Genomic DNA, 56,489 nt, shown 5'->3' with positions numbered 1-56,489 from the left:
GGACGAAACCGGTGTGGCTGCGCGGACGGGCGAGCGTCCCCGCGCGGACCTCGGCGGCGACCTCGGCGTCCACCGTCGCCGCCTGCAGGGTGTCCTCGACCTCCCGCAGCGCCTGGTCGCGCAGCGGATGCCCGGCCCCCGCCGCCAGCGACTCCGCCTCCCGGAGCAGCCCGTCGATCGACCGGGCCCGGCGGCCTTCGAGCTCGCCGAGCCCGCCGCCGCCCGCGCCCCACGCCGCGCGCAGCTCGTCCCCGACGTCCAGCAGGCGCCCGAGGTCGCCGGACGCCGACCGGGCCAGCAGGTTGACGGCCCACGCGCTCACGGTGGGACGCCGCAGGCCGCCGATCCTCCGGGCGAGCGCCGCGTCCCCCGCCTCCTTCGCCTCCCGGACGAGCCGCGTCCGCGTCGCCACGAACTCGCCGGGCTCGACCCCGTACAGCTCCCGGGCCGCGTTCGAGAAGTCCACGCCCGGTTCCTACCCCCGGATCCCTAACGTGTGTCGAGGAAGCGGTCCAGGACGCGGGTGCCGAACGCGAGGCCGTCCAGCGGGACGCGCTCGTCCACGCCGTGGAACATGCCGAGGTAGTCGAGGTCCGGGCCGAGGCGCAGGGGCGCGAAGCCGTAGCCGGTGATGCCGATGCGGTGGAACGCCTTGGCGTCCGTGCCGCCCGCCATCACGTAGGGGACCGGACGGGCCCCGGGGTCCTCGGCGCGCAGCGCCCCGGCCAGCGCGGCGAACGTCGGGCCCGCCGGGTCCGCGGCCGGGGCCTCCTCGAAGTTGACGAACTCGCGGGTCACCCGCGGGCCCAGCAGCCGGTCGATCGTGGCGAGGAACTCGTCCCCGGTGCCCGGCAGGTAGCGGCCGTCCACGTGCGCGGTCGCCGTGCCGGGCACCACGTTGACCTTGTAGCCGGCGTCGAGGCGGGTCGGGTTCGCCGAGTTGCGGATGGTCCCGGCGAACAGCCGCCCGACGTCGCCGAGGCGCGCGGCCTCCGCGTCGAGCCGGTCGTGGTCGATCGTCGTGCCGAGCGCGTCCGCGAGGCCGTCCAGCAGCGCCCGCACGCCCGGGGTGAGGCGGACCGGCCAGGGGTGCGCGGCGATCCGGGACACCGCGTGCGCGATCTCGGCGACCGCGTTGCCGGGCGCGGGCTTGGAGCCGTGCCCGGCCGTCCCGCGCGCGGTGAGCCGCATCCAGGCCGTGCCGCGCTCGCCTGTCGCGATCGGGTACACGCGGGCGCCGCCCGCCTCGACGCTGAACCCGCCGGACTCGCTGATCGCCTCCGTGCAGCCGGTGAAGAACTCGCGGTGCTCCCGGGCCACGAACCGGGAGCCGTACTCGCCGGTGCACTCCTCGTCGGCCAGGAACGCCAGGACGAGATCGCCGCGGGTGCGGCGCCCCTCCCGGAGCCGGTGCGCGACGACCGCGAGCGTCATCGCCAGGGTGCCCTTCATGTCGACGGCGCCGCGCCCCCACACGCACCCGTCGCGGACCTCGCCGGCGAACGGCGGGACCGTCCACTCGGCGGCGTCGGCGGGGACGACGTCCAGGTGCCCGTGGATCAGGAACGGCGGGGCGGACGGGTCGGTGCCGGGGATGCGGGCGAGGACGCTCGCGCGGCCGGGCGCCGACTCGACGACCACGGGGTCGGCGCCCGCGGCGTCCAGCAGCCCGGCGACGTGCTCGGCGGCGGGCCGCTCGGGACGGGCGTCGCCCTCGCCCCGGTTCGTCGTGTCGATGCGGAGCAGGTCGGCGCAGATCCGCGCGGCCGCGTCGCCCGCGTCGTCCCCCGTCACACCGCCACCTCATTCCGTAACAAACCTTTATTTTCTTCTCCCGCTGACCTGTGTCAACGGCCGGCCCGAACGTCTCGATCCGGTTTCGACTCCGTGAGCACCGTAGGCACACCGTTACCCAGGGTGGACTCTGCGAGCAATCTGCGAGTGCGGTGCGACGCCGCGACGGCGCGGGGCGAGGAGGGACATGATCGGCCAGAGGGGTGTGAACGGACGGGCGGGCGCGGGGCTCGCCGCGGTACTGCTGGCGGCCTCGCTGGGCCTGGCGGCCTGCGGCGGCGCGGAGGCGTCGGGCGACGGCGCGTTCGTCGTCGGCCATTCGGAGCCGGACCATTTGGTACCGGCGAACACGACCAGCAGCTACTCCTTCGACGTGCTGAGCGAGCTGTTCGACAACCTGATGACGCTGACCCCGGACGGCAAGCCGGTGCCGCTCGCCGCCGAGTCGGTCGAGTCGGAGGACCAGCGGACCTGGACGATCAAGGTGCGCTCCGGGCTCACGTTCCACAACGGCGAGCCGGTCACCGCGAAGAGCTTCGCCGACGCCTGGAACAACGGTGCGTACGGGCCGAACGCGTACGGCGCGAACAGCTACTTCTCCTACATCGAGGGCTACGACGAGCTGAACCCCGAGGACGAGAAGGAGACGCCGAAGGCGAAGACGCTGTCCGGCCTGGAGGTCGTGGACGAGACCACGCTCGAGGTGACGCTGAACGAGCCCTTCCGCCAGTTCCCGCATCTGCTGACCTACCCGGCGTACGCGCCGATGCCCGCGGCGGGGCTGGCCGACCTGAAGGCGTTCGAGGAGCACCCGATCGGCAACGGCCCGTACATGATGAAAGGGAACTGGGAGCGCAACCGGCAGATCGCGCTCGTGCCGTTCCCCGACTACGCCGGGCCGCGCAAGCCGAAGAACAAGGGCGTGACCTGGAAGAGCTACTCCAGCGCCGACACCGCTTACACCGACCTGAGGGCCGGGGCGATCGACATCCTGCAGACGATTCCGGCGGCGAAGGTGCCGGAGGCGAAGCGGGTGCTGGGCGACCGGTTCCTGCCGCGCGAGATGGGCACGATCGACTACCTCGGCTTCCCGCTGTTCGACGACCGGTTCGCCGACCCGAAGCTGCGGCAGGCGTTCTCGATGGTCATCGACCGCGAGGGGATCAACAAGGCCGTTTACAACGGAGAGTACACGCCTGCCGACTCGCTGCTTCCGCCGATCATCCCCGGCTACCGCAAGGGCGCGTGCGGCGAGCTGTGCACTTACGACCCGGCCAAGGCGAAGAAGCTGTTCGACGAGGCGGGCGGGTTCACCGGAACGCTCGAACTGTACTTCTCGAACGCGCAGCCCACCTACGAGCAGTGGATGCGGATCGTCGCCAATTCCATTCGCGACAATCTCGGCATTCAGGACATCCAGTTCCGGGAAGTGCCCGCATCCGAGTACTTCTCCCTGCTGAACGCGCGCGAGGAGAAGGGCCCCTACCGGCAGAACTGGGAGGCCGACTACCCCGACCCGCAGAACTACCTCGAGAACATGTGGGGCTCGGCGGGCAACAAGATGGGCTGGAAGAACGAGGAGTTCGACGAGCTGATCACGAAGGGCAACCGCGCCGCCGACGAGCAGGAGGCCCTGCGCCACTACCACGCCGCCGAGGAGATCGCGATCCGCGAGATGCCGATGATCCCGCTGTGGACCTGGACGGGCCAGGGCGGCCGTTCCGAGCGCGTCGGGAACGTCACCGTCACCGCCTACTCCACCGGCCTGCTCGCCGACCAGGTGACGGTCGAGTAAACGGATGTGGCGGTACACGCTCCGGCGGATCCTGCAGGCCGTCCCGGTCTTCTTCGGCACGACGCTGCTCATCTACGCGATGGTGTTCGCGCTGCCCGGCGACCCGATCCAGGCCCTCGCGGGCGACAAGCCCGTCCCCGACAACGTCCTGCACACCCTGCGCGAGCGCTACAACCTCAACGACCCGCTGCTCGTCCAGTACGGCAAGTACATGTGGGGGCTCCTGCAGGGAGACCTCGGCGAGAACTACACCGGGCAGAGCGTGTCGGAGATGCTCGCCGGGCGCTGGCCGGTGACCGCGCGGCTCGCCGTCACCGCGTGGATCTTCGAGCTGATCCTCGGGATCGCGCTGGGCGTGTGGGCGGGACTGCGCCGCGGCCGCCTCGCCGACACGCTCGTCCTCGGCGGGACGACGCTGGTCATCGCCGTCCCGGTGTTCGTGCTCGGCTACACCGCGCAGATCGTGTTCGGGCTGCACTGGCAAATCTTCCCGACGGCCGGGATCGACGAGGGCTGGCCGGTGAGCTACCTGCTGCCCGGCATCATCCTCGGCTCGTTCGGCCTGTCGTACGTCGCGCGGCTGACCCGGACGAGCCTCGCCGAGAACCTGCGCGCCGACTACGTCCGGACGGCGAGCGCCAAGGGGCTCACGCGGGCGCGGGTGATCGGCCGGCACACGCTGCGCAACTCGCTGATCCCCGTGGTGACCTACCTCGGCGTCGACTTCGGGGCGCTGATGGGCGGCGCGATCGTCACCGAGGGGATCTTCAACCTGCCCGGCATCGGCCAGCAGGTGTTCCAGTCGATCCAGCTCAAGGAGGGACCGGTGGTGGTCGGCGCCGTCACCGTCCTGGTGCTGATCTTCCTGCTGGTCAACCTGCTCGTGGACCTGCTCTACGGGCTGCTCGACCCGCGGATCCGGTACGAGTGAGCGCGCGAGAGGAGGGGCCGTGACGACCGGCGAACGGGACGTCGGCGCGAAGCGGGCCGGCGCGAAGCAGGCCGGCACGAAGCAGGCCGGTGCGAAGGCGGTCGGCGCGAAGCAGGTCGGCGCGACGGGGACCGCGGCGGCCGTCACCGCCGAGGCGGGCGGCGGCCCGCCGGGCGGCGACGCCGGCCGGGCCTCGCTGTGGGACGACGCGTGGCGGGACCTGCGGCGCCGCTGGGTGTTCTGGGGTTCGGCGGCGATCCTCGCCGTCGTCGCGGTGATGGCCGCGTTCCCGGGGCTGCTCACCGAGCACGAGGCGAACCGGGGCTGCGACCCGAACGCCGCCCGGCTCGGCCCGTCCGCGGAGCACTGGTTCGGCACCGACGGCGCGGGCTGCGACTACTTCGCGCACGTCGTGCACGGCGCCCGCCCGACCCTGCTGATCGGCGTCGCGGTCACGCTGTTCGCGTTCGTCATCGCGCTGGTGTTCGGGATGGCCGCCGGCTACTACGGCGGCCTGCTGGACGCCGTCATCGCCCGGATCACCGACGTGTTCTTCGGGCTGCCGTTCGTGCTCGGCGCCACCGTGATCCTGGTGGCGTTCCCCGGGCACGGCGTCGGCGCGATGACGCTCGTGCTCGTGCTGCTCGGCTGGACGACGATGATCCGCATCATGCGGGCGCAGGTCATCGCCGTCCGGGACGCCGACTACGTGCAGGCGGCGCGGCTGCTCGGCGCGTCCGACGTCCGGATCATGGCGCGGCACGTGCTGCCGAACGCGATCGCGCCCGTGATCGTCGTCGCCACCCTCAACGTCGGCAACGTGATCGCGGGGGAGGCGACGCTGGACTTCCTCGGTGTCGGCCTGCAGTACCCGGAGGTGTCGTGGGGGCTCCAGCTCAACCAGGCGCAGGACTCCTTCATCGCCCATCCGCACCTGCTGCTCTTCCCCGCCGTGTTCCTGTCGGCCACCGTGCTGGCCTTCCTGATGCTCGGCGACGCCGCGCGCGACGCCCTCGACCCGAAACTGCGGTGAGGCCATGACCGGGGAACGACCATGACCACGGACTTGATCAAGGACCCGGCCGGGGCGCCGGAGCCGGCGCCGCCGCTCCTGGAAGTCGAGGACCTGCACGTGACCTTCCGCGTCCGGGGCCGCGAGGTGCGCGCGGTCAACGGGCTGTCGTACGGGCTCGGCGAGGGGGAGACGGTCGCGATCCTCGGCGAGTCCGGGTCGGGCAAGAGCGTCGCGGCGCAGGCCGTCATGGGCATCCTGGACGGCCCGCACGCCCGCGTCGCCCGCGGCTCGGTCCGGCTGCGCGGTGAGGAGCTGATCGGGATGCCCGAGCGGCGCCGCCGCCGCTACCGGGGCGACCGCATCTCGATGATCTTCCAGGACGCGCTGACCGCGCTGAACCCGGTCTTCACCGTCGGCGACCAGATCGGCGAGATGTACCAGGTGCACCGCGGGATGCGGCGCCGGGAGGCGAGGGCCAAGGCCGTCGAGCTGATGGAGCGGGTGCGGATCCCGTCGGCCGCCGCGCGGCTCGGCGACCATCCGCACCAGTTCTCCGGCGGGATGCGCCAGCGCATCATGATCGCGATGGCGCTGGCGCTCGAACCGGACGTGCTGATCGCCGACGAGCCCACGACCGCGCTCGACGTGACCGTCCAGGCGCAGATCATGCGGCTGCTCGCCGGGCTCCGCGACGAGCTGCGCATGGGCATGGTGCTGATCACGCACGACCTCGGGGTCGTCGCGGGCGTCGCCGACCGGATCGTCGTCATGTACGCGGGGTCGGTCGCCGAGGAGGCGCCCGCCCGGGAGCTGTACGCGCGGCCCGCCCACCCCTACACGCGGGGGCTGCTGGCCTCGGTGCCCCGCCTCGACCGGCGCGGCGGGCCGCTCACCCCGATCGGGGGGGCGCCGCCGAACCCGGCCGCGCTCCCGCCGGGCTGCCCCTTCCATCCCCGCTGCCCGCGCGCCGAGGCGCGCTGCGCCGCGGACCGGCCGCCGCCGGTCACGGTCGCGCCCGGGCACACCGCCGCCTGCCACTTCGCCGAGGAGGTCCACGGTGCCGCACCTGCCGGCCGGCCCCATTGACGATCCGGTCCCCGGACGGGCCCCCGAACCGGCCCGCGAACCGGCCCGCGGCCCGGCCGCGGAGCCGATCCTGCGGGTGGAGGGCCTCGTCAAGCACTACCCGGTGACCCGCGGCGTCCTGTTCAAGCGGACGGTCGGCCGCGTCAAGGCCGTGGACGGCGTCGACCTGGAGCTGCGGCCCGGCGAGACCCTCGGCGTCGTCGGCGAGTCCGGCTGCGGGAAGTCGACCCTCGCGCGGCTGCTGCTGGCCGCCGAGCGCCCCACCGCGGGCACCGTCCGCTTCGCCGGGCGGGACGTCTTCGCGCTGTCCCGCGCGGAACTGCGGGCCCTCCGGCGCCGCATCCAGATGGTGCTCCAGGACCCCTACTCCTCCCTCAACCCGCGCATGACGGTCGGGGACATCGTCGGCGAGCCGTTCGCGATCCACGCCGACGCGGCCCCCAAAGGGGAGCGGCGCGCCCGCGTCGGCGAGCTGCTGGAGCTGGTCGGGCTCGACCCGGACCACGCCGACCGCTACCCGCACCAGTTCTCCGGCGGGCAGCGGCAGCGCGTCGGGATCGCCCGCGCCCTCGCGCTGCGCCCGGACGTCGTCGTCTGCGACGAGCCGGTGTCGGCGCTCGACGTGTCCGTGCAGGCCCAGGTGATGAACTTGCTCGCCGAGCTGCAGCGCGAGCTGGGGCTGGCGTACGTGTTCATCGCGCACGACCTCGCGGCCGTCCGGCACATCTCCGACCGCATCGCCGTGATGTACCTGGGGAAGGTCGTCGAGACGGGCGACGAGGAGCGGATCTACGAGCACGCGACGCACCCCTACACGCAGGCGCTGCTGTCCGCCGTCCCCGTGCCCGACCCCGACGCCCCCGGCTGGACGGACCGGATCGAGCTGGAGGGGGAGCCGCCGTCGCCGCTGGACCCGCCGTCCGGGTGCCGGTTCCGGACGCGCTGCCCGAAGGCGGCGGACGTCTGCGCGGAGCGGGAGCCCGCGCTGGAGCCGCGCGCCGGGTCCGCGCACCCGAGCGCGTGCCACTTCGCCGCCGAGGCGGTCTCCGGAGACGGCCCGCGCACGGACCCGCTCGCGAAGGGGCGCTGAGCCGGACGATCGCGGACGCGGCGCGTCCCCGCGTCCGTAGGGTGGGGGCATGGCGCGCAAGGGCAGGGGTCCACGACCGGAGACCCACACGATCGCCGGCGGCGAGGCGGAGCTGCTGCGGGACGCCGACCGCGACGGCGGCTGGGTGCTGCTCGTGGGCGGCGTCCCGCAGTCCTACGTGGACCTGTCCGACCCCACCTACCTCGACTTCGAATACATGCAGCTCATGGGGGCCGTCGTCGACGCGATCGCGCCGCCCGGGGAACCGCTCGACGCCGTGCACGTCGGCGGCGCCGGCTGCACGCTCCCGCGCTACGTCGCCGCGACCCGTCCCCGCTCGCGGCAGGTCGTGCTGGAACCGGACGGCGAGCTGGTGCGGCTCGTCCGGGAGCGGCTGCCGGTCAAGAACGTCCCCGGGCTGCGGATCCGGATCACCGACGGGCGGTCCGGGATCGCCGCGCTGCCCGACGCCGCGGACGACCTGGTGGTGATGGACGCGTTCGCGGAGGCGTCGATGCCGCCCGACCTCGCCACCCGCGAGTTCGTGCTCGACGCCGCGCGGGTGCTGCGGCCCGGCGGCGTCTACCTCGCCAACGTCGCCGACGGGTTCCGGCTGCCGTTCGCGCGCCGGGCGGCCGCGACGATCGCGTCGGTGTTCGGCCACACGCTGCTGATGGGCGACCCCGGGGTGCTGCGCGGCCGCAGGTTCGGCAACCTCATCGTGGCGGGGTCCCGGAAGCCGCTGCCGGTCGCCGAGCTGACCCGCCGGGCCGCCGGGGGCATCACCCGGGCGCGGCTGCTGGCGGGCGGCGACCTGGCCGCGTTCTGCTCCGGCGCCGCGCCGCTGCGCGACGGGGAGGACGTCGTCGTCCCGGTTCCGCCGCCGCAGGTCTTCGGGAAATCCTGACGGGATTCTCAAGGTGCCGGAAAAGTGACACAACGCGGTTCGGCACGCTGAATTCCCCGCCCCAGGTCAGAACGGTCGCGGCGCCCGGAGGCCGTGCGCCGAGGGGGATTACGGGCCGTCCGGGTCGCGGTATCGGCCGCAACCGGCTGTCCGATGTTCCATAATCGACCGATGGAGTCGTCCACCCGGATTCTGATTCTCGGCCTGGATTGGTCGGGGAGAATACTCCAGTACGACCGGAACGCCGCCGCAGTTCTGTCCGCCGAACCGGACGGCCTGCTCGGCGCCGGGCTGGACGAAGTGATCCCCGGTGCGCGGGAGCCGCTGCTGGAGGCGGCCAGGGCCGGACGCGAGCGCACCGCGATGCTCGCCGTGGAGACGCCCGGCGGCGCCGTGCTCGACGCGGTCGTCACCGTGCATCCGATGAGCGGCGGCGCGCCCGACCTCGCCGCGCTCGCGGTGGTGAAGGTCCCGGTGCCGCTCGCCGACCGGTTCGTCGACCCGGCCGTGATCCGCCGGGCGCTGCTCGACGACGGCCTGCCCCGCGTCGGCTCCACCCTCGACCTCGAACTGCTCGCGCGCGGCCTGATGGACGTGCTCGTCCCGCACTTCTGCAACTCCGGGGCCCTGATGCTGCTCGAGAGCCACCTGGACGAGGAGGAGCCGCCCGCCGGGCCGGGCGGCCCGCCGCTGCGCCGGATGGCGATCGGGTTCGACGACGGCGACCCGTCCTGGGACGCCGCGTTCCCGACCGGCGAGACGATCGCCTACCCGTCCGGCACCCCCTACGCGCAGTGCGTCGAGACGGGGAAGCCCGTCTTCGCGTCCTTCGACGACGAGGCCGCCCACGCCGCCGCCGACTGGCGCCGCGCGCCGGTCGCCGACCTGCTCAAGGACGCGTCCATGCTGCTGCTGCCGATCACCTCCCCGGCCGGGGTGCTCGGCTTCTTCATCTGCACCCGCAACGCCGCGCACCGCCCGTTCGACCCCTACGACGTCGAGATCGGCCACGCGTTCGCCGCCCGCGCGTCCACCTTCGTGGAGAACGCCCGCCGCTACTCGCGGGAGCGCGCGACCGCCCTCACGCTGCAGCGCAGCCTGCTGCCCACCGGCCTGTCGGCGCCGTCCACGGTGGAGGTCCAGCACCGGTACCTGCCCGGCAGCCGGATGATCGAGGTCGGCGGCGACTGGTACGAGTCGATCGCGCTGCCCGGTGCCCGCGTCGCGCTCGTCGTCGGCGACGTCGCCGGGCACGGCGTCAAGGCCGCCGTCACCATGGGGCGGCTGCGCACCGCCATCCACACCCTCGCGGGGCTGGAGCTGCCGCCCGCCGAGGCGCTGGAACGGCTCGACTCGCTGATGAGCACCCTCGGCGAGCGCGAACCCCACTTCGCGACCTGCGCCTACGCCGTCTACGACGCGGTCAGCGGCCGCTGCGAGGTCGCCAGCGCCGGGCACCTGCCGCCGCTGCTCGTCCCGCCCGGCGGCGCCTCGACCTACCTGGACGTCCCGCCCGCCCCGCCGCTCGGCGTCGGCGGCGGGCCGATCGTCAGCCGCGAGTTCACCGTCGAGGACGGCACCCTGCTGTTCCTCTACACCGACGGCCTCGTCGAGAACCGCGCCCGCGACATCGACGACGGGCTCGCCGGGCTGCGCCGCATCCTCGGCCCCGGCGCCGCCGCCCGCCCGCTGGACGAGCTGTGCCAGGACGCGCTCGACGGCGTCTACGACGACCAGCACCGCGACGACATCGCCATCCTCGTCGCGCGGCTGGCGCGCATTCCCGAGGACGACCACGCCTCCTGGGAGCTGCCCGCCGACCCGGCCGCCGTGCGGCGCGCGCGGGGCCTCGTCCGCGACCGGCTCGCCCGCTGGGACCTGGACGAGCTCGCCGACTCGACCGTCCTGATGGCGTCCGAGCTGGTCACCAACGCGATCCGGCACACCTCCGGACGGCTCGTGCTGCGGCTCGTCCGCGAGGGCGGCCTGGTCTGCGAGGTGTTCGACCGGTCCGACGGGCGCCCGCGCGTCCGCCACCACGGCGAGCCCTCGGACGGGTCCGCGTGGGAGGACTCCGGGGACGGCGCGGCGGAGGAGATCGACGGGGAGGCCGACGGGATGGCCGACACCGGCCGCGGCCTGCACGTCGTCGGGCGGCTGGCGAGCCGCTGGGGCGTCCGCCGCACCCCCGGCGGCAAGGCGGTCTGGTGCGAGCAGGAGCTGCCGTAGGCGGGACGCCGGACGGGACGGCCGTCAGCGCAGCACCGAGATGTGCAGGTGGTCGTAGTGGTTCTGGGTGATGCTCCCGCGGTCCTCCATCGGCCGCCATCCCTCCCCGGCGCGGGCGCTGTTCCAGATGCGCTGCCGCCAGATCACGTAGGACACGCCGAGCCGCTCGGCGTTCGCGACCGTGTACGCCGCGACCTGGTCGCCGTGCCGCTGCGCGGACGCGCTCGGCAGCCGGCCGCCGGTGGTCTGCATGAAGTCGCAGGCGCGGCCGTCCGCGTGGTCCTGCGCGTCCGCCCCGAAGCGGAAGCAGCCGATGGTGGGGAACGGGCCGAACACCGAGTTGATCTCCAGCAGCAGCGTCCGCATCGTGGGCGTCATGCGGTTGCCGGTGATCGGCGTGCTGTCGCCGCTCGCGCCGTCGGGACGCCCCGTCACCCGCGGCCGGTCGCGGCCGCCCTCGCCCTCCGGCGCCCGCTCGGCGGCCCGCAGCCGCGCGACCTTCACGCCGTCCGGCAGCACCTTCTTCAGCCGCCCGGCGAGCTTCCCCAGGTCGGCCTTCGGGGCGCTCACCACGAGCCCGTTCCCGCTCGGCAGCCCGAGGGCCCGCGCCTGCTCCCGGGAGACGACGGCGTCGACGTCCTCGATCCCGAGCGACGCGTACGCGCCGACCCGCACCCGGCCGTCCGCCGCGCTCCGGCCCGCCGGGACGACCGTGCCCAGCGGGAACGCGCGGTCGCGGCTCAGCTCGAACGACACCGCCATGCCGCCGGACGCGACCGTCCGCCACAGCTGGTCGGACTCGGCCGTCCGGCGCGGGGTGAACGCCCGGAACGTCGACGGGTCGACGCCGAGCAGCCCGAGCCGCCGCCCGCCGACCTCGGCGTTCGCGGCGTCCACGACGGTGACGCCGGTGACGCCCTTCAGGTCCCGGGTCCGCTCGACGGCGGCGCCGGGCAGGGCCCCCTGCCCGGCGATCAGCAGGTCGGCGGTGCGGCTCTGGGTGAGCGGCGCGACGACCGGCGGCGGGGGCGCCGCGCCCTGCGCGACCGACACGAGGTTCCCGGGCGCGGCCGGCGTCGCGGGCCGCGCCGGCTCCTCCAGATGCCCCGAGAGCAGCAGCGCGACGTCGACCACGAGCGTGGCGCCGACGGCGGCCCCGACGATCACGGGCAACGCCCTGCCCCCACGCCGCATCGAGGCCCCCGTCCCGTCGAGCATTCCGGGCGAATCGTCCGTCCCGCCCGTCCCTCCGCCGCATCGTAGGGGAGCGGGCGCCCGGACGGAACCGCCCTCCGGAACGGTGTTCTACGGCGCTCTAGAGGCCGGCGTCGCGGCCGATGATCTCCTTCATGATCTCGTTGGAGCCCGCCCAGATCCGGGTGACCCGCGCGTCCATCCACGCCCGCGCGACCCGGTACTCGCGCATGTAGCCGTAGCCGCCGAACAGCTGCACGCAGCCGTCGATGATCTGGTTCTGCACGTCCGACGACCAGTACTTGGCCTTGGACGCGTCCACGGCGCTCAGCTCCCCGGCGACGTGCGCCGCCAGGCACTGGTCGACGAACGCCTGCGCGACGTCCAGCTTGGTGATCAGCTCGGCGACCAGGAACTTGTTGTGCTGGAACGCGCCGATCGCCTGCCCGAACGCCTTGCGCTCCTTGACGTACTCGATCGTCTCCTCGAGGACGCCGCGCGCGTGCGCCACGTTCGCGATCGCGCACGACAGGCGCTCCTGCGAGAGGCGTTCCATCATGTGGATGAAGCCGCGGTTCAGCTCGCCGATCACGTGCGAGTCCGGGACGCGGACGTTCTCGAAGAACAGCTCGGAGGTGTCGGCCTCGGGCTGCCCCACCTTGTCGAGCTTGGTGCCGCGGCCGAACCCGGGCGTGCCCGCCTCCACGCCGAACAGCGTGATGCCCTTGGCGCCGCGCTCGGGGTCGGTCTTCGCCGCGACGATCACCAGGTCGGCGTGGCCGCCGTTGGTGATGAACGTCTTCGACCCGTTGATCACCCACGAGTCGCCGTCGCGGACGGCCGTCGTCTTCAGCGCGGCCAGGTCGGACCCGCCGGACGGCTCGGTCATCCCGATCGCGGTGATCGTCTCGCCGCTGCAGAAGCCCGGCAGCCACTTCTTCTTCGCCTCGTCGGTCGCCAGCTCCAGCAGGTACGGGGCGCAGATGTCGATGTGGATGCTGACGATCGAGTTGTAGGCGACCGCGACCCGGGCCAGCTCCTCGCCGATCACCGCGTTGAACCGGAAGTCGCCCGCGTCCTGCCCGCCGTACTCCTCGGGCACCTGCATGCCGAGGAAGCCCTGCCGGCCGGCCTCCAGCCACACCTCGCGCCTGAGCATCCGCTCATTGCGGATGTCCTCGTCGAGAGGGAGGAGCGTCCGCTCGACGAACTCCCTCACGGACTCCCTGAACAGCTCGTGGTCGGTCTCGAAGACGGTACGCCGCATTGCGGATCCTCCTGGAATCGGCCGAGAAGGGCGGAAAGGTGCGGTCAGTCTACTGAGCGGTCGCTTAGGATCGGCGCATGGGCTCCGACATGTGGGACGCGGTCACGCCGGACGCGTCGCGGCGGCTGCTGCGCGCGGCCGTCGACTCCTTCGGCGAGCTCGGGTACCACGGCACGTCCACCCGGCACATCGCCGCCGGGGCGGGCATGAGCGCGGGCGCCCTGTACGTCCACTACCGCACGAAGGCCGACCTGCTGTTCCAGATCGCGCTGACGGTGCACGAGTCCGTCCTGGCGGAGCTGGAGGACGCCGTCGACGGCGTCGAGGAGCCGCCCGCGCGGGTGCGGGCCCTGATGTACGCGTTCGCGTGCTGGCACGCCCGCCACCACCGCGCCGCCCGCGTCATCCAGAACGAGCTGGGCGCCCTCGAGCCGCCGCACGCCGCGCGGATCGCCGCGCTGCGCCGCCGCGTCCGCGCGCTCGTCCGGGACGAGGTGCGGGCCGGCGCGGCGGCGGGGGAGTTCGACGTCGCGGACGTCGAGGGCACCGCCCGCGCCATGTCGTCGCTGGCCATCGACGTGTGCCGGTGGTACCGGCCCGAGGGCGCGCGTACCCCCGACGACGTCGGCGCCCTGACGGCCCACCTGTGCCTGCGGATGCTGGGCGCCCGTCCGTCCTAGCCGTCCGTGCTAGCCGCCCGCCCTGGCCGTGCGTCCTGGCGGGGCGTCAGTCCCACCAGAACGACCACCAGGTCTTGCCGCGGATCTCCTCGGCGTACCCGGCGAGGGTGCCGGGCCCCTGGAACAGGATGTCCGGGCAGAACGCCCAGTGCTCGGCCGCCACGTGCACGGCGTGCCGCGTCGTGACGGGCGGCGCCGCGACGCTCAGCTCGAGCGTGTTGAACCCGAGGCCGATCACGCGGGCGCCGAAGCGCTCCTCCCAGGAGCGCAGGACGGCGGCGAGCGGCGCGGTCCACTCGTTGTGGTTCAGGGCGCCCTGCCAGCCCACGGCGGCGATGGCGTCGGCGCCCCGCTCGACGGCCGCCAGCCCCAGGGACGGCGCGCGCGCGGCGATCGTCCGGGCGTGCCGGTCGGCGACCACGCCGGGGTCGTCCAGCAGGGTGCCGGGCGGGGCGGGCCCGGGGCAGTGCCGGCCGAACGGCGCGAGGTCGTCGTGATCGTCCCCGGGGGCCTGGTCGACGTAGTCGGTCCAGACCTCGTACATGAACGCGTGGGGGACGTAGTTGCCGATCTCCGCGACCGGTTCCGGGGCGATCTGCCCCGCGGCCCACGGCTGGTCGGACTCGTCCAGCAGCAGCGGCCACAGCCCGGACCGCTCGTGCTCGGCCCGCAGCCGGGCCCACAGGACACCGTCGACGGGATCGTCGCTCAGCCAGAACGCGGGCCGCATGAGGTGCTGCCGCTGCGGGTAGCCGGGGTCGGGCCACACGACGTCCCCTTCGGGCAGCGGCACCGACAGTGTCCGCTCGGCCCCGCCGTCCGCCCGGCCGTCGGCCTCGTCGGCGAACAGCTGCGGCAGGTTGCCCGGCAGGTGCCGGACCTCGACATCATCCATTTCACGCCGTTCCGGTACAGAGCATGCCAACGGGATCTTGGCACTCCGTGATGGTAACGGCGTCCGGGGCCGTTCGTGGGGCGAGCCGCCGGGTTCGCCACCCGGCGGCCCGCGGGGAGGCTCTTCGGCGGCCGGCGGCGGGTCAGCGAGCGCGGCGGCCCCGGACCAGGTAGTCGATCACGAGGGCTATCGCCGCGACGCCGGTGAGCACGCCGACGACGATCTCGTACCAGGTGTCCTGCAGGGTGATGCTCGTGCCGACGTTCACGGCGACCAGCAGCGCGACGAGCGTCCAGCGAACGGTGTTTCCCATGGTGGGGGTCCTTTCGGGTGATGGAGGGACGGACGGTCGGAGAAGCGGGGCCCCGCGGGTCAGGGGACCGTGGGGGAGGCGCGGCGGCGCAGCATCGCGCGCGCCGGGAGCATGACGGCGGCGGCGCCGGACCCGGCGACGCCGAGCAGGACGACGGCGACCGCGGGCGGCACGGTGGGCAGCGGCCGGTCGACGACCCCGAGCGCGAACGCGAACAGCGTCACCGCCGCGATCAGCGTCCCGACCAGCACGCCGGTGCCGAGGACGATCAGCGCCTCCAGCCGCAGCGCCCGCAGCACCTGCCGCCGGGTCGCCCCCACCAGGCGCAGCAGGGCGAACTCGCGGCGCCGGGCCGCCGTCGCGAGGGCCAGCGTGGTGACGAGGCCGATGACGACGAACCCGCCGATCGCCGCGACGACGATGAGGCTGACGAAACCCTGCAGGCGCACCTCCTGCGACAGCCGCGCGCCGAACGCGGCGGGGTCGATCGCGCGGACGCCGGTGTGGGCGGCGGTGACGCCCCGCAGGTCGGCGCCGTCCTCGGTGCGGACGAGGACGTGGTCGTCGAGCGGGGTCGTCGTGTGCCCGGCGACGAGGTCGCGGGGGAGCAGGACGTCCCCGAAGCCGTGGCCGCGCTCGTAGACCGCGACGACGCGGGGCTCGACGCGCGTGCCGTCCCCCAGCCACAGCTCCGCCGTGGACCCGACCCCGAGGCCGCCCGCGACGTCCTCGCTGAGCGCGACGGTCGTGCCGCGCAGGTCGCGGAGACTCCCGTCGGACACCCCGGGGTCGATGGTCGCGGCGACGTCGCCGCCGACGGCGCGGGCGCCGAGCGGCCGGAACGTCTCCTCGCCCAGCTCCCGCACCGGCATGAGGACGGTCGTGCGCTTCACGGGCGTCACGGCGGTGACGCCCGGCGCCCGGCGGGCCGCGGCGGCGACGTCGCGCGGCAGCCCCGGGCCGTCCGCCACCAGGACGCGGTCGGCGCGGGCGCCCTCCGCCGCCTGCCGGTGCGTCGCGTGGGCGACGGTGGCGGGGGCCGACAGCTGCGTCGCGGAGAACGCGACGGCCAGCGCGACGGGCGTCATGACCGCCCCGGCGCGCAGCGCGGCGGCGCCGCTCGCGTGCCGCGCCAGCCGCCCGGCGACGGGCGAGAGCCGCTCCACGGCGCCGCCGAGGGAGCGGGCGCCGGCGCGGGCCAGCAGCGGGGCGAGGAACGCCATCGCGACGATCAGCGCGAGCACCAGCCCGCCGACGGACGTCGCGGCGGCCGCCCCGGTCGCCGTGAAGGAGAACCCGAGGGCGTTGAGGCCGACGAACAGGAAGAACACGCCCGCGGCGAGCCGCCGGCGCGGGAGCCCGGCCGGTTCGGCGGCGGCGGTGCCGAGCGCCTCCACCGGATGGATCCGCGTGGCCCGCAGCGACGCCAGCAGCGCGGTGAGGACCGCGGCCGGCACCGTCACCGCGAACGCCGCCAGCACCGGCAGCGGGCCGAGCGCCGTCCCGACCTCCTCCGGCAGGACGCCCCGGCCCTTCATGGCGGCGAGGAGCGCGGCGCCGAGCCCGAGGGAGAGCACCCCGCCGATCAGCGCGGCCGGGACCGCGGCCCGCGCCGTCTCGCGCAGCAGGTCCGCGCGGACCCGGCCGGGCGTCGCGCCGACCGCGCGCAGCAGCGCCAGCTCGCGGGTCCGCTCCCGCACCGACAGCGCGACCAGCCCGCCGACGATCACCAGCGCCGTCATGATCGCGACGCTGCCGATCGCCATGCCCAGGTCGAACAGGTCGAGCCGGGCGGCGGCGACCGACGGGTCCTCGGCGTCGCCGCGCGCGTCGCCGGTCGCGACGTCCAGCCCGGGGACGGCCGCGCGGAGCGCGTCCGCGTCGAGGTCCCCGTCGGCGAGCACCGCGAGGGCGTCGGCCTTACCGGGATGCCCGTACAGGGCGGCGGCCGCCGCGGGCGCGAAGTACGCCGCGCCGGTGCCGGACGGCGCGAGCCCCACCACGCGGTACGGGCGCGGTGCCGCGCCGATCTGCAGCCGCACGGTCGCGCCGACGTCCGCTCCGGCGTCGCGGCCGAGCACGACCTCGTCCGCCGCGCGCGGCGCCCGTCCGTCCTGCGGCTCGACGGCGCCGAGGGCCGCCGACTCCCAGCCGTGCCCGGTGAGCGCGCGTCCGTCCGGGAGGACCACCGGGAACGACACGTCGGCGACCACGTCCCGGACGCCCGGGACCGCGCGCAGCCTTGCGGCGGCCGACAGCGGCGCCCGGGCCCGCTCGGGCACCGGCAGGCTCGCCCCCGCGGGCGCCTCCCCGAGCCGGTCCAGGCGCGTCTCGACCTCGCGCGGCCCCGTCACGACGGCCTCGGCGCCCGCGTACCGCTCGACCGGGCCGTGGGCGCGCAGCGCCGACTCCACCAGCACCCCGCAGGCGCCGACGAGCGCGGCGGCGAACAGCAGCGCCGCGAACACCCCGGTGAACGCCCCCTTGCCCGTGCTCGTGAGGTTCACAGCGACTCCCACCGGGACATGACGGCGGAGACGGTCGGGGACGCCAGCTCGTCCACGATCCGGCCGCGGCTGAGGAATACGACCGAGTCGGCCCACGAGGCGGCCATCGGGTCGTGCGTGACGAGGACGATCGTCTGGCCGGTCGCGTCGGCGGCCTCGCGCAGCAGCCGCAGCACGTCGCGCGCCGTCCGCGGGTCCAGCGCCGCCGTCGGCTCGTCGGCGAACACGACCTCCGGGCGGGTGATCAGCGCGCGGGCGATCGCGGCGCGCTGCTGCTGGCCGCCGGACAGCTCCGCCGGGCGGTGCCGCAGCCGGTCCGCCAGCCCGACCCGCTCGACGACCTCCGCCAGCCGCGCCGGGTCGGCCTCGGCGCCGCCGAGCAGCAGCGGCAGCGCGATGTTCTGCTCGACGTCCATCGACGGGACCAGGTTGAACGACTGGAACACGAACCCGATCCGCTCCCGCCGCAGCCGCGTCCGCTTCGCCTCCCCGAGCCGGCCGAGGTCGACGCCGCCGATCCGGACGGTGCCGGACGTCGGGCGGTCGAGCCCGGACGCGCAGTGCAGGAACGTGCTCTTGCCGGACCCGGACGGCCCCATCACGGCCGTGAAGCCGCCCCGGGCGAACGTCCACGTCACGTCGTCCAGCGCCCGGACGTCGCCGTAGGTCTTGCCGACCGCCTCCAGGCTCACCGCCACCGCGGTGGCCTCGGCCGCGGGCCCGGCCGCCGTTCCGGCCGTCATCGCCGTCATGATCCCCCTTTGCGGGAAGCTCCGTCTCACCTGGTCGAAGCTAGGTTCCGGAGGGGGACCGCCACATCGGCGCCCGCTACACACTCGATGGTGTAGCCGGCTACACCACGGGACGGGGGCACGCCCCGATGCACCGCGCCTCACCGTCGCTTACGGTGTGGCCAGAGGTGACATGAACGGGGTACTGAGAAGCGGCGCGAACGGGACGGTGCGGCTCGTCGCCGCCCTGCGGACGGCGCTGCCCGCGCTGTTCGGGGTGCCGGTGGTACTGCTGGTCCTGGTGCTGGCGCCGATCCTGCTGCCGTGGCTGCCGGAGGCCGTCCGTCCGCTGCGCGCGCTCGCGAACGCCGAACGGCGCCGGGCGGGGGCGCTGCTGGGCCGCGAGATCCCCGCGCCCTACCGGCCGATGCGGGGCACGTCCATCGAGCGGGGACTCGTCCTGCTGCGGTCCCCGGACACGTGGCGGGACGTCGGCTGGATGGCGGCGCACGGGTTCACCGGCCTGCTCGCGGGCGTCGTCGCGATCGGCCTGTGGCCGGCGACCCCGGTGTCGTTCTCGCTGCCGCTGTGGTGGTGGGCGGCGCCGGAGGGCTCCCAGGCGGCCTTCATCACGCTCGACTCGTGGCCGAAGGCCCTCACGATGCCGTTCGTCCAGGGCGCCTCCTACGCGTTCCTGCTGCTGTGGCTCGTCCCGCGGGCCGCGGTCTGGCAGGCGCGGCTCGCCGAGACGCTGCTGCGGCCCACCCGCCGCACGTCCCTCAGCGAGCGGGTCGAGGAGCTGACCGAGACGCGGGCCGGCGCGCTGGAGGCCCACGGCGCCGAGCTGCGCCGGATCGAGCGGGACCTGCACGACGGGACGCAGGCCCAGCTCGTCGCCGCCGCGCTGCGCCTCGGCCTCGCCGACCGCCGCTTCGACGCCGACCCGGACGCCGCCCGCACGCTGTTCCTGGAGGCGCGGGAGGGCGTCGAGGAGGCGCTCACGCAGCTCCGCTCCGTCGTCCGCGGCATCTACCCGCCCATCCTGTCGGACCGGGGTCTCGGCGGCGCGCTCCGGGCGCTCGCCGGCGGGCAGCCCGTCCCCGTCGAGCTGGACGTCGCGGACGCGGACGCCCGCGCCCCCGCGGCCGTCGAGGCCGCCGCCTACTTCGTCGTCGCCGAGGCCCTCACCAACGTCGCCAAGCACAGCGGCGCGCGGCGCGCCGCCGTCACCGTCCGCCGGGACGGCGACCGGCTGCTGGTCCGCGTGCGGGATGATGGCAAGGGCGGCGCCGACCCCGCGCGCGGCACCGGCCTGGCGGGCATCCGCCGCCGGGTCGCCGCGCTCGACGGCGCCGTCCGCGTCCACAGCCCCGACGGAGAAGGGACGACCCTCGACGTGGACCTGCCGTGCGGATCGTGATCGCGGAGGACAACGTCCTGCTGCGGGAGGGCCTGGTACTGCTGCTGACGTCCGACGGCCACGAGGTCGTCGCCGTCGCCGACAACGGCCCCGACGTGCTGCCCGCCCTGCTCGAGCACCGGCCCGACGCGGCCGTCCTGGACGTCCGGCTGCCGCCGGGGTTCAAGGACGAGGGCCTGCGGGCCGCCGTCGAGGCCCGCCGGAAACTGCCCGGCCTGCCGCTGCTCGTCCTGTCGCAGTACGTCGAGGAGACCTACGCGGCCGAGCTGCTCGCCGGGGGCGCCGAGGGCGTCGGCTACCTCCTCAAGGACCGGGTGAGCCGCGTCGACGAGTTCCTGGACGCCCTGTCCCGCGTCGCCGCGGGCGGCACCGCCCTCGACCCCGAGGTGGTGTCCCAGCTGATGACCGCCCGGCAGGACCCCCTGTCGGCGCTCACCCCCCGCGAGCGCGAGGTCCTCGGGCTGATGGCGCAGGGCCTCGACAACGCGACCATCGCCGCGGACCTGGTGATCACCGAGCGGTCGGTCAGCAAGCACATCGGCGCCGTGTTCGCCAAGCTCGGCCTGCCGCCCACCGACAGCGGGCACCGGCGGGTCCTCGCCGTCCTCGCGTACCTGAACGCGTGACGGCATGAGCGAGGGGATCCGCGTGCGCCGCGCCGTCCGGGCGCTGCTGCTGGACGGCGACGCGCTCGTCCTGCTGCGCCGCACCCGCCCGGACCGTCCCGTCTACTGGACGACGCCGGGCGGCAAGATCGAGCCGACCGACGCGTCCCGCGAGGCCGCGCTCCGCCGCGAACTCGACGAGGAACTCGGCGCCGTCGCCGGGCCGCTCCGCGAGGTGTTCGCCTGCGACGAGCTCGAGCCCGGGCTGCGCCGCGTGCAGACCTTCTACGCGTGCCGCCTCCGCACGATGGACCTGTCCCGCCGCCACGGCCCCGAGTTCGACGACCCCGCGAACGGCCGCTACGACGTCGACCGCGTCCCGTGCACCCCCGCCGCGCTGGCGTCCATCGCGCTCATCCCCGCGCCCCTCGTCGCCTACCTGGCCGACCACGCCGCGGACCTCCCCGCGCTCGCCCCCTGACCGCTACCGGGCCTTGTCACGGATCGCTGGCATATGTCACGTTTGCCTGGCCTAAGTGATCAAGGAGCCCCCCCGATGTCACGTCCAGGTCCCCGCGCCGCGGCCGCCGCCCTGCTCGCGGCCGCCGCACTCGTGCCCGTCCCCGCGTCCGCCGCCGCCCGCGACGGGCTGTCGGCCACGATCCGCTACACCGAGTACGGCATCCCGCACGTCGTCGCCGACGACTACGCGGGCCTCGGCTACGGGACCGGCTACGCGGCGGCGAAGGACAACGTCTGCCTGCTCGCCCAGGGCGTGATCACCCTGAGCGGCGAACGCTCCAAGTACTTCGGCCCCGACGCCGCGCCCGACGGCTCCCTGTCGTCGGCGTCCACGAACCTCGCCAGCGACGTGTTCTTCACCGGCATCAACCAGAGCGGCGTCGTCGAGAGACTGGCCGCGCTGCCGGCGCCGCGGGGGCCGTCCGCCGAGATCCGCGCGCTCGGCCGCGGCTGGGCCGCCGGGTACAACCGCTACCTGCGCGAAGGGAAGATCACCGACCCCGCCTGCAAGGGCGCCGCCTGGCTGCGGCCGATCACCGAGAAGGACGTCTACCGGCGCGCCTACGCCCTCGCGATGCTCGGCGGCTCCGGCATGGTCACCGACGAGATCGTGAACGCCGCGCCGCCCGGCCGGAACGCCCCGAAGGCCGCGCGGCCGAGCCGTGCGGAGGTCGAGACGGCCGTCCGGAACCTCATGGCCGGGACCGGGATGGGCAGCAACGCCGTCGCCGCGGGCTCCGGCGCCACCGCCACCGGCCGCGGCCTCCTCCTCGGCAACCCGCACTACCCGTGGCAGGGCGGCCGCCGCTTCTGGCAGGTGCAGCAGACCATCCCGGGCGAGCTGGACGTCAGCGGCGCCGGGCTGCTCGGCTCCACCACGGTCAACATCGGGTACAACGCGACCTTCGCGTGGAGCCACACCGTCGCGACCGGCGTCCCGTTCACGCTCACCGAACTCCGGCTCGTCCCCGGCGACCCCACCTCGTACTTCGTCGACGGCCGGATCGAGAAGATGACGAAGCGCCGGGTGACCGTCCAGGCCAAGGGACCGGACGGCTCGGTGAAGCCCGTCACCCGCACGCAGTGGAGCACCCGCTACGGCCCGGTCGTCACGTCCGTGTCGTCCCTCGACCTGCCCTGGACCGGCTGGAACGCCTACGCGATCACCGACCCGAACGCCGGGAACGTCCGGCTGCTGAACACGTCGCTCGCGCTCGGCAAGGCCCGCACGACGGACGAGGCGGTCGAGGCCCTGCAGCGCACCCAGGGGCTCCCGTGGGTGAACACCATCGCCGCCGACTCCCGCGGCGAGGCGCTCTACGCGCAGATCCAGGTGCTGCCCAACGTCACCGACGACTTCGCCGACCGCTGCAACACGGTTCTCGGGCACCTGATGTACCGGATGGGCGGGATCGCCGTCCTGGACGGCACCCGGTCCGGCTGCGCGCCCGGCGCGGCCCCCGAAACCCTGCAGCCCGGCATCCTGGACCCCGGCCTGTACCCGGTCCTCACCCGCTCCGACTACGTCACGAACTCCAACGACAGCCACTGGCTGTCGAACCCGGAGCGGCCCCTCACCGGCTACCCGCGGATCATCGGCGACGAGGAGAGCGAGCGCAGCCTCCGCACCCGCAGCGGCCTCGTCGCCGTCCGGGAGCAGCTGGACGAGGGCCGGTTCACGCGCGCCGACATGCAGGACCTCGTCTTCGCGAACCGGAACCACGCGGGCGAGCTGGCCGTCGAGGGCACCGTGCGGATGTGCCGCGACATGCGGCTCGGCGAACCCTGCGACGTCCTCGCCGAATGGGACGAGACGGCCGACGTGGACAGCCGCGGCGCCCTGCTCTTCGACCGCTACTGGCGCAAGGCCACCGCCGCCTGGGACCTGTGGAAGACCCCGTTCGACGTCGACGACCCGGTCCGCACGCCCCGCGGCTTCAACACCGGTTCGTGGGCGGCCCGCAAGGCGCTGGTCGACGCGGTGAACGAACTGAAGTCGTCCGGCATCCCCCTGGACGCGCCGCTCGGCGACCACCAGTACGTCACCCGCAACGGCGAGCGGATCCCCATCGGTGGCGGCACCGAGGCCCTCGGGCTGTTCAACAAGATCGAGGCCGTCTGGACGCCGGGCGAGGGCTACACCGAGGTCCGGCACGGCTCGAGCTACGTGCAGGTCGTCTCGTTCGACGGCGACCGCTGCCCCGACGCCCGCACCCTCCTCGCCTACTCGCAGTCAGCGAACCCGAAGTCCCCGCACCACGCCGACCAGACGAAGCTGTTCTCCGAGAAGAAGTGGGTGACCGGGCGCTTCTGCGCCGGCGAGATCGAGAAGGCCCCGAACCTCGAGGTCATCGAGCTGACCGGGAAATGACGGGCGCTCCGCTACCGCTGGACGCGTCCTGCCTCGGGATACGTGCCGCCATTATCCGGAACGGCTAAAAAACGGCACGAACGTGCGCGTCCTGTGCATTGGCCGCAGATATGAGCGCGGCCTACCATGTCGCGAATTCTCGCCCCTGCGCCTGACGGCCGGGAAGGAGAGACCGTGAGTTCGCACGCCCCCCGGTTCCGGTGCGCCCTCGCCGGCATGATCCTCACGGGAGCGGCGACGAGCGCCGTTCAGACCGCGACCGCGCACGCCGCTCCGCCCGTCCAAGACCGCGTCACCGTCACCGCGGACGGGGCCCCGGCGTACTCGCTGGCCGGTGACCTGTCGTCCGGCGCCATCGCGGTCCTCGACAACGTCGTGACCTACGAGCCCGACAGGATCGAGGGAACGGGAACCCTTCCGGGCTCCGCGGGCGCCGCCGCGAGCGTCTCGTTCAAGATCGTCAACAAGGGGTTCGCGCTGCGGGGCGAGTTCACGCTCAAGGACCCCGGCGCGGGCGTGGAAATCTCGGCCGACATCGACGGCGGGGTCACGGTTCCCGGCACGGCGACGGTGAAGTGGGAGGGGAACGGCACCGTCCGGCGCGCGGGCCGCGCGTCCGGCCGGCGGGTCACGTTCACGATCCAGGACCGGCGCCCGGACCCGGGCGACCACGCCGTCCGCTTCGTCCACGCCGGGCAGCAGCGGTACGCCATCCTCCGCCTGCCCGACGACTACGACGGCACCCCCCGGCCCGCGCTGTTCCACTTCCCCGGCCTGCTGGAGACACCGGCCATCGCCGAGTGGTACGGCCGCATGTCCGACTACGCCCGGACCCGCGGCTTCATCATGGTCACCCCCGAGCACCACGGCGTCGGCTGGCAAGGCGTCCTCGGCGGTACGCCGGGCCCCGACGTGGACGACCCCGGCTTCGTGCGACGGCTCCAGGACGTCCTCGTCGACCGGTTCAACGCCGACCCCGCCCGCCTGTACGCCTCCGGCATGAGCAACGGCGGCTTCTTCGCCAGCAAGACCGCCTGCGAGAACGACCGCTTCGCCGCCTACGCCGCCGTCGCCGGCCAGCTCAACGACCCCGGCGCCTGCGCCCCCGGACGGCGCGTCCCGATCGTCCTCATCCATGGCGACGGCGACTTCATCGTCCCCTACGGCACGGTGCGGCCCGCGCTCGACTTCTGGACGCGCAACAACGGCTGCGGCACCAGGACCGCGGCCACGAACCTGCCCGACATCGCGCCCCGCGACAACACCACCGTCGTCCGCCACGACCACCCGGACTGCCCGGCCGACGGCCCCGTCACCCTCTACGAGATCAAGGGCGGCGGGCACAACTGGCCCGGCGGAACGCCCTTCCTCGGCCCGTTCCTCGGCGGCACCACCTACGACATCGACGCCAACGCCGTGATCTGGGACTTCGTCTCCCGCCACCATCTCTGACCGGATCAGGGACGCATGCCGTCCAGCAGGTAATCGAGCCCCCGGGCGAACGCGTCGTTCCAGTCGTTGCCGCTCGGGTGGCCGTGCGCCGCGAGCGTGGGGTACTCCGCCCGGTGGCGGGCGAGGAGGTCATCGGCGGCGCGGCGCTCCGCGGTCTCCTCGGCGGCGCCCGCCTCCATCAGCGCCGAGCCGATCACGAAGTTCGAGAGGGCGTAGGCGGCGGCGACCAGCGCCGGCCCCGCGAAGCCCGCGCGGACGAGCGCCGCGTGCAGGAATTCCGTCCGCGCGAGCACGTTCGGCCCCAGCAGCGGCCGTCCGAGGACTCGGGCCGACCAGGGATGCCGCAGCATCGCGCCCCGCCAGCCGTGCAGCAGCCCGGTGACCTCGCCGCGCCAATCGTCGGAGACCGGCGGGACCGGCACCTCCCCGAAGATCGCGTCGAGGGCGAGGTCCACGACGTCGTCCTTGGTGTCGACGTGCCAGTACAGGGTCGTGGATCCGGTTCCCAGGCGCTCCGCCAGCCGCCGCATCGTGAGCCGTCCGACGCCTTCCTCGTCCAGTAGCGCCACGGCCTCCGCGACGATCCGCTCCCGCGTCAGCGGCGCCGCCCCCCGCCGTTCCTTCCGCAACCACACACTGTCGACCACGCGCTCAGGCTAGTACATTGGACGCGTCACCGGATCGACGATCCAGTGACTCGAACAGCGTACGAGGAGGCGTGTGGGGCACATCGAAGTGAGCCGTCTGACGTACGCGCTGCCGGACGGGCGCCTCCTGCTCGACGACGTGTCGTTCCGCGTCGGCGACGGTGTGAAGGCGGCGCTCGTCGGCCCGAACGGCGCGGGCAAGACGACGCTCCTGCGCCTGATCGCGGGAGACGTGAACCCGACCTGGGGCGTCGTCGCCGGCAGCGGCGGGCTCGGCGTCATGCGGCAGTTCATCGGCGGCGTACGGGACGACCGCACCGTTCGCGACCTCCTCCTGTCGGTCGCGCCCGACCGGGTCCGCGAGACCTCGGCGGCGCTGGCCCGGGCGGAACGCGCGCTCGGCGAAGACGAGCCGAGCCAGCTCGCCTACGCTCAGGCGATCACCGACCACGCCGACGCGGGCGGCTACGACGCCGAGGTCGTCTGGGACACCTGCACCACCGCCGCGCTCGGGCTCTCCCTCGACGAGGCCGGACCCCGCCCCGTGTCGACGCTGTCGGGCGGCGAACAGAAACGGCTCGTCCTCGAGGCCCTCCTGCGCGGCCCGGACGAGGTCCTCCTCCTCGACGAGCCCGACAACTACCTCGACGTCCCCGCCAAGGAATGGCTCGCCGAACGCCTGCGCGCCGCGCACAAGACGATCGTCCTCGTCTCGCACGACCGGCGGCTCCTCGCCGACACCGCCGACCGCATCGTCACCGTGGAGTCCCGGGACGTGTGGGTGCACGGCGGCGGCTTCGCGGGCTACGCGCAGGCCAGGCGCGACAGGACCGAACGGCTGCACGAGCGGACGCGGCGGTGGAAGGAGGAGCACGCGCGCCTGAAGCAGGTCGTGCACACCCTCCGCCGGCGCGCGGCGAACAACGACGCCGTGGCGTCCTCGTACCAGGCGGCCCGCACCCGTCTTCAACGCTTCGAGGACGCGGGGCCGCCCCGCAGCGCGCCGAAGGACCAGAACGTCCGCATGCGTCTCCGCGGCGGCCGCACCGGCAAACGCGCGCTCACCTGTTCGTCCCTCGGACTGACCGGGCTCACGGCGCCCTTCGACCTCGAGGTCCGGTACGGCGAGCGGGTCGCGGTCCTGGGCGCGAACGGCTCGGGCAAGTCGACGTTCCTGCGGCTGCTCGCGGGCGAGGACGTCCCGCACACGGGCGACGCCCGCCTCGGCGCCCGCGTCGTCCCGGGCCACTTCGTCCAGACGCACGCCCGCCCCGACCTGCACGCCCGGACGCCCGCGGAGATCGTCATGACGGAGCACGCGCTCACCCGCAACGACGCGATGGCCGCCCTGGCCCGCTACGAACTCGCCCCCGCCGGCGCGGGCTCGTTCGACACCCTCTCCGGCGGCCAGCAGGCCCGCCTCCAGATCCTCCTGCTCGAACTCTCGGGCGCGACGCTGCTCCTCCTCGACGAACCCACCGACAACCTCGACCTCGCGAGCGCCGAAGCCCTCCAGGAGGGGCTCGCCGCGTACGAGGGCACGGTCCTCGCCGTCACCCACGACCGCTGGTTCGCCGAAGACTTCGACCGCTACCTGCTCTTCACCTCGGACGGCCGAGTCCACGAATCCCCCGAACCCGCCTGGCGCGAGTGACCGCCGGGTTCACCAATCCCGGGTGGCGACCAACTCCTCCTGATCGGCGTTCCCGAACCCGTACGAGGAGGCGATGAACCAGAAGTCACCGGCGATCACGTCGCGCGCGACGGTCTCGATCTCGCTGCCCGCCGCGGCGAACGCCTCGTCCAGCAGGTTGAACTCGTCCGTCGCGGTGTGGGTGAGTTCGTAGAGCGCGGCCAGGTCCGCCGGTGCCGCCGCCTCGATCCGTGCACAGATCCTCCGCCGCCGGCCTGCGGGCGTGCGCGGTGCGGTGTGGCGGCCGGGGGCGGTGGTGCTTGTCGCATAGCTGAAATGTGATAGCGGCGTGGGGGAACGGTATTTGATCGGCATTCTCCGGCGGGGCAGGGTGGGGGCCGTGGACGATCTCAACGACTGGCCGGGCCGGGAACTGGACGACGAGGCGCTTGACGTCGCGTACAACGTGCGGCGCAAGGCGGGGCCGGAGCTGTTCGAGCGGCACATGGCCCGGTACCTCGCCATGTCGGACGACGCGGTCGCGGGGCTGCCGGGGCATCCGGGGATCGTCTACGACGAGGCGAGCGGCGAGCGGCTGGACGTGTGGGGCGTCGAGGACGGGACGCTCCGTCCGGTGTTCGTGTTCCTGCACGGCGGCTACTGGATGGCGCTGTCGCGGCGGGAGTCGTCGTTCATGGCGCGGATGCTGCACGAGCACGGCGTCGCGACCGTGGTGCCGGACTACACGCTGGCGCCCGAGGCCAGCCTGGAGGAGATCGTCCGGCAGGTGCGGGCGGCCGTCGCGTGGGTGCACCGGCACGGGCGGGAGCACGGGCTCGACCCCGGGCGGATCGTGGTCGGCGGCAGTTCGGCGGGCGGCCACCTGACGGGGATGACGATGGTGGACGGCTGGCAGGACGGGTTCGGCCTGCCGCGGGACGTCGTGAAGGCGGCGATGCCGTTCAGCGGGCTGTTCGACATCCGGCCGATCACCCGCGTCTACGTGAACGAGTTCGTGAAGCTGGACGTGGCGCGGGCGGCGGCGCTCAGCCCGGAGCTGCTGCCGCGCGGCGGGTGCCCGGCGGTGGTCGCGGCGGCCGAGGACGACGGCGACGGGTTCCTGGAGCAGACGCGCCGGTTCGCGCGGCACTGGGGCGTCGAGCCGCTCATCGTCGCGGGACGCGACCACTTCGACGTCGTGCTCGATCTGGCCGACGCGGAGACCGAGGTGAGCCGCCGGCTGCTGGGGCTGATCGCGGCCGTCACGCGGTGATCGCGGCGGCCTCGCGGCGCAGGTGGTCGAGCATCAGCCGGGCCGACGGGGTCGGGGCGCGGTGCGCGGGGAGGGTGACGCCGACCTGGCGGCGCACGGTCTCCAGCGGGACGGGCAGCGGTGCGAGCTCGGCGTCGGTGCGGGCCACGAGCTCGGGCAGCGCGGCGATCATGTCGGTGTCGCGGACGAGCGTGCGCACGGTGAGCACCGACGTGCATTCGACGAGGTTCGCGGGGGGTTCGAGTCCCTCGGCGCGGAAGACCTGTTCGAGTTCGCGGCGGAGGGCCGTCTGCTCGAGGGGGAGCACCCACGGGTAGCCGAGCAGGTCCGCGAGGGACAGGCCGGGACGCTCGCGGGCGGGGTGGCCGCGGCGCGCGACGAGCCGGACGGGCTCGCCGTACAGGGTGATCTGGCGGAGGGCCGGCTGCTCCTCGATGGGGTTGAGGCGGCCGAGGATCAGGTCGATCTCGCCGTCGAGCAGGCGCGGGACCTGCGCGTCGAACGTGGCCTCCCGGACGATCACGGTGATGCCGGGACGGGACGCCTTGAGCGCGGCGATCGCGCGGGGCAGCAGGACGTTCGAGCCCGCCAGCAGGGTGCCGATCGTGACGGTGCCGACCTCGCCGTCGGCGAGGCCGCTGATCCGCTCGCCGGCGCGGCGCAGTTCGGCGAGGACGGCGCGGGCGTGCTCGACGAACGCGTCCCCGAACAGGGTGGGCGTGACGCCGCGGGGGCCGCGGGTGAACAGGTCGACGCCGAGGATGTTCTCGACCTCGCGCAGGCTGCGGGTCACGGCGGGCTGCGCGAGGTGCAGGTGCTCGGCGGCGCGCAGGACGCTGCCGTGCTCGGCGATGGCGACCACGAGCACCAGGTGCCGCAGCTTGAGACGTCCGTTGAGCAGGTCGATGGCGCGCATGCCCCACTTAGTATCACAAGTCCGCTATGCCTTCGCGGACGATTGGTATTTGCACGGCATAGCTGGGTGGGCGCAGGATCGGGATGTCCGGGTGATCGCATGGGAGGAAGCGGATGAAGGCTGAGCACTATGTCGGCGGGGTGTTCCGTTCGGACGGCCCGGCCTTCCCCCTGATCGCCCCCGCGGACGGTTCCGAGCTCGGGTCGGTGCCCGAGGCGCCGCGGGAGGTCGTGGACGAGGCCGTCGCGGCGGCCCGGGCGGCGCTGCGGGGCCCGTGGGGGACGACCGCCGCCGAGGAGCGCGCGGCGGCCCTGCGGAGGATCGCCGACGGGATCCAGGCGCGGTTCGACGAGTTCGTCGACGCCGAGGTCGCCGACACCGGCAAGCCCCGCGAGCTGGCCGCGACCGTCGACATCCCGCGGGCGGTCGGCAACTTCCGCGCGTACGCGGACCTGCTGTACGGGCGTCCGGAGCGGGCGTACACGACGCAGATCCCCGGGTGGAGCGCGGGGACGGGCCAGGCGCTCAACTACACGGTCCGCCGCCCGCTCGGCGTCGTGGCGATCATCTCGCCGTGGAACCTGCCGCTGCTCCTGCTGACGTGGAAGGTCGCGCCCGCGCTCGCGGCCGGGAACGCCGTCGTGGTCAAGCCGTCCGAGGAGACGCCGTCCACCGCCACGCTGCTCGCGCGGGTGATCGACGACGCCGGGCTGCCGGCGGGCGCGTTCAACCTCGTGCACGGGCACGGCGCGGACGCGGCGGGCGCGTTCCTCACCGGCCATCCGGGCGTGGACGCCATCGCGTTCACCGGCGAGTCCGCGACGGGCTCGGCGATCATGCGCAACGCGGCCGACCACGTGACGCCCGTGTCGTTCGAGCTGGGCGGCAAGAACCCCGCGCTCGTCTTCGCCGACGCCGACCTCGACGCCGCCGTGGACGGCACCGTCCGGTCGTCCTTCACGCACTCCGGGCAGATCTGCCTGTGCACCGAGCGGGTCTACGTGGAGCGCCCGGTGTTCGACGCGTTCGTCGAAAGGCTCGGGGAGCGGGCGCGGGCGCTCGACGGGTACGGCCCGATGATCTCCGCGGAGCACCGCGACAAGGTGCTGGGCTACTACCGGCTGGCCCGCGAGGAGGGCGCGACGGTGGTCGCCGGGGGAGGGGCGCCGGCGTTCGGGGACGAGCGCGACGGCGGCTTCTACGTCGAGCCGACCGTGCTCACCGGCCTGCCCGAGACGGCCCGGACGGTGCGCGAGGAGATCTTCGGGCCCGTCTGCCACGTCGCCCCGTTCGACACCGAGGACGAGGCGGTGCGGCTCGCCAACGACAGCCCGTACGGCCTGGCCTCGACGGTCTGGACCCGCGACCTGTCGCGGGCGCACCGGGTCGCGCCGCGCATCGAGACGGGCATCGTCTGGGTGAACTGCTGGAACCTGCGCGACCTCCGGACGCCGTTCGGCGGCGTGAAGGCGTCCGGAATCGGGCGCGAGGGGGGAGAGTACTCCCTGGACTTCTTCTCCGAGCCCGTCAACGTGTGCATCCAGATCTGAGAGCGAGACCAGTGACACAGAACATCGACGCCGCCGCCGAGCGGCTCGCCGCGGCCCGCGCGAGCGGGACGCCGTGCGCGCCCGTCCGCGACCTCATCGGGACGGTCGAGGACGCCTACGCCGTGCAGGAGCGCCTCACCGAGCGGCGCCTCGCCGACGGGCACCGGCTCGTCGGCCGCAAGATCGGCCTGACGTCCCGCGCCGTGCAGGAGCAGTTCGGCGTCGGCACCCCCGACTTCGGGATGCTGTTCGCCGACATGGCCGTCCCGGACGGCGAGGAGATCCCGGCCGGCGCGGTGCTGCAGCCGCGCGCGGAGGCCGAGGTCGCGCTCGTCCTCGCGGACGACCTCGTGCACGAGCGGCACACGGTCGCCGACGTGATCCGCGCGACCGCGTTCGCGCTGCCCGCGATCGAGGTCGTGGGCAGCCGCGTCCGCGACTGGGACATCACGCTGCCCGACACGATCGCCGACAACGCGTCGTCCGGCATGTACGTGTTGGGCAACCGGCCGGTGCGGCTCGGCGACGTCGACCTGCGGCTGTGCGGGATGGTGCTCGAGCGGCGCGGCGAGCAGGCGTCCACCGGGACGGGCGCCGCCTGCCTCGGCCATCCGCTGAACGCCGCGCTGTGGCTCGCCGACACGATGGTCCGCGTCGGCCGCCCGCTGCGCGCGGGCGACACCGTGCTGACCGGCGCGCTCGGGCCGGTGGTGCCCGCCGCGCCCGGCGACGTGTTCGAGGCGCGCGTGGAGGGGCTCGGCGACGTGCGCGTCGCCTTCGGAAAGGAGGACGGCCGATGAGCGCCGACGTGCGGAAGGCCGACGTGCAGGAGCTCGCCACGACGCTGGAGGAGGCCGTCCGGGACCGCCGGGCGATCCCGAAGCTGACCGACGGCGCCGACCTGGACGTCGCGGCCGCGTACGCCGTGCAGCGCGAGGTGATCGAGCGCCGCACCCGGCGCGGGGAGCGGCTCGCGGGCGTGAAGATGGGCTTCACCAGCCGCGCGAAGATGGTCCAGATGGGCGTGGACGACGTCATCTGGGGCCTGCTGACCGACGCGATGCACGCCGAGTCGTCCGTGGACGTGTCGGGGCTGATCCACCCGCGCGTCGAGCCGGAGATCGTGTACCTGATCGGCCGCGAGGTGCGGTCGGTCGCCGAGGTCGAGTCGTGCGTCGCGGGCGTGGCCGTCGGCTACGAGGTGCTCGACTCCCGTTACCAGGGCTTCAAGTTCACGCTCCCGGACGTCATCGCCGACAACGCGTCCGCCGCCCGGTTCGGGTTCGGCGCCTGGCACGCGCCCCGGGACCTGTCGAACGCCGGGCTGCTGATGGAGATCGACGGGCGCCCGGTGCAGACCGGTTCGTCCGCCGCGATCCTGGGCGACCCCGTCCGGTCGCTGCGGGCCGCGGCCCGGCTCGCGCTCGGCGCGGGCATCCGGCTGGAACCGGGGTGGGTGGTGCTCGCGGGCGCCGCGACGGCCGCCGTCCCGCTGCCCGCGGGCGCGCACGTCCGGGTCACGGGGAGCGGGCTCGGCCGCGTGGAGGTGACGACCTGATGGCCGCGGCGAACGGCGACGCGATCCTGGTCGAGGGCAAGGCGAAGCCCCGCGGGCGGTTCCCGCACGTGAAGCGGGCCGGCGACCTGGTGTTCGTGTCCGGGACGAGCTCGCGGCGGCCCGACGGGACGTTCGCGGGCGCGTCCGCCGACCCGATGGGCGTCACCGACCTCGACATCCGCGCCCAGACCCGCGCGGTGATCGAGAACATCCGGGACCTGTTGGAGGCCGCCGGGGGCGGGCTCGCCGACGTCGTCAACGTCACCACGTACCTGGTGAACATGAACGACTTCGGCGGCTACAACGAGGTCTACGGCGAGTACTTCGACGAGACCGGCCCGGCCCGCACCACCGTCGCCGTCCACCAGCTCCCGCACCCGCACCTGCTCATCGAGATCTCGTGCGTCGCGCACATCCCTGCGACCGGCGAGGAGGCCGGAACATGACCCTTCCGCAGCTGACCTTCGGGCACCCGTTCAACTTCGAGAAGTGGATCGACGAGCACCGCGACCTGCTCAAGCCGCCGGTCGGCAACGTGCAGGTGTTCGACGACGCGGGCCTGATCGTCATGGTCGTCGGCGGCCCCAACCAGCGGACCGACTTCCACGACGATCCCAAGGAGGAGTTCTTCTACCAGCTCAAGGGCAACATGGTGCTGCGCGTCATGGAGGAGGAGGGACGCCCGCCCGTCGACGTGCAGATCAACGAGGGCGACGTGTTCCTGCTGCCGCCGCACGTCCGGCACTCCCCGCAGCGCCCCGAGCCCGGCTCGATCGGCCTCGTCGTGGAGATCCCGCGCCCGGAGGGCCTGCAGGAGGCGTTCGAGTGGTACTGCACCGAGTGCCACCGCCTCGTCCACCGCGTCGAGCTGCAGGTCCGCTCGATCGTCGACGACCTGCCGCCCGCGTTCGACCGCTTCCTCGGCGGCGACCGGACGTGCTCGCACTGCGGCGCCGTCCACCCGGGCAAGGTGTGGCCCGCGTCCATGATCCCGACCACGGCGCCCCGCGCCTGACGGCGCTCCCGCAGCGCCCACCCGACAGCTGCCCACCCGACAGCTCCCGACGGAGGCTCCGTGACAGTCATCGACGTCCACGCGCACGTCTTCCCCCGCCTCGGCCGCGCGGACGGCCGCGTCCTCGCCGACGAGGGCGAGCCGTGGCTGCGCGTCCACGGCGACGGCACCGGCATGATGATGAGCGGCGACACCGAGTACCGGCCCGTCGAGGAGGGCCTGTGGGATCCGGCGCGCCGGCTCGCCGACATGGACGCCGCCGGCGTCGACGTCCAGGCCGTGTCGTCCACCCCGCTGATGTTCGGGTACGGGGCCGACCCGTCCCGCGCCGCGGACTGGTGCGACCTGGTCAACGACCGCATCCTGGAGTACTGCGCCGCGGACCCGGCCCGGCTGCTCCCGCTCTGCCAGGTCCCCCTGCAGGACGCGGAGCTGGCCTGCGAGGTCGCGACGCGCGCGGCGGCCGCCGGGCACCGCGGCGTCCACATCGGCAACCACGTCGGCGACCGCAACATGGACGACCCCGGCATCGTCGAGTTCCTCGCGCACTGCGCGGACCTCGGCCTGCCGGTCCTCGCGCACCCGTGGGACATGCTGGGCGCCGACCGGATGCGCGGCCACATGCTGCCGTGGCTGTCGGGCATGCCCGCCGAGACGCAGCTCAGCATCCTCGGGCTGATGCTGTCCGGCGCGTTCGAGCGGATCCCCGAGACGCTGCGGCTGTGCTTCTGCCACGGCGGCGGCAGCTTCGCGTTCCTGCTGGGCCGCGCCGACAACGCGTGGCGGCGCCGCGACATCGTCCGCGCCGACTCGCCGCGGCCCCCGTCGGAGTACACCGACCGGTTCCACGTCGACTCCGCCGTGTTCGACCCGCGCGCGCTCCGGCTCCTGGTGGACGTCATGGGGACCGACCGCGTCATGCTCGGCACCGACTACCCGTTCCCGCTCGGCGAGCAGGACCCGGGCGCGACGATCCGGGCCTGCCCCGGCCTGGACGACGCCGACCGCGCCCGGCTGCTCGGCGGCAACGCGGCGGACTTCTTCGCGCGCGCCGCCGCGGCGGTCCTCGCCGAGGAGGGCGCCGCGTGAGCGCCGCCGAGGCCGAGGCCCTGCGCCTGGACGGCACCGACCCGGTGCCCGCGCTGCGCGACGAGTTCCTCGTCCCGCCCGCGCCCGGCGGCCGGTACGCGGAGGCGGCCTACTTCGCGGGCAACTCCCTCGGCCTGCAGCCGAAGGCGGTCGCCGGGCGGCTCCGCGAGGAGCTGGACGACTGGGCGCGGCTCGCCGTCGAGGGGCACACGCGGGCCCGCCGGCCGTGGGTCGACTACCACGAACTGCTCCGCGAGCCCGCGGCGCGGCTCGTCGGGGCGCTCCCGCACGAGGTCGTCGCGATGAACTCGCTGACGGTGAACCTGCACCTGATGATGGCGAGCTTCTACCGGCCGTCCGGGCACCGCACCCGCGTCGTCATCGAGGACGCCGCGTTCCCGTCCGACTCCTACGCCGTCGCCAGCCAGGCCGTCCACCACGGGCTCGACCCGGCGGCGGCGGTCGTCCGGCTGCGGCCCCGCGACGGCGAGGAGCACCTGCGCACCGAGGACGTCCTCGCGTTCCTCGAACGCGAGGGGGACACGGTCGCGCTCGTCATGCTCGGCGGCGTCAACTACCTGACCGGGCAGCTCATGGACATGCCCGCGATCACCAAGGCGGGCCGGGCGGCGGGCGCGGTCGTCGGCTGGGACCTCGCGCACGCCGCCGGGAACGTCCCGCTGCGGCTGCACGACTGGGACGTCGACTTCGCCGCCTGGTGCACCTACAAGTACCTGAACTCCGGGCCGGGGGCGGTCGCGGGCTGCTTCGTCCACGAGCGGCACGTGCGGGACGCGTCGGTGCCGAAGCTGTCCGGATGGTGGGGCACCGAGCCGTCCGTCCGGTTCCGGATGGACCCCGACATCGCCCCGCCCGCGTCCGCCGACGCGTGGCAGCTGTCGAACCCGCCGATCCTCGCGCTCGCGCCCGTCCTGGCGTCCCTGGAGATCTTCGACCGGGTGGGGATGGACGCGCTGCGCGCCCGGAGCGAGCGGCTGACCGGCTACCTCGCGGCGCGCCTCGCGCCCGTCGGCGGCGTCCGGGTGATCACCCCGGCCGACCCGGCGGCGCGCGGCAGCCAGCTGTCGCTGCGGGTCGCGGACGCGGGCGGGCTCGTGCGGCGGCTCGCCGAGGCCCACGGCGTCGTCGCGGACGCGCGCGAACCGGACGTCGTCCGGCTCGCGCCCGTCCCGCTGTACTGCACCTTCCACGACTGCCACCGCGCCGCCGAGGCCCTCGCCGACCTCGCCTAGCGGGGCGCGGTCTCGCCGGCCGCGGCGGGCTCGGGCGCGGCCGCCGTCCCGGGCCCGCCGCGCCCGTCCCGGACGCCGGTCGCCAGGCGCCCGGCGGACAGGGCCATCACCGCGACCACGCACGTGATCACGCCGAAGGCGGCGGGATACGACAGGCCCTCGGCGAGCCAGCCCGTGACGGCCGGGGCGGTCAGCACCGACAGGTAGGTGATGGTGGCGACGCCCGCGACGCCCTCGCCGGGCGTCCGGCCCCGGTCGCCCGCCGCCGCGAACACCAGCGGCAGGACGGTCGCGACGCCGACGCCGATCAGCGCGAAGCCCGCGATGCCCGGCACCGGGGTGCGGGCCGTCACCACCAGGACGCCGCCCAGCACCGCGGTCGCGCCGCCGTAGCGCACGACGCGGACCGGCCCGAACGCGCGGACGAGCCGGTCGCCGACCAGGCGCGTCGCCGCCATGAACGCCATGAACCCGGTGAAGCTCGCCGCCGCCACCCCGGGCCCGGCCCCGGCGACCTCGGTGAGGTAGACCGCCGACCAGTCGGCGCTCGCGCCCTCGGCGAACGTGGCGCAGAAGCCGACGAGGCCGATGCCGAGGACGGCGCGGTTCGGCAGCGTGTAGCGGCGCGGCGCCGGGGCGTCCGCCGCCGCCCGGTGCGCGAGCAGGCCCCGCCCCGCGAGGAGGCCCGCCGCGAGCAGGACGGCCGCCATCAGCCCGAAGTGGATCCGGGCGTCGACCCGCTCGTGCGCCGCCAGGACGCCGATGCCGCCCGCCAGCATGCTGCCGACGCACCACAGCCCGTGCAGCCCCGACATGATCGAGCGCCCGAGGTGCCGCTCGACGTTCACGGCGTGCCCGTTCATGACGACGTCCGACGTGCCGGCGGCCGCGCCGTACAGGAGCATCGCCGCGAACAGCCAGCCGGGCGCGGGCGCCAGCGCGGGCAGCAGCAGGACCCCGCACCACAGCCCGATGAGGAGGCGGACGGCGGGACGCTCGCCGATGCGGTGCGCGAGCCGGCTCGCGGTCGGCATGGCGAGGAACGCGCCGATGGACGGGCACAGCAGGGCGAGGCCGAGGACGCCGGGGCCGAGGTCGAGGCGGTGCTCGATCCACGGGATGCGGGTCGCGAGGGTCCCCGCCACGGCGCCGTGGACGGCGAAGACGGCGGCTATCGCGCGGTGGTGGCTCATGGCCCGAGAAACTAACAGGCAGCCTTCCTGATGAAAAGCGTTTTATCGGCAGGGAGCCTGACTAATATGGGCGCCGTGAAGACCGCCGACCCGACGATGGCCCGGGCGATCAACGACCGGCTCGCCCTCGACCTGCTGCTCGAGCACGGCCCGCTGACCGCCACGCAGCTGCGCACGCTGACCGGGCTGTCCCGCCCGACCGTCGCCGACCTGATCGAGCGGCTGCGGGAGAGCGGGCTGATCGAGCGGGCGGGGGAGACCGGCGCCGACCGGCGCGGGCCGAACGCCCGGCTCTACCGTCTCGTCGCCGGACGCGCGCACGTCGCGGGCGTCGACCTGCGCCGCGACGCCGTGCACGTGGTCGTCGCCGACGTCGCCGGGACCGAGACCCGCACCGTGACGCGGCCCCTGCCGCCCGCCCCCGACCTGCCCGCCTTCATCGACGGGGTGGTCGCCGAGGCCCTCGGCGCCGCCGGGGCCGGCCTGAGCGCGCACACCATCGTGCTCGGCACCCCCGGGCTCGTCCGGCCGCGCACCGGCCTGGTCACCGCGAGCGGCGTCCCCGGCGGGCGCGCCGACCTCGGCGGGGCGCTGGCGGCGCGCACCGGCGCGCGGGTAATCCTGGAGAACGAGGTCAACCTGGCCACGATCGCCGAGCACCGCGCCGGCGCGGCGGCGGGCCGCGCCGACTTCGCGCTGCTCTGGCTGGACGACGGGATCGGCGCCGGGATCGTCCTCGACGGACGGCTGCGGCGCGGCGCGTCCGGCGGCGCGGGCGAGGTCGGGCTGCTCAAGTTCGGCGGCACCGACTTCTGCGGCCTGCTGGAGACGTCCGCCGTCCGCGGCCTCCCCCTGGACGCGGTCGCGGAGCGCATCGCCCAGGGAGTGTTCGCGCTCGTCGCCGTCCTCGATCCCGGGCTCGTCGTGCTCGGCGGCGCGTTCGGCCGCGCGGGCGGCGACGAGCTGGCCGCCCTGGTCGCGGCCCGGCTCGGCGAGCTGTCCCCGGCCGACACCGAGGTCCGGGCCGCGGTCGTCGAGGGCGACCCGATCCTGCGGGGCGCGGTGCTGACCGCCCTCGACGCCGCCCGCGACGCCGTCTTCGGCCGCGCCGCGCCCTCCGGTCAGGCCCGGTAGGTCGCGGGGCCGATGCCGGCGATCCGCAGGACGAGCCGGTCGCGCGTCCGGTCGGGGACCTTCGCCAGCGTGGCCATCATCCGCGCGTCGCGGCCCGCGAGGTAGACGGCCGCGGGCCGCCGCGACGTCAGCGCCTTGACGATCGCCTTCACGACGCCGTCCACCGGCGCGCGCGACCCGTTCTCGACGAACTCGCCCATCTTGTCCGCGACCCCCCGGTACAGGCGCTGCGTCTCCGGGTCGCCGCGCCACCCCGCGACCCGCGCGGCGGCGCTCGCCTTGGCGAAGATCTCGGTCTGCGTCGACCCCGGCTCCACCAGGCTCACCGCGACGCCGAGCGGCCGCATCTCCAGCCGCAGCGCCTCGGTCACCGACGCCAGCGCCGCCTTCGACGCGGCGATCGGCCCGAACGTCGGCGCGCACATCCGGGAGCTGACGGCGCCGATGTTGACGATCCGGCCCCCGGCCGCGCGCAGCATCGGCAGCGCCGCCTGCGTCATCGCCACCTGGCCGATGACGTTGACGTCGAACTGGCGCCGCCACTCCTCCAGCGGCACCGTCTCGACCGGGCCCTCGACGATGACGCCCGCGTTGTTCACCAGCGCGTCCAGCCGCCCGCCGGTGCGGGCCCCGACCTCCTTGGCGGCGGCCTCGACCGTCTCCTCGTCGATGAGGTCGACGACGAGCGGATGGACGCCCGCGGGCAGCAGGCTCGTGTCGGAGGCGCGGCGGACGCCCGCGTACACCTCCCAGCCGAGGTCGTGCAGGCGGCGCACGGCGGCGGCGCCGATGCCCCCGGCGGCGCCCGTGATCAGAACGGTTCGAGTGCTCATGCCGCCATGCTCGGCGGGCGGCGCGTCCGGAGGAAGACTAGAGTTAACACTATTAACCGGACTGACAGGACGACGACGGGGGAGGGGGCGCCGCCGTGCCCGACGCGACCGCCGAGGCCAGGCGCAGGGAACTCGGCGGTTTCCTGCGCTCCCGCCGCCACCGGCTCGCCCCGCGCGACGCCGGCATCACCCCGGGCCCGCGCCGCCGCACGCCCGGGCTGCGCCGCGAGGAGGTCGCCGCCGCCGCCGGGGTCAGCCTCACCTGGTACACGTGGCTGGAGCAGGGCCGCGTCAACGGCGTGTCGCGGCAGGTCCTGGACGCCCTCGCCCGCGCGCTGCGGCTCGGCCCGGACGAGCACCGGCACCTCCTCGAACTCGCGGGCGACCCCGCCGCCGAACCGGCCGCGCCCGCCGCCGTCTCCGCCGAGGTCCGCGCCCTGCTGACGATGGTCGAGCCGAACCTCGCCCACGTCGTCACCCGCTGCTTCGACGTCGTCGCCTGGAACGCGCCCGTCGACGCGCTCTTCCGCGACATGCCCGACCCGCCCTCCGGCGAGGACCTCAACGTCGTCTGGATGATGTTCAACCATCCGTGGATGCGCGCCAGGTTCCCCGAGTGGGAGGCCGAGGCGCGCTGGCTCGCGGCGCTGCTGCGCAACGAGGCCGGCCGCCAGGCGGGGAACCCGCGGTTCCAGCGCCTCGTGGAGCGGCTCACCGCGACCAGCGCAGAGTTCCGCGAGTACTGGGGGAGCCACGACATCACGCCGTTCAGGCCGTCCGAACGCCACTACAGCCATCCCGCGATCGGGCGGGTCACGCTCCGCTTCATGAAGCTCAACGTGGAGAACGAGCCGGGCCTGAGCGTCCTCGTGCACTACGCGCCGGACGGCGGCGAGGCCGCGGCCGCCCTCGCCCGGCTGGCGGCGATCGGACGAACGCCGGCGCCCGCCCGCTGACCCGGCCACCCCGGGACCCCGGTCACGCTTTGGGCAGCCGCTCGCCCGTGCGCAGCCGGTCCAGGCCCAGCCAGATGAACTCCACCGCCATCTGCTCGGCCCGGTCCCGGGACGTGTCCGGATGCTCCAGCCACCACGACACCATCGACAGCATCGACCCGTACATCAGCGGGACGAGCAGCCGCGCCCGGTGCTCGTTCACCGCGAGGGCGGCGGGCGACAGCTTCGGGTCGGCGCGCCGCCGCCGCAGCAGCAGGTCCGCGAACGCGGTGCCGAGCCGGTCGCGCAGCTCCCGCAGTTCCGGTCCCACCTCGGGCTTGTCGAGGTGCCGGATGACCAGTGCCCACGCGTCCGGCTCCGCGGTGGCGTAGTCGAACAGCACCCGGATCATCGCCCGGATGCCCTCCCGCGAGTCGTGCTCGGCGAGCACCGCCGCGTTCAGCCGTCCGGTGAGCTCGGCGACGATCGCCTCGGTCACCTCGACGAACAGCTCCTCCTTGGACGCGAAGTGCTGGTACAGCAGCGCCTTGGACACCTGCGCCGCCGCCGCCACGTGCTCCATCTGCGTCAGGTGGTAGCCGCGGCGGCCGAACTCCGCCAGCGCCACCTGCAGCAGCTGCTCGCGCCGCCGGGCGTACGGCATCCGCCGCCGCACGCCCGGTGACGCGTCCCCCGTCGATCCGCTCATCTACTCGTTCGTCCGCCGATCGTTCACTCGCCGAGGTACTTGCCCAGCTCGGCCCGCGCCACGGACCGGACGTGCACCTCGTCGGGCCCGTCGGCGAGGCGCAGCGTCCGCAGGCCCGCCCACATGGCGGCCAGCGGGGTGTCGTCGCTGACGCCCGCGCCGCCGTGCACCTGGATGGCGCGGTCCACGACCTCGAGCGCGACGCGCGGCGCGATCACCTTGATCGCCGCGACCTCCGAGCGGGCGGCCTGCACCCCCTGCTTGTCGATCAGCCAGGCCGTCTTGAGGGTGAGCAGCCGCGCCTGCTCGATCGCCATCCGCGACTCGGCGATCTGCTCCCGGACGACGCCCTGCTTGGCGAGCGGGCCGCCGAACGCCTCCCGCGACATCGCGCGCTCGCACATGAGCTCCAGCGCCCGCTCGGCCATCCCGATCGCGCGCATGCAGTGGTGGATGCGGCCGGGGCCGAGGCGGGCCTGCGCGATGGCGAAGCCGCCGCCCTCCTCGCCGATCAGGTTCTCCACCGGGACCCGCACGTCGGTCAGCCGGATCTCGCAGTGGCCGTGCTGGTCCTGGTAGCCGAACACGGGCAGCGGCCGGACGATCTCGACGCCCGGGGCGTCGACCGGCACCAGCACCATCGACTGCTGCCGGTACGGGTGGCCGTCCGGGTCCGTCTTGCCCATCACGATCATGATCTTGCAGCGCGGGTCGGCGGAGCCGCTGATCCACCACTTGCGCCCGTTGATCACGTAGTGGTCGCCGTCCCGCTCGATGCGGGTCGAGATGTTGCGCGCGTCGGAGCTGGCGACGTCCGGCTCGGTCATCGCGAACGCGCTGCGGATCTCGCCGTTCAGCAGCGGCGCCAGCCACCGCTCCTTCTGCTCGGGCGTGCCGAACAGGTGCAGGACCTCCATGTTCCCGGTGTCGGGGGCCGCGCAGTTGGTGGCCTCCGGGGCGAGGTTGGGGGAGCGGCCCGTCACCTCGGCCAGCGACGCGTAGTCGGTGACGGACAGGCCGTGCGCCGGGTCGTCGGCGTCGGGCAGGAACAGGTTCCACAGCCCGCGCTTGCGCGCTTCGACCTTGAGGTCCTCGACGACCTGCGGCACGTGGTGCTCGCGGCCCGCGGCGCGCAGCTCGCGCCGCTGCTCGGCGTACACCGGCTCCGCCGGGTAGACGTGGGAGTCCATGAAGTCCTGGAGGCGCCCGAGGTGGTCCTGCGCCCGCTCGCTCAAACCGAAGTCCATTCCGCTAGAGTAACTGACGAGTCAGTTACTTTGGAGGGGAGTCCCCATGGGAGTCGACGGCAGCGGCTTCGAGGGCAGCGGCTTCGACGGCACGGGCAAGGTCGCGCTGATCACCGGCGGCGCCAACGGCATCGGGGCCGCGGTCGCCCGCCGGCTCGCCGCCGAAGGCGCCCGGATCGTGGTCGCCGACGTGGACGAGCGGGGCGGCGCCGCCCTCGCCGACGAGCTCGGCGGCGCGTTCGTCCGCTGCGACGTGCGCGAGCCCGCCGACAGCGAGGCCGCCGTCGCCGTCGCCGTCGACCGGTTCGGCGGGCTGGACGTCGCGTTCCTCAACGCGGGCGTCGCCGGGGGAGGCGGCGTCGGCGACGACTTCGACCCCGCCGCCTACCGCCGCGCCATGAGCATCAACCTCGACGGCGTCGTGTACGGCGCGCACGCCGCCCTCCCCGCGCTGCGCGCCCGCGGCGGCGGCGACATCGTCGCCACCGCCAGCATGGCCGGGCTCACCGCGACCCCGTTCGACCCCGTGTACGGCGCCAACAAGGCCGCCGTCGTCGGCCTCGTCCGCGCGCTCGGCCCGACGTACCTGCCCGAGGGCATCCGCGTGAACGCGCTGTGCCCGTCCTTCGCCGACACCGACATCCTCGAGGGCATCCGCGGGCATCTGAACGAGACCGGCTTCCCGATCCTGGAGGTCGCCGACGTCGTCGAGGCGTTCATGTCCATCCTCGCCGGCGACGGCGCGGGCGAGGCCTGGTACGTCGTCCCCGGACGGCCGTCCGAGCCCTTCCGCTTCCGCGGCGTCCCCGGCCCCCGCTGACCCGTCCGCCGACCAGAACGGAGACACCGAGAACCATGCGCGCCGTCCAGATCACCGAGTTCGGCGGTCCCGAGGTGCTGACCGTCACCGAGCTTCCCGACCCCGTCGCCGGGCCCGGGCACCTGCTCGTCGACGTCGCCCGCGCCGGGATCAACTACGCCGACACGCACCAGGCCGAGAACAGCTACCTCGCCGAGTCCACGCTGCCGATGGTGCCCGGCGGCGAGGTCGTCGGCACCACCCCGGACGGGCGCCGCGTCGTCGCGCTCGTCGGCACCGGCGGCTACGCCGAGAAGGCCGTCGCGCCCGAGACGCTCGCCTGGGACGTCCCCGACGCCGTCGACGACGTCACCGCCCTCGGCATGATCGTGCAGGGCGCGTCCGCGTGGGTGCTGCTGCGCCGCAACGTCCACCTGGCGCCCGGCGAGTCCGTCGTCGTGCACGCCGCCGCGGGCGGGGTCGGCACCCTCGCCGTCCAGCTCGCCAAGGCGTGGGGCGCGGGCCGCGTCATCGCCACCGCGTCGTCGGAGGAGAAGCGGGCGCTCGCCCTCGAACTGGGCGCCGACGTCGCCGTCGACGCGAACGAGCCGAACATGAAGGACGCGCTCATCGAGGCCAACGGCGGCCGCCGCGTCGACACCGTCCTGGAGATGACCGGCGGCACCGTCACCGACGAGAGCATGAAGGCCCTCGCCCCGTTCGGCCGCCTCGCGTTCTACGGCATGGCGTCCCGCAAGGAGCCGAGCCCGGTGCGGCCCGCCGCGCTGATGTCGCACTCCACGACGATCTCCGGCATGTGGCTCGCGCACGTCTTCCGGCTGCCCGGCGACGTCATGCGCACCGCCCTCACCGAGCTGTTCGGCCTCGCCGCGGACGGCCGGCTCCGGGTGGTCGGCGGCGGCGAGTACGGCCTCACCGAGGTCCGCCGCGCCCACGAGGACCTGCGCGCCCGCCGCACCACCGGCAAGCTCGTCCTCGACCCGTCCCGCTGAGGCCCGCCCCCGCCGGGGGAGGGCGGCTAGCCGCCGACCAGGCCGTTCTCGTACGCGTACACGACGGCCTGCGTGCGGTCGCGCAGCGCCAGCTTCGTCAGGACGTGCCCGACGTGCGTCTTCACGGTCTGCTCGGCCAGCACCAGCTCGGCCGCGATCTCCGCATTCGACAGCCCGCGGGCGATGAGCCGCAGCACGTCCCGTTCCCGGGGCGTCAGCCCGGCCGTCGCCTGCGGGCTCGGCCGCTGGTGCCGGCGGCGCCGCGCGAAGTCGCCGATCAGCCGCCGGGTGATGGACGGCGCCAGCAGCGCGTCGCCCCCCGCCACGACCCGCACCCCGTTCACCAGGTCGGCCGCGGACGCGTCCTTCAGCAGGAACCCGCTCGCGCCCGACCCGAGCGCCTCGTACACGTACTCGTCCAGGTCGAAGGTCGTGAGGACGAGCACCTTCGGCCGCGCGCCCGCCGGGTCGGCGTCCCCGTTCGCCTCGCCGAGGGGCGTGCCGACCAGCTCCGCGGTGGCGGCCAGCCCGTCCATCTCCGGCATCCGGATGTCCATCACGATCACGTCGGGATCGAGCTCGCGGGCCATCTCCACGGCCTCCCGGCCGTTCCCCGCCTGCCCGACCACCTCGATGTCCGGATCGGAGGACAGCAGCGCCGCGAGCCCGTCGCGGATCATCACCTGGTCGTCGGCGATCAGCACCCGAATCGTCACGACGCCACCTTACGGCGTCAAGGCGCCCGGCCGTCGATCAATCGTTGTCCCTGTACGGAAGTTCCGCGACGACCCGCCACCCCTTCGGGCCGTCCTCGCCCTCCCCGGCCCCCTCGCCGTCGATGGGGCCCGCCTGCAGGTCGCCGCCCAGCATCATCGCGCGCTCGCGCATCCCGACCAGGCCGTGGCCGCCGCCGTGCGACTCCGCGGGCGCGCTGCGCGCGCCGTCGTCGGTGACCGTGACCCGCAGCGACTCCGGCCCGTACCGCACCTCGATGTGCACCCGCGAGCCCGGCGCGTACCGGGCGGCGTTGCTGAGCGACTCCTGGACGATCCGGTACGCCGACAGGTCCACGCCCGCGTTCAGCGGCCGCGGCATCCCGGCGACCACGGTGGCGACCGACAGCCCCGCCCGGCGCGCCGTGGAGACCAGGTCGTCCAGCAGGGCGAGCCCCGGCTGCGGGGCGCGCTCGGCGCCCTCGTCGTCGGAGCGCAGCAGCCCCACCACCCGCCGCGTCTCGGTCAGCGCCTCGCGCGCCGCGTCCCGCACGACGCCGAACGTCTGCCGCGCCGCGTCCGGCAGCTCGGGGATCTTGTACGGGGCCGCCTCCGCCTGCATCGCGATCACCGACATGTGGTGCGCCACGACGTCGTGCAGCTCCCGCGCGATCCGGGCCCGCTCCTCCAGCACCGCCTGCCGGGCGAGGTCCTCGCGGTGCTGCTCCTCGCGGCGGCGCAGCTCCGCCATCGCCGAGTGCCGGCCGCCGACCGCGTCGCCGAACGTCAGCGCCAGCGCCGCGAGCCCGGCGAGGATCGTGCCGAACCAGCCGGGCGTCCCGAACAGCACCGCCGGCGCGAACACCCCCGCGATCGTGACCGCCCCCACGCCGACGGTCGTCTCCCGGTCGCAGCCGACCCCGACGAAGAACAGGATCACCACCATCGCCAGGATGGCCGTGACCGGCCACGGCATGAACACGTCGCCGGGCCGGACCAGGACGATCAGCAGCATCCCCGCCGCCGCCGTCCGCCAGGCCCGCAGCGGCCACCGCGCCGCGAAGATCAGCGGCGCGGCCTGCAGGACGCCGAGCGGCCAGGCGACGCCGGGGTCCATGTCGTCCGCGACGATGGAGATGGCGATCGACCCGGCGGTGAACCCGATCGTCAGGGCGAGCAGGAACGCCAGCAGGGGATAGCGCAGCGCCGGGTGCGCGGGCAGGAGCGTGACGCCCGGCTCGTCCCCGCCCGGCAGCACGGCGGAGCGCACCCCGGCCGTCAGCCGCGGCCGCCCCGCGTCGAAGTGGTCCGTCTCGTTCATTTGGAAGAAAGCCTAGGACGTGCGGTAACGGGCACGCCTGCACCTGTGGAGGGAGATCCGGACCGGCCCCCCGGTATCGGGCGGGGCCGCCGCGCCGCGGCGACGCGATCTTGCGCATGATCGCCGTCAGGACGGACACTGCGGACATGACGGACCTGAGGCATCCGATCTTCGCCCGGCTCTACCCGCGGATCGCCGCCGCGTCCGCGAAGGCGGGCGTGGACGCGCACCGCGCGGAGCTGCTCGCCGGCGCGTCCGGCCGCGTCCTGGAGGTGGGCGCCGGCCACGGGGCCAACTTCCCGCACTACCCGCCGGAGGTCACCGAGGTCGTCGCGGTGGAGCCGGAACCGCGCCTGCGCCGCGGCGCGCGGGACGCGGCCGCCCGCGCCCCCGTCCCCGTCTCGGTGCGTCCCGGGCGCGCCGAGGACCTCGGGCTGGACGCCGCCTCGTTCGACGTGGTCGTGGCGTCCCTGGTGCTGTGCTCGGTGCGCGACCCGCTCCGCGCGCTCGCCGAGATCAGGCGCGTCCTGAAACCGGGCGGCGAGCTGCGCTACTACGAGCACGTCCGGGGGGAGACGCCCCGCCAGGTCCGCTTCCAGCGGTTCGCCGACCTGGTGTGGCCGTTCCTGGCCGGGGGCTGCCGGCTGGCCCGTCCCACCGACGCGCTCATCCCGCGCGTCGGGTTCACCGTCCGCGCCGAGCGCCGATTCGCGTTCCCCGACTCCGGCCCGCCGAATCCGGCGTCCCCGCACGTCCTGGGCGTGGCCGTCCGGGACTGAGGACGGCCGCGCCCGCACGCGGACGGCGTCCCGCATAAGGTCGGCGCTCCCGGGAAGATCGCCGGGCATGACCGCATCGGACAGCGACGGCCCGGCTCCGGAGGAGTCGCCGCCCGGGCACGCCCCCTCCCACTCGGCCGCGACCGCCGCGCTCCTCGCGGGCGCGGCGGCCCTCGGCGGCTTCCTGTTCGGCTACGACTCCTCGGTGATCAACGGCGCGGTCGGCGCGATCGAGGACGAGTTCGGCCTCAGCGACTTCTCCGTCGGCTTCGTGGTGTCGTCGGCGCTGCTCGGCTGCGCCGTCGGCGCCTGGTTCGCGGGCCCGCTCGCCGACCGCCTCGGCCGCGTCCGGGTCATGCTGATCGCCGCCGTCCTGTTCGTGGGCAGCTCGCTCGGCTCCGCGCTGGCGATCGGCGCGGCCGACCTGACGTTCTGGCGGGTCGTGGGCGGCCTCGCGATCGGCGCGGCGTCGGTCATCGCCCCCGCCTACATCGCCGAGATCGCGCCCGCCGAGCTGCGCGGGCGGCTCGGCTCCCTCCAGCAGATGGCGATCGTGCTCGGCATCTTCGCCGCGCTGGTCGTCGACTACGTCATCGCGGAGGTCTCCGACGGCGGCGCCAGCGGCGAGTTCCCCTGGGGCGGGACGGCCTGGCGGTGGATGTTCGCCAGCGCGATCGTGCCCGCCGTCGTCTACGGGGTGATCGCGACGACCATCCCCGAGTCGCCGCGCTACCTGGTGAAGCGGCACGAGACGGCGCGGGCCCGCGACGTCCTGGCGAAGCTGATGAAGCCGAGCGAGGTGGACGCCAAGATCCGGCAGATCGGCCGGTCGATCAGCGCCGACCGGCCGGTGCGCCTGAGCGACCTGCGCGGGCGCACGTTCGGGCTGCTGGCGGTCGTGTGGGTCGGCATCCTGCTGTCGGTGTTCCAGCAGTTCGTCGGCATCAACGTGATCTTCTACTACTCGTCGTCGCTGTGGCAGGCCGTCGGCTACACCGAGAGCGACGCCATGTTCACCTCGGTGGTCAACTCGGTGGTGAACGTGCTCTTCACGCTGGTGGCGATCGCGCTCATCGACCGGGTCGGGCGGCGGCCGCTGCTGCTCGCCGGCGCCGCCGGGATGACGGCGTCGCTCGGCACGCTGGCCGTCTGCTTCTCCACCGCGACCGTGGTCGACGGGGAACCCGCGCTGGGCGACGTCGCCGGCCCGATCGCGCTCGTCGCGGCCAACGTGTTCGTCGCGTCGTTCGCCGCGACGTGGGGCCCGGTCGTGTGGGTGATGCTCGGCGAGATGTTCAACAACTTCATCCGCGCCGCGGCCCTCGCCGTCGCGACCGCGTCGCAGTGGATCGCGAACTGGATCATCACCACGACGTTCCCCGAGCTGTCCAGCGTGTCGCTCGTCCTCGCGTACGGCCTGTACACGCTGTTCGCCGCCCTCGCGTTCCTGTTCACGTGGCGGGTCGTCCCGGAGACCAAGGGCCGCGAGCTGGAGGACATGGACAAGCTCACCATGAGGGCCCGCGCGTGAGCGGCTCCGTCCGATACATTGGAGGCATGCGAGCCGTGTGCGGGAACGTCTTCGAGACGACGACGCCGGGTCATCCCCGGCGCCACGGCCGCATGTCCTGACATTGCACGCGGTGAGGCCCCGGGAGCGATCCCGGGGCCTCACCGCTTTCCGGGATCGCGCCGGAGCCCGCCCCCGGACGAAGGAGGCAGGCGAATGGACGAGCCGAAGGGGCGGGATGCGTCCGGCGGAGTTCCCGACTCGATAGCATCGGAACCCGCCGATCCCGAACCGTCATCGCGAGGAGTATCCGTGTCCACCGTGTCTGAGCTGCGCATCACCCTCGACGGGAGCGAACGGGTGGTTCCCGCCGGCTCGACCGCCGGGCAGGCCCTCGACGCCGACGGCCGCACCGTCATCGCGGCGCGGGTGAACGGCGAGCTGCGCGATCTCGCGGGCGAGCTGCACGACGGCGACAGCGTCGAGCCCGTGGAGATCGGCTCCGACGACGGGCGCGCCATCATGCGGCACTCCGCCGCGCATGTCATGGCGCAGGCCGTCCAGGAGCTGTTCCCCGAGGCGAAGCTCGGCATCGGCCCGCCCGTGGAGAACGGCTTCTACTACGACTTCGACGTCGCCGAGCCGTTCACCCCCGAGGACCTCAAGCGCATCGAGAAGAAGATGCGCGAGATCGTCAAGCAGGGGCAGCGGTTCGCCCGGCGCCCGGTGTCCGACGACGACGCCCGCGCCGAGCTGGCCGCCGAGCCGTACAAGCTCGAGCTGATCGGCCTCAAGGGCGGCGGCGCCGAGGACGCGGCCGAGGGCGCGAACGTCGAGGTCGGCGCCGGCGAGCTCACCATCTACGACAACCTCGACGCCAAGTCCGGCGAGCTGCGCTGGAAGGATTTGTGTCGCGGCCCGCACCTGCCGAGCACCCGCGTCATCCCGGCGTTCAAGCTGATGCGCTCCGGCGGCGCCTACTGGCGGGGCAGCGAGAAGAACCCGCAGCTCCAGCGCATCTACGGCACCGCGTGGGAGTCCCGCGAGAAGCAGGACGAGTACCTGAAGTTCCTCGAGGAGGCCGAGAAGCGCGACCACCGCAGGCTCGGCGCGGAACTCGACCTGTTCTCCTTCCCGCCGGAGCTCGGCAGTGGGCTGCCCGTCTTCCATCCCAAGGGCGGAATCATCCGCAAGGAGATGGAGGACTACATGCGGCGGCGGCAGCAGGAGGCGGGCTACGAGTTCGTCAACACCCCGCACATCACCAAGTCGTCGCTGTTCGAGATCTCCGGGCACCTGCCGTACTACGGCGACGACATGTTCCCGCCCTTCCTCCTGGACGAGGTCGAGTACCGGGTCAAGCCGATGAACTGCCCGATGCACAACCTCATCTTCCGGTCGCGCGGACGGTCCTACCGCGAGCTGCCGTTGCGCCTGTGCGAGTTCGGCTCGGTCTACCGGTACGAGAAGTCGGGCGTGGTGCACGGGCTCACCCGCGTGCGCGGCATGACCCAGGACGACGCCCACATTTACACCACCAAGGAGGAGATGGGCGACGAGATCAAGTCGCTGCTGGGCTTCGTGCTCAGCGTGCTGCGCGACTTCGGTCTCTCGGAGTTCTACCTGGAGCTGTCCACCAAGGACGACTCCGACAAGTTCATCGGCGAGGACGCCGAGTGGGCGGAGGCCACCGCGGCGCTGCGGCAGGCGGCCGAGGAGTCCGGCCTCGAGCTGGTCGACGACCCGGGCGGCGCGGCGTTCTACGGGCCGAAGATCTCGGTGCAGGCCAAGGACGCCATCGGCCGGACCTGGCAGCTGTCGACCATCCAGCTCGACTTCAACCAGCCGAAGCGGTTCGGGCTGGAGTACCAGGCGTCCGACGGCACCCGGCGGCAGCCGGTGATGATCCACCGCGCGCTGTTCGGCTCGATCGAGCGGTTCCTGGGCGTGCTCGTCGAGCACTACGCGGGCGCGATGCCGCCGTGGCTGGCGCCCGTCCAGGTCGTCGGGATCCCGATCGGCGACGCGCACGTCCCGCACCTGGAGAAGGTCGCCGGGGCGCTGCGCGAGCGCGGGATCCGGGTGGAGGTCGACACCTCCTCCGACCGCATGCAGAAGAAGATCCGCAACGCGCAGAAGCAGAAGATCCCCTACATGCTGCTGGCGGGCGACGACGACGTCGCCAAGGACGCGGTGTCGTTCCGCTACCGCAACGGGGAGCAGAAGAACGGCGTCCCGATCGGCGAGGCGGTCGAGGAGATCGCCGAGGCCGTCGAGGCCCGCGTGCAGATCTGAGGCCCGTGGCCCCGGGGGCGCCCCCGCCGTGTTCGCGCCCCCGGGGACGGTCCGGCCGGTCAGTCCCTGGCGAGCACGATCGGCTTGCCGTCGCGCGCCCCGACCGCCAGCAGCGTTCCCGTGCCGGGCACGCGCGCGAGGCCGTCGAGGTGCCGGCGAGCGCGATCGCCAGGGCGGCGGCGAGGACGGCGGACGCGTGCGTGGTTCGTGTGATCTTCACGACACGAGAATGCGCCGGGCGGCGCGTCCCGATCTTGTTCCGCGCATGACAACAAGCGGGTGCGGCGCGTGCCCCGCTCTGGACGCAATCACGGCATGCGTCAACGTGGTCTTCCGCGGGAGCGGCTGCTCGACGCGGCCCGCACGGTCGTGGAGGACGGGGACTGGGAAGACCTGCGGATCGCCCTGGTCGCCCGCGCGGCCGGCGTCAGCAGGCAGACCGCCTACAACGAGTTCGGGTCCCGGCTGGGGCTGGCGCGCGCGCTCGCCGAACGGGAGCTCGACGGGTTCGTCGGCGGCGTCCAGGAGCGGATGGAACGGCACGTCGACGACGTCCCGGCGGCGGTGGAGGCGGCCGTCCTGCACGCCCTCGCGGAGGCGGGCCGCCGGCCGCTGCCGCGCGCCGTCCTCGGCGCGGGCCGCACCCGCGACGACGACCTGCTCGGCCTGGCCACCCGGGGGTCCGACCTGCTGCTGCGGCGGCTCGTCGAGGCGTTCCGCGCCTACGCCGACGCGGTGTGGCCGGCGATCCCGGGCGAGGCGAAGAACCTGCTGGTGGAGTCGCTGATGCGGCTCACCGTCGGCCACGCGGTCGAGCCGCTGCACGCGCCCCACGAGGTCGCGAGGGGCATGGCCGAGCTGACCCGGCGGCTGCTGTCGCCGCCGCCGGACGGGCGGTGAGCGTCCGCCCGAATTGGTAGCCTTCACGCTCATCGTGCGGGAGCGGAGAGAGGGCTGGACGCGGATGAAGACCAGGAGGCCGGTGCGGAGCGGCCGGTCGATCTGGGGACGCGTCGCCGGGTACGGCGGCGCGGTCCTGCTCGTCGCGGCGGCCGTCGCGGTCCTGCTCGTCCCCCTGCTGGAGGACGACGGCCCCGCGGGCCCTGCGGGCGCCGGCGGGCCCGCGACCGGCGTGACGGCGCCGTCCAACGCGCCCACCCGGCACACCGCGCCGCCCGCGACGATCGTGACGCCCGGGGCGACCGCGCCGGGAACCGGCGGGACGCCCGGCGGCGGCCGGGGCGGCTCGCCCGGCGGGACGGGCGGGAACGGCGGGCCGCCGATGCCGGACGCGGGCGGCGGCACCGGCGCGTCCTGGTGCCCGCAGGGGACGGCCTTCTACCGGGCGACCGGCACGGGCGTCGACGTCGTGGTCGCGGTGGCGTCCAGCGGCGCCGTCCGGGCCGAACTGCAGATGCAGGGCGCCGACCCGCAGTCGCAGCAGACGACGATCCGGGGCGGCAGCCCGCACACGTTCCGCTTCGCGGGAGCGTCCCCGCAGCGGCTCGAACGCGTGAAGATCACCACCGTGTCGGTGGGCGTGGCGATGCAGACGTGCTACGCCCGCGCGGCGACCTGACCGGAGCCCCGCTCAGGCGGTCGGCCTGCGCACGTCCTCGACCGACACGTTGACGGCCGTGACGCGCATCCCGAGCATCAGCCCCGCCATCCGCGCCGCGTTCTCCTGCACGGCGCCCGCCACGTCCCTGATCACGCTGCCGTACGCGACGACGATGCCGAGGTCGAGCGTCACCGCGTCGTCGTGCATCCGCACGCGCACCCCGCCGTCGCCGTCCGCGTGCGGGGCGGCCAGCGCGACGACGCCGCGCACGTCCAGCGCGGCCAGTTCGGCGATCCGCGCGACCACCGCGTCCTCGATCGCGATGCGCCCGTCCACGCCCGTCCCGCCGTGCTCCGCCGGACGCGCGTCGCCGTGCGGGCGCGGGGACGGGACGGGCGGCGGCGCGGCGGACGTCCGGTCGCCCGCGAGCTCGGGGGAGGCGGGCGGCGGCGCGGACAGCGGGGTGCCCGGCGGGCCGGGCGGGCCGGGCGGGCCGGAGAAGAACCGCATCGGGCCGGTGTCCGGGCGCGCGGCCGGGCGGCCGGGCTCGGCGGGACGCTCGTCGGGCTCGCTCATGATCGCTCCCACGGGACGGGTCGGGGCCACCATCGTGCCCGACGCGGGCGGCGGGCACGGGCGGCGGACGGGACGGCGGATCATCATCGTGGCGGAACCCCGGGCACGGCGTCACGGAGCCCCGCGATCACCGGCGCGTCCGGGCCGCCCGCCCGAACCCGGCTGCGGCCCCGCGGGGGCGTCTCTCTATGCTGCTGGTCAGGCCGTGAACAAAAGGAGACCGCCGCCTTGACCGCAGAGCCGGAGGAGCCCGTGGAGCGCGTGGAGCGGCACGGGCGCGAAGAGCCGTCCGGGGCGGACCCCGGTGACCGGCGCAGCCCCCGCCTCGAGGAGGAACGGGGCGGGGCGGGCATGCCCGACAACTTCCAGCGGCTCTGGACCCCGCACCGCATGGCCTACATCAAGGGGACGGGCTCGGGGGACGGCTGCCCGTTCTGCGAGATCCCGAAGATGACCGACGAGGAGGGCCTCGTCGTGTCCCGGGGCGAGACCGTGTACACGGTGCTCAACCTGTACCCGTACAACTCCGGTCACCTCATGGTCGTCCCGTACCGGCACGTCGCCGACTACGGGGACCTGGACGAGGCGGAATACGTCGAGCTGGCCGAGTTCACCCGGCTCGCGCTGGCGGCGCTGCGCAAGGCGAGCGGCGCGCAGGGCTTCAACGTCGGGATGAACCTCGGGCTGGTCGCGGGCGCGGGGATCGCCGCGCACCTGCACCAGCACGTCGTCCCGCGCTGGGGCGGCGACACGAACTTCATGCCGGTGGTCGGGCACACCAACGTGCTGCCGCAGCTGCTGCGCGACACCCGCCGGATGATCGCCGACTGCTGGCCGGGCGGAGACTGATTGCCGCGCGCCGCGGCGGGCGGCGGGCCGCCGGTCCCGGCCGCCGCGCCCCCGCCGGGCGTCCGGGTCAGCCGGTCTCGTGCGACGCGGCGGCGACCTTCTCGGTCAGGTGGGACGGGAGCGGCTCGTAGCGCAGGAACGCGCGGCTGAACGTGCCGGTGCCGTGCGACATCGAGCGCAGGTCGATCGCGTACCGGACGATCTCGAGCTGCGGCACCTCCGCCTTGATCGCGGTGCGGCCGCCGGGGATCGCGCGGGAGCCGAGGACGCGGCCGCGCCGCGCGGTCAGGTCCGACATGACCGTCCCGACGTGCTCGTCGGCGATCAGCACGTCGACCTCGTCGACCGGTTCGAGCAGCAGGATCGGCACCGACGCCGCGGCGTCCTTGAGCGCCTGGGCGCCCGCCGCCTGGAAGGCCATGTCGGACGAGTCGACCGAGTGCGCCTTGCCGTCGTGCAGGGTGACCTTGATGTCGACCAGCGGGTACCCGGCGGACACGCCGCGCTCCATCTGGTGCCGCACGCCCTTCTCGACCGACGGGATGAACTGGCGCGGGATCACCCCGCCGACGATCCTGTCGACGAACTCGAAGCCCTCGCCGGACGGCAGCGGCTCGACCTCGATGTGGCAGATGCCGTACTGGCCGTGCCCGCCGCTCTGCTTGACGTGCCGGCCGAGGCCCTTGGCGGAGCCGCCGAACGTCTCCCGCAGCGGCACCCGCAGGTCCACCCGGTCGACCTCGACGCCGTAGCGGGCGTGCAGCCGCTCGATCAGCACCTCGGCGTGCGCCTCGCCCATGCACCACAGCACGAGCTGCCGGGTCTCGGAGTTGTTCTCCAGCCGCAGCGTCGGGTCCTCGGCGACGAGCCGGCCGAGCGCCTGGCTGAGCTTGTCCTCGTCGGCCTTGGAGTGCGCCCGGACGGCGACCGGCAGCAGCGGGTCGGGCATCGACCACGGCGCCATGATCACGGGGGAGCCGGGGTCGGAGAGCGTGTCGCCGGTCTCCGCGCGGGTCAGCTTGGCGACCGCGCAGATGTCCCCGGCGACGCACGACGACACCGTCCGCTGGGTCTTGCCGAGCGGCGAGGTGAGGGCGCCGACGCGTTCGTCGACGTCGTGGTCCTCGTGCCCGCGGTCCTCGAGGCCGTGCCCGGACACGTGCACGACGGTGTCGGGCCGCAGCGTCCCGGAGAACACCCGGACGAGCGAGACGCGGCCCACGTACGGGTCGGAGGTGGTCTTGACGACCTCGGCGACCAGCGGCCCGTCCGGATCGCAGGCGACCTCGCGGGGCGGGCCGCCCGCGACCGGCGTCACCGTCGGGATGCCGTGCTCCAGCGGCGACGGGAACGCCTGGGTGATGACCTCCAGCAGCTCCTGCATGCCGATCACCGGGCCGGGGTGGTCGCCGTGCGGCACCGACGTCGCCAGCACCGGGTAGAAGCTGCCGCGCGCCACCGCGGTCTCCAGGTCCTCGATCAGCGCTTTGACGTCGATCTCCTCACCGGACACGTACCGGTCCATGAGGGTCTCGTCCTCGCTCTCCTGGATGATCCCCTCGATCAGCGCGGCGCGCTGCTCGGCGATCTGCTCCAGGTAGCGCGGGTCGGGCTCGCACTCGGTGCGCCGCCCGGTGGAGTAGTCGAGGCAGCGCTGCGTCAGCAGCCCGATCAGCCCCGTCGGGCCGCCGTCCCCGTCGGTGGGGAAGTAGACCGGGGCGACGCCCTCGCCGAAGGCGTCCTGGCAGGCCAGGACGGTGTCGTCGTAGTCGCCGCGCTGCTGGTCGATCTTGCTGATGACGACCGCGCGCGGCATCCCCACCGCGGCGCACTCGTCCCACAGCATCCGGGTGAGCCCGTCGATGCCGTCCACCGCCGAGATCACGAACAGCGCGGCGTCCGCGGCGCGCAGCCCGGCCCGCAGGTCCCCGACGAAGTCGGCGTATCCCGGCGTGTCGATCAGGTTGATCTTGACGCCCGCGTGCTCGAGCGGGGCGAGCGCGAGGTTGACCGAGCGCCGCCGCCGCAGTTCGGCCTCGTCGAAGTCGCTGACGGTGGTGCCGTCCTCCACCCGGCCGGCCCGCTGGATCGTGCCGGTGGCCGCGAGCAGCGCCTCGACGAGGGTCGTCTTGCCCGCCCCGGAATGGCCGACCAGCGCGACGTTGCGCACCTTGTCGCACCCGCCGGCCTCCGGTGCCCTGCCGGCGCCCCCGGTGTGGCCTCCCTTGTCCGCCATGGCTACCTCCTCGGACGGTCTCCGCGCGGATCTCGCGCGCAGGCCCGCGTACGGTGGGGCCCGGGCCCGGCGGCCCGGCCCCGACGTCCGAGTGCGGCGTGCGGCCTCGTCCTCGGCGTGACCGACGTCACACCCGTGTCAACACCTTTTCCCGGGATCCGCGGGATCACAAGAGGTGAACGGCAAACAACGCGAATCCGTCGCGAACGAAACGCGACGAACCGGAGGGAACCGGTCGCCCGAGGTCCGCCCCGCGGGCCGCGCCGGACGCACGTCCGGGCGGGTGCGGGACGAACACGGAGCGCGCCGGGGCGCACTACGATGGGCGCGCTGCGGGAGCCCGCGGGGGGCCTTCACCAGACACACGAGAACGGACGGCGATGCTCAACAAACTGAGGCCCGCGCTCGGGCGAGTCCTGACGCCCATCGGGCAGGCGGTCGCGCGGACGGGGGTCTCGCCCAACGCCATCACCATCATCGGTACCGCCGGCGTGGCCGCCGGCGCCCTCGTGCTGTTCCCGCGCGGCGAGTTCTTCTGGGGCACGATGGTGATCACCGCCTTCGTGCTGTTCGACATGCTCGACGGCGCGGTCGCCCGCGTCACCGGGAAGATCTCCCGCTTCGGCGCCTTCCTGGACTCCACGATGGACCGGGTCGCCGACGCCGCGATCTTCTCCGGGCTGATGATCGGCCTGTACCGGGACGGGCAGGAGGCCCTCGCGGGCGTCGCGCTCTACTGCCTGGTGTCCGGGGTCGTCGTCTCCTACGCCAAGGCCCGCGCCGAGGGACTCGGCTACACCTGCAACGTCGGCATCGCCGAGCGCGCCGAGCGGCTCATCGTCGCGCTCGTCGCCGCCGGCTTCTCCGGCCTCGGCGTCCCCTACATCCTGGCCGTCGCGCTGTGGGCGCTGGCGGCGCTCAGCACCGTCACGGTCGGGCAGCGGTTCGCGACCGTCTACGCCCAGGCGAAGGCCGACCCCGCGCCCGTCCCGCCGGGCGGCGAGCCCGCCGAACCCACCGAACCCACCGAGCCCGCCGCGGGCGGTGC

At 74.2% G+C, this 56,489-nt stretch carries 51 protein-coding genes and 1 pseudogene (1 of these 52 only partly in view); 33 read left to right on the top strand and 19 right to left on the bottom strand.

Going from position 1 to position 56,489, the window contains the following annotated elements; genetic code table 11:
* A protein-coding gene (locus AB0L25_RS21615; RefSeq protein WP_500174422.1) for a hypothetical protein crosses the window boundary here: on the bottom strand, positions 1–466 show its beginning. It extends 476 nt beyond the left edge of the window; 466 of the gene's 942 nt are visible here — the first part of the coding sequence; the start codon lies at positions 464–466; its stop codon lies off the left edge, out of view.
* Positions 467–489: 23 nt separating this feature from the next.
* The gene (locus AB0L25_RS21610) at positions 490–1,794 is read right to left on the bottom strand and encodes a M20/M25/M40 family metallo-hydrolase (RefSeq protein ID WP_500174421.1); all 1,305 of its coding nucleotides are present in this window, start codon (positions 1,792–1,794) and stop codon (positions 490–492) included.
* A 187-nt stretch (positions 1,795–1,981) separates the two neighbouring features.
* Between AB0L25_RS21610 and AB0L25_RS21605 the strand changes: the two genes are divergently transcribed.
* The 7 genes from AB0L25_RS21605 (at position 1,982) to AB0L25_RS21575 (ending at position 10,847) form a co-directional block, all read left to right on the top strand.
* Entirely contained in the window at positions 1,982–3,589 is a 1,608-nt protein-coding gene (locus tag AB0L25_RS21605; protein ID WP_500174420.1) for a peptide ABC transporter substrate-binding protein, read from the top strand.
* A gap of 4 nt (positions 3,590–3,593) precedes the next feature.
* Positions 3,594–4,520 (top strand): ABC transporter permease, encoded by a 927-nt coding sequence (locus AB0L25_RS21600; RefSeq protein ID WP_500174419.1) that lies wholly within the window; start codon positions 3,594–3,596, stop codon positions 4,518–4,520.
* A 19-nt stretch (positions 4,521–4,539) separates the two neighbouring features.
* Positions 4,540–5,553 (top strand): ABC transporter permease, encoded by a 1,014-nt coding sequence (locus AB0L25_RS21595; protein ID WP_500174418.1) that lies wholly within the window; start codon positions 4,540–4,542, stop codon positions 5,551–5,553.
* Positions 5,554–5,574: 21 nt separating this feature from the next.
* Positions 5,575–6,621 carry an ABC transporter ATP-binding protein gene (locus AB0L25_RS21590; protein ID WP_500174417.1) on the top strand — a complete coding sequence of 349 codons (1,047 nt, stop codon included), beginning with the start codon at positions 5,575–5,577 and terminating at the stop codon, positions 6,619–6,621.
* The gene (locus AB0L25_RS21585) at positions 6,593–7,711 is read left to right on the top strand and encodes an ABC transporter ATP-binding protein (protein ID WP_500174416.1); all 1,119 of its coding nucleotides are present in this window, start codon (positions 6,593–6,595) and stop codon (positions 7,709–7,711) included. Before AB0L25_RS21590 ends, AB0L25_RS21585 begins: the two co-directional genes overlap by 29 nt.
* Before the next feature lie 49 nt (positions 7,712–7,760).
* Entirely contained in the window at positions 7,761–8,618 is an 858-nt protein-coding gene (locus AB0L25_RS21580; protein ID WP_500174415.1) for a spermidine synthase, read from the top strand.
* 171 nt (positions 8,619–8,789) lie between these two features.
* A complete protein-coding gene (locus tag AB0L25_RS21575; RefSeq protein WP_500174414.1) occupies positions 8,790–10,847 on the top strand; it encodes a SpoIIE family protein phosphatase in 2,058 nt (685 codons plus the stop codon).
* Positions 10,848–10,871: 24 nt separating this feature from the next.
* On the opposite strand, the gene AB0L25_RS21570 is transcribed toward AB0L25_RS21575, so the two are convergent.
* Positions 10,872–12,014, bottom strand: coding sequence for a VldE C-terminal domain-containing protein (locus AB0L25_RS21570; protein ID WP_500174413.1), 1,143 nt, complete (start codon positions 12,012–12,014; stop codon positions 10,872–10,874).
* A 148-nt stretch (positions 12,015–12,162) separates the two neighbouring features.
* Complete coding sequence (locus AB0L25_RS21565) at positions 12,163–13,308, bottom strand: acyl-CoA dehydrogenase family protein (protein WP_500174412.1); 1,146 nt, start codon at positions 13,306–13,308, stop codon at positions 12,163–12,165.
* Between the two features lie 77 nt (positions 13,309–13,385).
* Here AB0L25_RS21565 and AB0L25_RS21560 point away from each other — a divergent pair, with 77 nt between their 5' ends.
* Positions 13,386–13,988 (top strand): TetR-type transcription factor C-terminal domain-containing protein, encoded by a 603-nt coding sequence (locus AB0L25_RS21560; RefSeq protein ID WP_500174411.1) that lies wholly within the window; start codon positions 13,386–13,388, stop codon positions 13,986–13,988.
* 46 nt (positions 13,989–14,034) lie between these two features.
* On the opposite strand, the gene AB0L25_RS21555 is transcribed toward AB0L25_RS21560, so the two are convergent.
* The 4 genes from AB0L25_RS21555 to AB0L25_RS21540 all read right to left on the bottom strand — a co-directional run bounded on the left by AB0L25_RS21555 (position 14,035) and on the right by AB0L25_RS21540 (position 18,455).
* On the bottom strand, positions 14,035–14,883 hold the full coding sequence (locus AB0L25_RS21555) for a DUF4253 domain-containing protein (RefSeq protein ID WP_500174410.1): 849 nt from the start codon (positions 14,881–14,883) through the stop codon (positions 14,035–14,037).
* A 142-nt stretch (positions 14,884–15,025) separates the two neighbouring features.
* On the bottom strand, positions 15,026–15,196 hold the full coding sequence (locus AB0L25_RS21550) for a hypothetical protein (protein ID WP_500174409.1): 171 nt from the start codon (positions 15,194–15,196) through the stop codon (positions 15,026–15,028).
* Between the two features lie 59 nt (positions 15,197–15,255).
* Entirely contained in the window at positions 15,256–17,703 is a 2,448-nt protein-coding gene (locus tag AB0L25_RS21545) for an FtsX-like permease family protein (protein ID WP_500174408.1), read from the bottom strand.
* A complete protein-coding gene (locus AB0L25_RS21540; protein WP_500174407.1) occupies positions 17,700–18,455 on the bottom strand; it encodes an ABC transporter ATP-binding protein in 756 nt (251 codons plus the stop codon). The genes AB0L25_RS21545 and AB0L25_RS21540 overlap by 4 nt, the downstream gene beginning before the upstream one ends.
* Before the next feature lie 172 nt (positions 18,456–18,627).
* On the opposite strand from AB0L25_RS21540, the gene AB0L25_RS21535 reads away from it, so the two are divergent.
* The 5 genes from AB0L25_RS21535 (at position 18,628) to AB0L25_RS21515 (ending at position 24,804) form a co-directional block, all read left to right on the top strand.
* The gene (locus AB0L25_RS21535) at positions 18,628–19,854 is read left to right on the top strand and encodes a sensor histidine kinase (protein ID WP_500174406.1); all 1,227 of its coding nucleotides are present in this window, start codon (positions 18,628–18,630) and stop codon (positions 19,852–19,854) included.
* Positions 19,842–20,480, top strand: coding sequence for a LuxR C-terminal-related transcriptional regulator (locus AB0L25_RS21530; RefSeq protein ID WP_500174405.1), 639 nt, complete (start codon positions 19,842–19,844; stop codon positions 20,478–20,480). The genes AB0L25_RS21535 and AB0L25_RS21530 overlap by 13 nt, the downstream gene beginning before the upstream one ends.
* 4 nt (positions 20,481–20,484) lie before the next feature.
* A complete protein-coding gene (locus AB0L25_RS21525) occupies positions 20,485–20,940 on the top strand; it encodes an NUDIX hydrolase (RefSeq protein ID WP_500174404.1) in 456 nt (151 codons plus the stop codon).
* A 75-nt stretch (positions 20,941–21,015) separates the two neighbouring features.
* A complete protein-coding gene (locus AB0L25_RS21520; RefSeq protein ID WP_500174403.1) occupies positions 21,016–23,352 on the top strand; it encodes a penicillin acylase family protein in 2,337 nt (778 codons plus the stop codon).
* Between the two features lie 174 nt (positions 23,353–23,526).
* Positions 23,527–24,804, top strand: a complete 1,278-nt coding sequence (locus AB0L25_RS21515; protein ID WP_500174402.1) for a CE1 family esterase — start codon at positions 23,527–23,529, stop codon at positions 24,802–24,804.
* A 5-nt stretch (positions 24,805–24,809) separates the two neighbouring features.
* Here the strand turns inward: AB0L25_RS21515 and AB0L25_RS21510 are convergent, their stop codons facing one another.
* On the bottom strand, positions 24,810–25,451 hold the full coding sequence (locus tag AB0L25_RS21510; protein WP_500174401.1) for a TetR/AcrR family transcriptional regulator: 642 nt from the start codon (positions 25,449–25,451) through the stop codon (positions 24,810–24,812).
* Between the two features lie 73 nt (positions 25,452–25,524).
* Here AB0L25_RS21510 and AB0L25_RS21505 point away from each other — a divergent pair, with 73 nt between their 5' ends.
* Positions 25,525–27,105, top strand: coding sequence for an ABC-F family ATP-binding cassette domain-containing protein (locus AB0L25_RS21505; protein WP_500174400.1), 1,581 nt, complete (start codon positions 25,525–25,527; stop codon positions 27,103–27,105).
* 9 nt (positions 27,106–27,114) lie between these two features.
* On the opposite strand, the gene AB0L25_RS21500 is transcribed toward AB0L25_RS21505, so the two are convergent.
* Complete coding sequence (locus AB0L25_RS21500) at positions 27,115–27,459, bottom strand: DUF5713 family protein (RefSeq protein ID WP_500174399.1); 345 nt, start codon at positions 27,457–27,459, stop codon at positions 27,115–27,117.
* A gap of 25 nt (positions 27,460–27,484) precedes the next feature.
* Here AB0L25_RS21500 and AB0L25_RS21495 point away from each other — a divergent pair, with 25 nt between their 5' ends.
* A complete protein-coding gene (locus AB0L25_RS21495) occupies positions 27,485–28,357 on the top strand; it encodes an alpha/beta hydrolase (protein ID WP_500174398.1) in 873 nt (290 codons plus the stop codon).
* Here AB0L25_RS21495 and AB0L25_RS21490 read toward each other — a convergent pair.
* Positions 28,347–29,273, bottom strand: a complete 927-nt coding sequence (locus tag AB0L25_RS21490; RefSeq protein ID WP_500174397.1) for a LysR substrate-binding domain-containing protein — start codon at positions 29,271–29,273, stop codon at positions 28,347–28,349. The genes AB0L25_RS21495 and AB0L25_RS21490 overlap by 11 nt on opposite strands.
* A 113-nt stretch (positions 29,274–29,386) precedes the next feature.
* Between AB0L25_RS21490 and AB0L25_RS21485 the strand changes: the two genes are divergently transcribed.
* The 7 genes from AB0L25_RS21485 to kynU are packed head-to-tail and all read left to right on the top strand — an operon-like array spanning position 29,387 to position 35,738.
* Positions 29,387–30,823 (top strand): 2-hydroxymuconic semialdehyde dehydrogenase, encoded by a 1,437-nt coding sequence (locus AB0L25_RS21485; protein ID WP_500174396.1) that lies wholly within the window; start codon positions 29,387–29,389, stop codon positions 30,821–30,823.
* An 11-nt stretch (positions 30,824–30,834) separates the two neighbouring features.
* Positions 30,835–31,623 (top strand): 2-keto-4-pentenoate hydratase, encoded by a 789-nt coding sequence (locus AB0L25_RS21480; protein ID WP_500174395.1) that lies wholly within the window; start codon positions 30,835–30,837, stop codon positions 31,621–31,623.
* A complete protein-coding gene (locus AB0L25_RS21475) occupies positions 31,620–32,381 on the top strand; it encodes a 2-keto-4-pentenoate hydratase (RefSeq protein ID WP_500174394.1) in 762 nt (253 codons plus the stop codon). The genes AB0L25_RS21480 and AB0L25_RS21475 overlap by 4 nt, the downstream gene beginning before the upstream one ends.
* Entirely contained in the window at positions 32,381–32,827 is a 447-nt protein-coding gene (locus tag AB0L25_RS21470) for a RidA family protein (RefSeq protein ID WP_500174393.1), read from the top strand. The genes AB0L25_RS21475 and AB0L25_RS21470 overlap by 1 nt, the downstream gene beginning before the upstream one ends.
* Positions 32,824–33,396: a 3-hydroxyanthranilate 3,4-dioxygenase gene (locus tag AB0L25_RS21465; RefSeq protein WP_500174392.1), complete on the top strand. Its 573-nt coding sequence runs from the start codon at positions 32,824–32,826 to the stop codon at positions 33,394–33,396. The genes AB0L25_RS21470 and AB0L25_RS21465 overlap by 4 nt, the downstream gene beginning before the upstream one ends.
* Positions 33,397–33,456: 60 nt before the next feature.
* A complete protein-coding gene (locus tag AB0L25_RS21460) occupies positions 33,457–34,485 on the top strand; it encodes an amidohydrolase family protein (protein WP_500174391.1) in 1,029 nt (342 codons plus the stop codon).
* The gene (gene kynU / locus AB0L25_RS21455; RefSeq protein WP_500174390.1) at positions 34,482–35,738 is read left to right on the top strand and encodes a kynureninase; all 1,257 of its coding nucleotides are present in this window, start codon (positions 34,482–34,484) and stop codon (positions 35,736–35,738) included. Before AB0L25_RS21460 ends, kynU begins: the two co-directional genes overlap by 4 nt.
* Here the strand turns inward: kynU and AB0L25_RS21450 are convergent.
* Positions 35,735–36,931, bottom strand: coding sequence for an MFS transporter (locus AB0L25_RS21450; protein WP_500174389.1), 1,197 nt, complete (start codon positions 36,929–36,931; stop codon positions 35,735–35,737). The genes kynU and AB0L25_RS21450 overlap by 4 nt on opposite strands.
* A 75-nt stretch (positions 36,932–37,006) precedes the next feature.
* On the opposite strand from AB0L25_RS21450, the gene AB0L25_RS21445 reads away from it, so the two are divergent.
* The gene (locus AB0L25_RS21445; protein WP_500174388.1) at positions 37,007–38,065 is read left to right on the top strand and encodes an ROK family transcriptional regulator; all 1,059 of its coding nucleotides are present in this window, start codon (positions 37,007–37,009) and stop codon (positions 38,063–38,065) included.
* Here the strand turns inward: AB0L25_RS21445 and AB0L25_RS21440 are convergent.
* A complete protein-coding gene (locus AB0L25_RS21440; protein ID WP_500174387.1) occupies positions 38,053–38,898 on the bottom strand; it encodes an SDR family NAD(P)-dependent oxidoreductase in 846 nt (281 codons plus the stop codon). The genes AB0L25_RS21445 and AB0L25_RS21440 overlap by 13 nt on opposite strands.
* A gap of 95 nt (positions 38,899–38,993) precedes the next feature.
* On the opposite strand from AB0L25_RS21440, the gene AB0L25_RS21435 reads away from it, so the two are divergent.
* Entirely contained in the window at positions 38,994–39,854 is an 861-nt protein-coding gene (locus AB0L25_RS21435; protein ID WP_500174386.1) for a helix-turn-helix transcriptional regulator, read from the top strand.
* 22 nt (positions 39,855–39,876) lie between these two features.
* Here AB0L25_RS21435 and AB0L25_RS21430 read toward each other — a convergent pair whose 3' ends face one another.
* Complete coding sequence (locus tag AB0L25_RS21430; protein ID WP_500174385.1) at positions 39,877–40,542, bottom strand: TetR/AcrR family transcriptional regulator; 666 nt, start codon at positions 40,540–40,542, stop codon at positions 39,877–39,879.
* Between the two features lie 23 nt (positions 40,543–40,565).
* Positions 40,566–41,789, bottom strand: coding sequence for an acyl-CoA dehydrogenase family protein (locus AB0L25_RS21425; protein WP_500174384.1), 1,224 nt, complete (start codon positions 41,787–41,789; stop codon positions 40,566–40,568).
* A gap of 46 nt (positions 41,790–41,835) precedes the next feature.
* On the opposite strand from AB0L25_RS21425, the gene AB0L25_RS21420 reads away from it, so the two are divergent.
* Both AB0L25_RS21420 and AB0L25_RS21415 read left to right on the top strand, forming a co-directional pair.
* Positions 41,836–42,609, top strand: a complete 774-nt coding sequence (locus tag AB0L25_RS21420) for an SDR family oxidoreductase (RefSeq protein ID WP_500174383.1) — start codon at positions 41,836–41,838, stop codon at positions 42,607–42,609.
* Positions 42,610–42,644: 35 nt separating this feature from the next.
* On the top strand, positions 42,645–43,601 hold the full coding sequence (locus tag AB0L25_RS21415; protein ID WP_500174382.1) for a quinone oxidoreductase family protein: 957 nt from the start codon (positions 42,645–42,647) through the stop codon (positions 43,599–43,601).
* Between the two features lie 26 nt (positions 43,602–43,627).
* Here the strand turns inward: AB0L25_RS21415 and AB0L25_RS21410 are convergent, their stop codons facing one another.
* Positions 43,628–44,281, bottom strand: a complete 654-nt coding sequence (locus AB0L25_RS21410; RefSeq protein ID WP_500174441.1) for a LuxR C-terminal-related transcriptional regulator — start codon at positions 44,279–44,281, stop codon at positions 43,628–43,630.
* A 73-nt stretch (positions 44,282–44,354) separates the two neighbouring features.
* Positions 44,355–45,635 (bottom strand): sensor histidine kinase, encoded by a 1,281-nt coding sequence (locus AB0L25_RS21405; protein WP_500174381.1) that lies wholly within the window; start codon positions 45,633–45,635, stop codon positions 44,355–44,357.
* A gap of 146 nt (positions 45,636–45,781) precedes the next feature.
* Here AB0L25_RS21405 and AB0L25_RS21400 point away from each other — a divergent pair, with 146 nt between their 5' ends.
* The 5 genes from AB0L25_RS21400 to AB0L25_RS21380 all read left to right on the top strand — a co-directional run bounded on the left by AB0L25_RS21400 (position 45,782) and on the right by AB0L25_RS21380 (position 51,798).
* Complete coding sequence (locus AB0L25_RS21400; protein WP_500174380.1) at positions 45,782–46,414, top strand: class I SAM-dependent methyltransferase; 633 nt, start codon at positions 45,782–45,784, stop codon at positions 46,412–46,414.
* Positions 46,415–46,481: 67 nt separating this feature from the next.
* Positions 46,482–47,945 (top strand): sugar porter family MFS transporter, encoded by a 1,464-nt coding sequence (locus tag AB0L25_RS21395; protein ID WP_500174379.1) that lies wholly within the window; start codon positions 46,482–46,484, stop codon positions 47,943–47,945.
* Positions 47,946–48,236: 291 nt separating this feature from the next.
* Complete coding sequence (gene thrS / locus AB0L25_RS21390) at positions 48,237–50,219, top strand: threonine--tRNA ligase (RefSeq protein ID WP_500174378.1); 1,983 nt, start codon at positions 48,237–48,239, stop codon at positions 50,217–50,219.
* A 315-nt stretch (positions 50,220–50,534) separates the two neighbouring features.
* A complete protein-coding gene (locus AB0L25_RS21385; RefSeq protein ID WP_500174377.1) occupies positions 50,535–51,119 on the top strand; it encodes a TetR/AcrR family transcriptional regulator in 585 nt (194 codons plus the stop codon).
* Positions 51,120–51,153: 34 nt separating this feature from the next.
* On the top strand, positions 51,154–51,798 hold the full coding sequence (locus tag AB0L25_RS21380; protein WP_500174376.1) for a hypothetical protein: 645 nt from the start codon (positions 51,154–51,156) through the stop codon (positions 51,796–51,798).
* 12 nt (positions 51,799–51,810) lie between these two features.
* Here AB0L25_RS21380 and AB0L25_RS21375 read toward each other — a convergent pair whose 3' ends face one another.
* On the bottom strand, positions 51,811–52,356 hold the full coding sequence (locus AB0L25_RS21375; RefSeq protein ID WP_500174375.1) for an Asp23/Gls24 family envelope stress response protein: 546 nt from the start codon (positions 52,354–52,356) through the stop codon (positions 51,811–51,813).
* 351 nt (positions 52,357–52,707) lie between these two features.
* Here AB0L25_RS21375 and AB0L25_RS21370 point away from each other — a divergent pair, with 351 nt between their 5' ends.
* On the top strand, positions 52,708–53,205 hold the full coding sequence (locus tag AB0L25_RS21370; RefSeq protein ID WP_500174440.1) for an HIT family protein: 498 nt from the start codon (positions 52,708–52,710) through the stop codon (positions 53,203–53,205).
* A gap of 67 nt (positions 53,206–53,272) precedes the next feature.
* Here AB0L25_RS21370 and AB0L25_RS21365 read toward each other — a convergent pair whose 3' ends face one another.
* A complete protein-coding gene (locus tag AB0L25_RS21365; RefSeq protein WP_500174374.1) occupies positions 53,273–55,441 on the bottom strand; it encodes an elongation factor G-like protein EF-G2 in 2,169 nt (722 codons plus the stop codon).
* Between the two features lie 380 nt (positions 55,442–55,821).
* Between AB0L25_RS21365 and pgsA the strand changes: the two are divergent.
* Positions 55,822–56,442, top strand: a pseudogene (gene pgsA / locus AB0L25_RS21360) (phosphatidylinositol phosphate synthase); the annotation flags it as partial.
* Positions 56,443–56,489 lie beyond the last annotated feature (47 nt).

It is taken from the genome of Spirillospora sp. NPDC052242 (genome assembly GCF_040679555.1).
GTDB lineage: Bacteria > Actinomycetota > Actinomycetes > Streptosporangiales > Streptosporangiaceae > Spirillospora.
The sequence above is the reverse complement of the archived record's forward strand: the minus strand, read 5'-3'. Positions and strand labels throughout refer to the sequence as shown.

What these genes read in the sequence shown, in the direction of transcription:
- AB0L25_RS21605 (WP_500174420.1), top strand. Translation starts at nt 1,982, where the DNA reads ATGATCGGCCAGAGGGGTGTGAACGGACGGGCGGGCGCGGGGCTCGCC.
- AB0L25_RS21600 (WP_500174419.1), top strand. Translation starts at nt 3,594, where the DNA reads ATGTGGCGGTACACGCTCCGGCGGATCCTGCAGGCCGTCCCGGTCTTC.
- AB0L25_RS21565 (WP_500174412.1), bottom strand. Translation starts at nt 13,308, where the DNA reads ATGCGGCGTACCGTCTTCGAGACCGACCACGAGCTGTTCAGGGAGTCC.
- AB0L25_RS21405 (WP_500174381.1), bottom strand. Translation starts at nt 45,635, where the DNA reads ATGAACGAGACGGACCACTTCGACGCGGGGCGGCCGCGGCTGACGGCC.
- AB0L25_RS21560 (WP_500174411.1), top strand. Translation starts at nt 13,386, where the DNA reads ATGGGCTCCGACATGTGGGACGCGGTCACGCCGGACGCGTCGCGGCGG.
- AB0L25_RS21475 (WP_500174394.1), top strand. Translation starts at nt 31,620, where the DNA reads ATGAGCGCCGACGTGCGGAAGGCCGACGTGCAGGAGCTCGCCACGACG.
- AB0L25_RS21415 (WP_500174382.1), top strand. Translation starts at nt 42,645, where the DNA reads ATGCGCGCCGTCCAGATCACCGAGTTCGGCGGTCCCGAGGTGCTGACC.
- AB0L25_RS21540 (WP_500174407.1), bottom strand. Translation starts at nt 18,455, where the DNA reads ATGACGGCGATGACGGCCGGAACGGCGGCCGGGCCCGCGGCCGAGGCC.
- AB0L25_RS21525 (WP_500174404.1), top strand. Translation starts at nt 20,485, where the DNA reads ATGAGCGAGGGGATCCGCGTGCGCCGCGCCGTCCGGGCGCTGCTGCTG.
- AB0L25_RS21370 (WP_500174440.1), top strand. Translation starts at nt 52,708, where the DNA reads ATGCCCGACAACTTCCAGCGGCTCTGGACCCCGCACCGCATGGCCTAC.
- AB0L25_RS21365 (WP_500174374.1), bottom strand. Translation starts at nt 55,441, where the DNA reads ATGGCGGACAAGGGAGGCCACACCGGGGGCGCCGGCAGGGCACCGGAG.
- AB0L25_RS21550 (WP_500174409.1), bottom strand. Translation starts at nt 15,196, where the DNA reads ATGGGAAACACCGTTCGCTGGACGCTCGTCGCGCTGCTGGTCGCCGTG.
- AB0L25_RS21395 (WP_500174379.1), top strand. Translation starts at nt 46,482, where the DNA reads ATGACCGCATCGGACAGCGACGGCCCGGCTCCGGAGGAGTCGCCGCCC.
- AB0L25_RS21450 (WP_500174389.1), bottom strand. Translation starts at nt 36,931, where the DNA reads ATGAGCCACCACCGCGCGATAGCCGCCGTCTTCGCCGTCCACGGCGCC.
- AB0L25_RS21470 (WP_500174393.1), top strand. Translation starts at nt 32,381, where the DNA reads ATGGCCGCGGCGAACGGCGACGCGATCCTGGTCGAGGGCAAGGCGAAG.
- AB0L25_RS21410 (WP_500174441.1), bottom strand. Translation starts at nt 44,281, where the DNA reads ATGATCCGCGACGGGCTCGCGGCGCTGCTGTCCTCCGATCCGGACATC.
- AB0L25_RS21425 (WP_500174384.1), bottom strand. Translation starts at nt 41,789, where the DNA reads ATGGACTTCGGTTTGAGCGAGCGGGCGCAGGACCACCTCGGGCGCCTC.
- AB0L25_RS21440 (WP_500174387.1), bottom strand. Translation starts at nt 38,898, where the DNA reads ATGAGCACTCGAACCGTTCTGATCACGGGCGCCGCCGGGGGCATCGGC.
- AB0L25_RS21375 (WP_500174375.1), bottom strand. Translation starts at nt 52,356, where the DNA reads ATGAGCGAGCCCGACGAGCGTCCCGCCGAGCCCGGCCGCCCGGCCGCG.
- AB0L25_RS21465 (WP_500174392.1), top strand. Translation starts at nt 32,824, where the DNA reads ATGACCCTTCCGCAGCTGACCTTCGGGCACCCGTTCAACTTCGAGAAG.
- AB0L25_RS21575 (WP_500174414.1), top strand. Translation starts at nt 8,790, where the DNA reads ATGGAGTCGTCCACCCGGATTCTGATTCTCGGCCTGGATTGGTCGGGG.
- AB0L25_RS21430 (WP_500174385.1), bottom strand. Translation starts at nt 40,542, where the DNA reads ATGAGCGGATCGACGGGGGACGCGTCACCGGGCGTGCGGCGGCGGATG.
- AB0L25_RS21590 (WP_500174417.1), top strand. Translation starts at nt 5,575, where the DNA reads ATGACCACGGACTTGATCAAGGACCCGGCCGGGGCGCCGGAGCCGGCG.
- AB0L25_RS21555 (WP_500174410.1), bottom strand. Translation starts at nt 14,883, where the DNA reads ATGGATGATGTCGAGGTCCGGCACCTGCCGGGCAACCTGCCGCAGCTG.
- AB0L25_RS21520 (WP_500174403.1), top strand. Translation starts at nt 21,016, where the DNA reads ATGTCACGTCCAGGTCCCCGCGCCGCGGCCGCCGCCCTGCTCGCGGCC.
- AB0L25_RS21535 (WP_500174406.1), top strand. Translation starts at nt 18,628, where the DNA reads ATGAACGGGGTACTGAGAAGCGGCGCGAACGGGACGGTGCGGCTCGTC.
- AB0L25_RS21580 (WP_500174415.1), top strand. Translation starts at nt 7,761, where the DNA reads ATGGCGCGCAAGGGCAGGGGTCCACGACCGGAGACCCACACGATCGCC.
- AB0L25_RS21400 (WP_500174380.1), top strand. Translation starts at nt 45,782, where the DNA reads ATGACGGACCTGAGGCATCCGATCTTCGCCCGGCTCTACCCGCGGATC.
- AB0L25_RS21485 (WP_500174396.1), top strand. Translation starts at nt 29,387, where the DNA reads ATGAAGGCTGAGCACTATGTCGGCGGGGTGTTCCGTTCGGACGGCCCG.
- AB0L25_RS21500 (WP_500174399.1), bottom strand. Translation starts at nt 27,459, where the DNA reads ATGCCGATCAAATACCGTTCCCCCACGCCGCTATCACATTTCAGCTAT.
- AB0L25_RS21385 (WP_500174377.1), top strand. Translation starts at nt 50,535, where the DNA reads ATGCGTCAACGTGGTCTTCCGCGGGAGCGGCTGCTCGACGCGGCCCGC.
- AB0L25_RS21490 (WP_500174397.1), bottom strand. Translation starts at nt 29,273, where the DNA reads ATGCGCGCCATCGACCTGCTCAACGGACGTCTCAAGCTGCGGCACCTG.
- AB0L25_RS21420 (WP_500174383.1), top strand. Translation starts at nt 41,836, where the DNA reads ATGGGAGTCGACGGCAGCGGCTTCGAGGGCAGCGGCTTCGACGGCACG.